Here is a 55059-nt window from a genome sequence, read left to right as displayed (position 1 = left end):
ATGAGCGGTGCCCGGTTGGTGACCACTGCCTTGCACGAGCTTGAAGAAACGGCCGGCCGCTACGCCCTGTGCACCATGTGCATTGGCGTAGGCCAAGGCATCGCCATGATCATCGAGCGCCTCTGAGCGGTTCAGACCCTGCGCTTGTTACCGAACTGAACGCAGCCGTATATGCTGCCTCCATGACACTCACCGCGTGGCCTGCAACCGCTGGCGCGCGGCGTACAAGAACAATTCGAGTGAAGCCATGAACATGTACCATGATGCCGATCGTGCCCTGCTGGACCCGATGGAAACCGCCAGCGTCGATGCCCTGCGCCAGCACCAGCTGGAGCGTCTGCGCTGGAGCCTGAAGCACGCCTACGACAATGTGCCGTTGTACCGCCAGCGCTTTGCCGAGTACGGCACCCACCCTGATGACCTCAAGTGCCTGGAAGACCTGGCGAAGTTCCCCTTCACCGGCAAGAACGACCTGCGCGACAACTACCCCTACGGCATGTTTGCCGTGCCCCAGGAAGAAGTGGTGCGCCTGCATGCCTCCAGTGGCACCACCGGAAAGCCGACCGTGGTCGGCTACACCCAGAACGATATCGACACCTGGGCCAATGTGGTTGCCCGTTCGATTCGTGCGGCCGGCGGGCGCAAAGGTGACAAGGTGCATGTGTCCTACGGCTACGGGCTGTTCACCGGCGGGCTCGGCGCGCACTACGGTGCCGAACGCCTGGGCTGCACCGTGATCCCCATGTCCGGTGGCCAGACCGAAAAGCAAGTGCAGCTGATTCGCGACTTCCAGCCCGACATCATCATGGTCACCCCGTCCTACATGCTCAACCTGGCTGATGAAATCGAGCGCCAGGGCATCGACCCGCACGACCTCAAGCTGCGCCTGGGCATTTTTGGTGCCGAGCCGTGGACCGACGAGCTGCGCCGTTCAATTGAGCAGCGTCTGGGCATCAATGCCCTCGATATCTACGGCCTTTCGGAGATCATGGGGCCCGGGGTGGCAATGGAGTGCATAGAGACCAAGGACGGCCCGACCATCTGGGAAGACCACTTCTATCCCGAGATCATCGACCCTGCTACCGGTGAAGTGCTGCCGGATGGCCAACTGGGCGAGCTGGTATTCACCTCGCTCAGCAAGGAGGCATTGCCGATGGTGCGCTACCGCACCCGCGACCTCACCCGGCTGCTGCCGGGCACCGCTCGGCCGATGCGGCGGATCGGCAAGATCACCGGCCGCAGTGATGACATGCTGATCATTCGCGGGGTCAATGTGTTCCCGACTCAGATCGAGGAGCAGGTCCTAAAAATAAAACAGCTTTCTGAGCTATATGAGATTCATCTGTATCGCAATGGAAATCTGGACAGTGTCCAGGTGCACGTGGAGCTGCGCGCAGAGTGCCAGTACCTTGACGAAGGTCAGCGCAAGCTGGTTGTCGGGGAGTTGAGCAAACAGATCAAGACCTACATCGGCATCAGCACCCAGGTGCACCTGCAGCCCTGCGGCACGCTCAAGCGCTCAGAGGGCAAGGCTTGCCACGTGTTCGACAAACGGTTGGCCAGCTGACCCATTCGGCTGCCATTTCGGCCCCGGCATTGTCCGGGGCCTTTTTTTGCCTGCGTTCCGCCGGGCAAACGCTGCTGCGCGACAGCCCTCTTGGCTGTCAACGTGATACACAAATCTTACTTGATACACATAAATGTGTTTGACGTTATCTTTTGTATCGCTTACAAATGACTCATGCCTTAGCAGGAGTCGCAGCACATGTACGCACAGCTAGTGGAAACCGGAGTCAAGCGCATCAAGTCGCTGGAAGAGATGTCCCCCGAGGAACGCAACTTCCAGGAAAAGATCGATGCCGAAATCAAGATCGAAGCCAAGAACTGGATGCCCGAGGCCTATCGCCAGACCCTCATCCGGCAGATCTCCCAGCACGCCCACTCTGAAATCGTCGGCATGCTGCCCGAAGGCAACTGGGTCACCCGTGCCCCCAGCCTCAAGCGCAAACTGCAGCTGATGGCCAAGATTCAGGACGAAGCCGGCCACGGCCTGTACCTGTACAGCGCCATGGAAACCCTGGGGGCTGACCGCGACGAAGAAATCGCCAAACTGCACAGCGGCAGGGCCAAGTACTCGAGCATCTTCAACTACCCCACCCTCAGCTGGGCCGACATGGGTGCTGTGGGCTGGCTGGTGGATGGCGCCGCCATCGTCAACCAGGTGGTACTGCAGCGCACCTCTTACGGCCCCTACTCCCGCGCGATGATCCGTATCTGCAAGGAAGAGAGCTTCCACCAGCGCCAGGGCTACGAAATGCTGCTGACCATGATGCGCCAGGGTACTCAAGCCCAGCGCGACATGGTTCAGGACGCCATCAACCGCTTGTGGTGGCCAGCGCTGATGATGTTCGGCCCGAGCGATGAACACTCGCCCAACAGCGCCCAGTCGATGGCCTGGAAGATCAAGCGCCAGACCAACGACGAACTGCGCCAGCGCTTCATCGACCAGACCGTGCCGCAGCTGGAACTGCTTGGCTGCACTGCGCCTGACCCTGAGCTGAAGTGGAACGCCGAGCGCGGCCACTACGACTTCGGCGAAATCCAGTGGGACGAGTTCTACGAAGTGATCAAGGGCAATGGCCCGTGCAACCTGGAACGTGTCGCCACCCGGCGCAAGGCCATCGAGGATGGCGCCTGGGTACGCGAGGCCGCCGTGGCCTATGCGCGCAAGCAACAGAACAAGAACGCCGCCTGAGCGGCGATTGATGCGGAGATCGAAAATGTCTGTCTGGACCCTCTACGAAGTGTTCGTGCGCAGCAAGCACGGCCTTAACCACAAGCATGTCGGCAGCGTGCACGCCGCCGATGCCGCCATGGCCATCGAGAACGCCCGCGAGCTCTACACCCGCCGTAGCGAAGGTGTGAGCCTGTGGGTGGTGCCTTCGGCGCTGATCACCGCCTCCTCCCCCGACGAGAAAGACCCGCTGTTCGCCCCCTCGGACGACAAGGTCTATCGCCATGCCAGCTTCTACGAGCTGCCCGACGAAGTCGGACACATGTGAGGTGGGCCATGCATAAAGAAGCCCTTATCCCCTACCTGCTGTTGCTCGGCGACAGCGCCCTGGTCCAGGGCCAGCGCCTCTGCGAATGGTGTGGCCGCGCCCCGGCCATCGAGGAAGAGCTGGCCCTGATGAACGTCGGCCTCGATCTGGTCGGCCAGGCCCGCAACTGGCTGGAGTATGCCGCCGAGCTGCTCGACGATGGCCGAGATGCCGATGCCCTGGCGTTCCGCCGTGACGAGCGCGCCTACCGCAACCTGCTGCTGGTCGAGCAACCCAACGGTGATTTTGCCGTGACCATGACCAAGCAGTTCCTTTACGACGCGTGGCACTTCGCTGTGCTGCAGGGGCTGGTCGAGTCCAGCGACGCGCGAATCGCCGGTATTGCCGCCAAGGCCCTGAAAGAAGTCACCTACCACCTGCGCCGGTCCAGCGAATGGGTACAACGTCTGGGCGGTGGTACCGATGCCAGCCGCCAGCGCATGCTCGCCGCTATCCCGGCACTGTGGCGCTTCACCGTAGAACTGACTGCTGCCAGCGACAACGAAGTCCGTCTGGCCGAATGCGGTATCGGCGCCGATCCAGCTACCGTCGGCGCCACCTGGCTGAAGCAGGTCACCGCGACGTTTGCTTCGGTCGAACTGCCGCTGCCCAAGGCCGCCAGCCACTTCTACCTGGATGGCCGCAAAGGCGTGCACACCGAGCATCTGGGCCTGCTGCTGGCCGAAATGCAGTTCCTGCCAAGGGCCTACCCCGATGCAACCTGGTGAACTGATTGCCGGCGACCGCGGCGCGCGGGCACAGCAAGGCGACGACCTGGCCCGCGCCTGGGCGGTATTGGGCCAGGTCATGGACCCTGAAGTGCCGGTGGTCAGCGTGGTCGACCTGGGGATCGTGCGCGATGTCGATTGGCGCGCCGGCCACCTGCACCTGGTGGTTACCCCGACCTATTCTGGCTGCCCGGCCACCGAAGTGATCGAAGGGGATATCCGCCAGGCGCTGGAGAAAGCCGGTTTCACCGCGCCAGACCTGGAGCGTCGGCTGACCCCGGCCTGGAGCACCGACTGGATCACCGAACTGGGCCGCGAGCGCCTGCGCGCTTATGGCATTGCGCCGCCGCAAGGCAGCGCCAGCAAGCGCAGCCTGCTCGGCGAAGCCCCCCAGGTGTGCTGCCCGCAATGCGGCAGCGCCCATACCGAATTGCTCAGCCAGTTCGGCTCCACGGCCTGCAAGGCGCTGTACCGCTGCCGCGAGTGCCTGGAGCCATTCGACTATTTCAAATGCATTTGAGCCGTGGAGACCACCATGAGCCAGTTTCACAGCCTGACCATCAAGCAAGTGCGCAATGAGACCCGTGATGCGGTATCGATTGCCTTCGATGTGCCCGAGCACCTGCAGGACCAGTTCCGCTTCACTCAGGGCCAGTACCTGGTCATGCGTACCCAGCTGGACAACGAAGAAGTCCGCCGCTCCTACTCCATCTGCAGCGCCGTGCAGGACGGCGAGCTGCGCGTGGCCGTCAAGCGCGTGCCGGGCGGGCGCTTCTCGGCGTTTGCCAATGAAGTGCTCAAGGCCGGTCAGCAGCTGGAAGTGATGCCGCCATCGGGGAGCTTCTTCGTGCCACTGGACCCGGCTCGCCAAGGTAACTATCTGGGGGTAGCTGCCGGCAGCGGCATCACGCCGATACTGTCGATCATCGCCACTACGCTGGCCAGCGAGCCGCACAGCCGTTTCACCTTGCTGTACGGCAACCGTTCCAGTTCGGGGGCGCTGTTCCGCGACAAGCTCGAAGACCTGAAAAACCGTTACCTCGACCGCTTGAACCTGATTTTCGTGTTCAGCCGCGAACAGCAGGATGTCGACCTGTACAACGGCCGCATCGACGCCGACAAATGCGGCCAGCTGTTTTCGCGCTGGCTGGACGTTGCCGGCCTGGACGCGGCGTTCATCTGCGGCCCGCAGGCGATGACCGAGACCGTGCGTGACAGCCTGCAGGCCAACGGCATGGCCAAGGAACGCATTCACTTCGAGCTGTTCGCCGCCGCCGGCAGCGAGGCCCGCCGCGAAGCCCGTGAGGCGGCACGCCAGGTGGATTCGGCACTTAGCCACATCACCGTGATCAGCGACGGCCGGGCACTGAGCTTCGACCTGCCGCGCAACACCCAGAACGTGCTGGACGCCGGCAACGCCATTGGCGCCGAGCTGCCCTACTCGTGCAAGGCCGGTGTGTGCTCCACCTGCAAGTGCCGAGTGATCGAGGGCGAAGTGGAGATGGACAGCAACCATGCCCTCGAAGACTACGAAGTGGCGGCCGGGTATGTGCTGTCGTGCCAGACCTACCCGGTGAGTGACAAGGTGGTGCTTGACTTCGACCAGCTGTAGACCGAGTCGACTGCTTCGCGGGTAAACCCGCTCCTACAGGGCCTGCGCAGGGCCTTAGAGCAGCATCCTTACCTGCGAAGAAGGCCTAAGCAACAACGCAATACCCCGCGTGACCTCAACAAAACAATTACAACACCCAGAGATCGCAACCCATGACACCCGAACGCATAGAAAGCATCGCCAACCACCCCGACTTCCAGCACCTGGTACGGCGCAAACGCCGCCTCAACGGCAGCCTGACCCTGGCCATGCTGGTGGTCTACTACGGCTTCGTCCTGCTGGTTGCGTTTTCGCCCAGCACCCTCGGCCAGTCCCTCAGTGGCGGCGTGACCACGGTCGGCATGCTGGTGGGCGTGCTGATGGTGCTGCTGTCCTTTGCCCTGACCGGCATCTACGTGCACCGCGCCAACAACGTGCTCGACCCGCTCAACGACAAGGTCAAGCAGGAGTGCGCACAATGAACTGGACCGCCATTTCGATGTTCATGGTGTTTGTCTGCTTCACCCTGCTGGTCACCCGCTGGGCTGCCCTGCGCACCCGCTCGGCCAGCGACTTCTACACCGCCGGCGGCGGCTTGACCGGCATGCAGAACGGCCTGGCGATCGCTGGCGACATGATCAGTGCCGCTTCGTTCCTGGGCATTTCCGCGATGATGTTCATGAACGGCTACGACGGTCTGTTGTATGCCCTCGGTGTCCTGGCGGGCTGGCCGATCATCCTGTTCCTGATTGCCGAGCGCCTGCGCAACCTGGGCAAGTACACCTTCGCGGACGTGGTCAGCTACCGGCTGGCGCAAACCCCGGTGCGCTTGACCTCGGCTTTCGGCACCCTGGTGGTGGCGCTGATGTACCTGGTGGCGCAAATGGTCGGCGCCGGCAAGCTGATCGAGCTGCTGTTCGGCATCAGCTACCTGTACGCGGTGATGCTGGTCGGTGTGCTGATGGTTGCCTATGTCACCTTCGGTGGCATGCTCGCCACCACCTGGGTGCAGATCATCAAGGCAGTAATGCTGCTCTCAGGCACCAGTTTCATGGCCTTCATGGTGCTCAAGCACTTCGGCTTCAGCACCGAGGCCATGTTTGCCAGCGCCGTGGCCGTGCATGCCAAGGGCCAGGCGATCATGGCCCCAGGCGGCTTGTTGTCCAACCCGGTGGACGCTATTTCCCTGGGTTTGGGCATGATGTTCGGCACCGCTGGCCTGCCGCATATCCTGATGCGCTTCTTCACTGTCAGTGATGCCAAGGAAGCACGCAAGAGCGTGTTCTACGCCACCGGTTTCATAGGTTACTTCTACCTGCTGCTGATCGTTGTCGGCTTTGGCGCCATCGTCATGGTCGGCACTGAGCCGTCCTACCGCGACGCCACTGGCGCCATCATCGGTGGCGGCAACATGGTCGCCGTGCACCTGGCCCAGGCCGTCGGTGGCAACCTGTTCCTCGGCTTCATCTCTGCCGTGGCGTTCGCCACCATTCTGGCTGTGGTTGCTGGCCTGGCGCTGTCCGGCGCATCGGCCGTGTCCCACGACCTGTATGCCTGCGTGATGCGCAAAGGCAAGGCTACCGAGCAAGAGGAAATGCGTGTGTCGCGCATTGCCACGCTGGTCATCGGCCTGCTGGCGGTGATCCTGGGCCTGATGTTCGAGTCGCAGAACATCGCCTTCCTCTCCGGCCTGGTGCTGGCGGTGGCCGCTTCGGTCAACTTCCCCGTGCTGCTCCTTTCCATGTTCTGGAAAGGCCTGACCACCCGCGGCGCGGTGTGCGGCAGCATGGCCGGGCTGGTCTCGGCGGTGCTGTTGGTGGTGCTGGGCCCGGCGGTATGGGTCAACGTACTGCACAACGAAACGGCGCTGTTCCCCTACAGCAACCCTGCGCTGTTCTCCATGAGCCTGGCCTTCCTCAGTGCCTGGGTGTTCTCGGTGACCGACAGCTCCGAACGTGCCGTTGAAGAGCGCGGTCGCTACCTGGGCCAGTTCATCCGCTCCATGACCGGTATCGGCGCGGCTGGCGCCAGCAAACACTGACTTCAAGGACGAACAGACATGTCGGGTAAAACAACAACAATGAACCGCACACACTTCATGTCAGCCGCCTGGCTGGCCACCCTCGCCCTGCCCATGCCCGCGCTGGCCGACTTCATCGGCGACAGCCATGCACGCCTGGAGCTGCGCAATCACTACATCAACCGTGATTTTCGGCAGAGCAACGCCCCGCAGGCCAAGGCCGAGGAATGGGGCCAGGGCTTTACTGCCAAGCTGGAATCGGGCTTCACCGAGGGCCCGGTCGGCTTTGGCGTGGACGCGATGGGCCAGTTGGGCATCAAGCTCGACTCCAGCCGCGACCGTCGCAACACCGGCCTGCTGCCTTTTGGCCCGAATAGCCACGAACCGGTCGACGACTACAGCGAGCTAGGCCTGACCGGCAAGGTACGCGTGTCCAAGAGCACCTTGCGGCTGGGCACCTTGCAGCCGATCCTGCCGGTGGTGGTGTATAACGACACCCGCCTGCTGGCGTCCACCTTCCAGGGTGGCCTGCTCACCAGTCAGGACCTCGATGGCCTCACCTTCAATGCCGGACGCCTGACCAAGGCCAACCTGCGTGACTCTTCTGGCCGCGACGACATCGGCTATGGCGCTGCCAGCAGTGACCACCTGGACTTTGGTGGTGGCAGCTACGCCATCACCCCACAAACCACGGTCAGCTATTACTACGCCAAGCTCCAGGACATCTACCGTCAGCAGTTCGTCGGTCTGATCGACACCCGCCCACTGGCAGAAGGTGTGAGCCTGCGCAGTGACCTGCGCTACTTCGACAGCCGCAACGACGGTGCCGAGCGTGCCGGCAACATCGACAACCGTAACTTCAACGCCATGTTCACCCTGGGCGTGCGGGCGCACAAGTTCACCGCCACCTGGCAGCAGATGTCCGGTGACAGCGCCTTCCCGTTCGTCAACGGCGGCGACCCGTTCACCGTCAACCTGGTCACCTACAACACCTTCACCCGCGCCGGGCTGGACTCTTGGCAAGTGCGCTACGACTACGACTTCGTTGCCATGGGCATCCCCGGTCTGAGTTTCATGACCCGCTACACCGACGGTCGCCACGCGGAAACTGCCACCGTGACCAATGGCCGTGAGCGCGAGCGCGACACCGACATCACGTATGTCATCCAGAGTGGCCCGTTCAAGGACGTCAGCCTGCGCTGGCGCAATGTCACCTTCCGCTCCGGCAACGGCCTGACCAACGCCGTGGACGAAAACCGCCTGATCATCGGCTACACCCTGGCGCTGTGGTAACAGCGCCCCCCACTTTTTGAACAGCATGGAGAACAGCATGTCTGCCGCCCCTACTCTGCAAAGTTTCATCGCCGGCCGTTGGCTCGGCCAGCACGGCGCCCAGGCCTTGCGCAGCGCCCTTGACGGCCACGTACTGGCCTACAGCCATGAAGAGCGCCCGGACTTCGCCGAAGCTGTGGACTACGCGCGTGCACGCGGTCTTGCCTCGCTGATGGGCATGGATTTCCAACAGCGTGCCCAACGCCTCAAAGCCCTGGCCCTGTACCTGGCCGAGCACAAAGAGCAGCTCTACGCCCTGTCGCACCACAGCGGCGCCACCCGGGCTGACAGCTGGATCGACATCGAAGGCGGCAACGCCACGCTGTTCTCCTATGCCGGCATCGGCAGCCGCGAGCTGCCGTCGGGTAACCTGGTGCACGAAGGCCCAGCCATACCGTTGGGCAAGCAAGGCCATTTCGCCGGTAGCCACATCCTGGTGCCACGGGCAGGCGTTGCGGTGCATATCAACGCGTTCAACTTCCCTATCTGGGGCATGCTGGAAAAGTTTGCCCCAACGTTCCTGGCCGGTATGCCCTGCATCGTCAAACCGGCGACCTCGACCAGCTATTTGACCGAGGCCGTGGTACGCCTGATGAATGCCTCCGGCCTGCTGCCCGAAGGCAGCCTTCAGCTTGTTATCGGCAGCACCGGCGACCTGCTCGACCGCCTGCAGGGGCAGGACGTGGTGACCTTCACCGGCTCCGCCGACACTGCCGCGAAACTGCGTGTGACGCCCAACCTGATTCGCAACTCGGTGCCGTTCACCGCCGAGGCCGACTCGCTCAACTGCGCCATCCTCGGCCCGGACGTGAGTCCGGACAGCGAAGAGTTTGACCTGTACATCAAGGAAGTGGTGCGTGAAATGACCACTAAAGCCGGGCAGAAGTGCACCGCCATCCGCCGTGCGATCGTCCCGGCCAAGCACCTGGATGCCGTCGCCACCCGCCTGCGCGAGCGCTTGAGCAAGGTCGTGGTTGGCGACCCGTCGCTGGAAGGTGTGCGCATGGGTGCCCTGGCCTCCCATGACCAGCAGCGCGATGTCAGCGAGCGGGTGCGCAGCCTGCTGCAGACTTGTGATCAGCTATTCGGCGCCAGCGATGGCTTTGCCCCGCGTGGCGAAGGCGTGGCTGAAGGCGCGTTCTTTGCGCCAACCTTGTTGCAGGCCCGCGACCCACATGCCGAGGGCGGTGCCCACGATATCGAAGCGTTCGGCCCGGTCAGTACGCTGATGGCCTATGACGACCTCGACGAAGCCTTGGCACTGGCTGCCCGTGGCAAAGGCAGCCTGGTGGCGACCCTGGTCACCGCCGACCGCAGCGTGGCCACCAAGGCTATCCCGGTGGCTGCTGCCTGGCATGGCCGACTGCTGGTGCTCGATAGCCAGGCTGCCAAGGAGTCCACTGGGCACGGCTCGCCGCTGCCGCAGCTCAAGCACGGTGGCCCGGGCCGCGCCGGTGGTGGTGAAGAGCTGGGTGGCCTGCGTGCGGTCAAGCACTACCTGCAGCGCGCTGCAGTACAAGGCTCGCCGAGCATGCTCACGGCGGTCACCGGCGAGTACGTGCGCGGCGGCGAAGTGATCGAAACCGAAGTGCACCCGTTCCGTCGCTACTTCGAGCAGCTGCGTGTCGGCGAGTCGCTGCTCACCCATCGCCGCACCGTGACAGAAGCTGACCTGGTCAATTTCGGCTGCCTGTCAGGCGACCATTTCTACATGCACTTCGACGAAATCGCCGCCAAGGCGTCGCAGTTCGGTAAACGCATTGCCCACGGTTACTTCGTACTGTCGGCAGCGGCCGGGCTGTTCGTGTCGCCCGGTGCCGGACCGGTGCTGGCCAACTATGGGCTGGACACCCTGCGCTTCATCAACCCGGTGGGCATTGGCGATACCATCCAGGCGCGGCTGACCTGCAAGCGCAAGATCGACCAGGGCAAGACCAGCCCGCTGGGGCAGCCGCAGGGGGTGGTGGCGTGGGATGTGGAGGTGACCAATCAGCTGGGTGAGCTAGTGGCCAGCTATGACATCCTGACCTTGGTGCTGAAAAAGCCAGCATGATGTGTTGAAGCTACGGCCTCTTCTCGGGCAAGCCGCCTCTGACCGGCACAGCGCCCTTGTAGGAGCGGGTTCACCCGCGAAGAGGCCGGTAGCGGTTCAGGCACCTGGGATCAATACACGTACGTGGCTGAAGTGAAGAATGCAGGCATCTAAACCGTTGGTCAGCGACTGCCAATGCTCAGTGAACCTCGGGCGTGCACCTGTAGCTCTCAATTCATGAGGACCATCAACGAGGACTGCACAATGGATTCCCTACTGCGAATGGGTGGCGGCAATGTTGAAGATGACTGGCCGGAGCTGGAGCCGGATCGACGCAATGATCGGGCAGACGACCCGGATACCGACCCCAATGTGGCTGATGATGAGGAAAACCGGCCCGGCGTCCCGGCCAGCGACCCTGAGTCTGGCGCCTGACACGGTGAGTATCAGCGTATCCTGCAGGAGCGGGCCCGTCCGTTCCTGCAGTTTCTTTTACCGGTTGCAGGAGAGCTATTAAACCATCGCCGCCGGATCGCCCACCGACTGGTTGGGCTTGCTCCCCGAAATCCGCCAGCTCACGGCGGTAATGCCGTAACGCTCGGCCATCGGCCGACTGACCTTCCTGATTTTCTCGCGACCGAACTTGGGAATGATGCCGATGCCCGCATCACAACTTGCCCAATGCCAGGCCTCGGCATTGTCCAGGCGTTCCAGGCGAATGATGAAACTGCGCGGCTGGTCATGCAGTTTGTAATCGATTATGTACAGCTGTGGGCTAGGCATCGCAGGGGGCCTCCTCTTCTCCATGGATGACATTTTGATTGATCGGGCGGTGGCCAGAAGATTCAAAATTTTGTCTAACAAAATGTCATGGCGCGATTCCGGGGCGGCTACCCCGAAATCGCTGCTGGGCACCTATGGGGAGCTGTCGTTCAGCGCAAGCCCCCACTCACTGGCTGCGGTCTGCGCCGTGGCTGTTGCGCCCCCCCTTGCGTCCGGCTTCCGATGCCCGTTGGCGGTCGTTGGCAAAGTTGCCGCCAGATGCCTGGCCACCCTTGTGGCCAGCGCGCGATGCCCTCTCGCGGTCATTGGCAAAGTTACCTGGGTTGGTTTCCTTGGTGCCGCCGCGCTGGCGGGTTCGCTCTTGGTCCTGCGCCATGTCGTTTCTCCTTGCGATGGATTGGCTGATCGCATGAATCGATGCCATGCCTAGCTTCCGAGCCCCCGATCTGTCGCTGTGCTCAATGGTTTTACAATCAGCTGACCGGTGGCACTAAAAACATGCAGCCAGGCTGTTTGCGTGACGGATGTGACCGTTCGTCAGCTTCAACGCAACGTTTATTGCCAGCCAGGGCCGAAACTTCATGCAATAAAGGAATCGCCCAGGAGCCGGAATGAAACCAGTCAAGCATCGCGCCACCATCATTTGCCGGCATGGCAAGCAGCGCCACAAGTGGTTGTGGGTGAGAAAGCCCAAGGCGCCGTGGACCCTTCCAGGCGGCAAGATCGAGCCCAGCGAGACGCCGATGCAGGCCGCGCAGCGGGAGTTGTTGGAAGAGACTGGGCTACAGGCTGAATCGCTGGTGTTGTTGATGCGCCACGAAACGCCAGAGCGTGTGCATTACGTGTTTGCAGCGGAGTTTGCCGAAGCACCGCAGCCCAAGGCCCGGCACGAAATTGTCGACTGCCGCTTTGCCCACCTGGATCAGGTGGCTGTGATGAAGGACGAGATCAAGGCCCTGATCCGCTCCTTGCTGGCTTGTGACGCGGGCACGGCGGCGTCCGTTCGGTAAGCTAGGCGTGCACACTCCACTGCGTTGCGTCTGACGCGATCGGCATCTCGTCGATTGCATGGATCATTCCGTTTTCCAGCGCCTCCCGCGGCGCCAGTATCCTTGGATAGGCCATTAGATAGCGCGGTACATCCAGGACCTCGGCCGCGCCTTTCGTGCGCTCGGCCACGATCTGCGCATACAGGCGCAGGTCGTAATCCAGGCTCATCGCATACTCGGACATACGCGAATGGTCCACAGAACCATGCAAGGTCCAATGAAACGGGTGGAAAAGAAACTTGCTGAAACTGCAAGCCGTGCGTCGCTCTCCGGCAAGGAAGAGGATATTGCCCATGGATTCCACCGTACCCAGGTTGTGGGTATGCACCTCCACGGGTAACGCACGCAGAAAATTGTACAGGGTAAACCCATAGCTGCACTCGCCGCCCATGGTGGCGATGTTCAGTTGCAGAAGCTCGGCACCCTGCTGCAATGCCCGTGAGCAGGTCGTGATCAGGTTGCCGCAGGTAGACGAATTGATCGGTCCGGTGAAGTGGATGATATGTCTGGCCATGCTTGCCTCCGCGGATGGCAGGTCATTGCTTGTGCTTTTGCACATCGTCGCCCAACCCGGCCATCTGGCAACGGGAGAAACGCTCCAATGTCATCCTGGCACCCTTCCATGAAACGGGTATGCGGTGGAGACGCCGGCTGCCGCAAAGTTCAACTCAGCGTCAGCATTTCCGTTGGTCAAGCGTTGTGAACCCTCGCCGGCCTTTGCCGGTCGCACCTTCAGAGCGACCGAACAAGGAACCGGCAGTGAGGACGGCAGCGTGAGCGATATTCGCATCGGTATCTCCGGGTGGCGCTATGGCCCCTGGCGCAAGGACTTCTACCCCAAAGGCCTGAAGCAGGACGATGAACTGGCATTCGCTTCACGGGCGGTGAACAGCATCGAGATCAATGGCTCGTTCTACAGCCTGCAAACGCCCGAGCGCTATCTGGGCTGGCGTGAAGAAACGCCGGACGGCTTCGTGTTCGCGGTCAAGGGGCCGCGCTATATCACCCATGTCCGGAGGCTGAAGGAAATCGAAGAGCCAATGGCCAATTTTTTCGCCTCCGGGCCGCTGCTGTTGGGCGAAAAGCTCGGACCGTTCCTGTGGCAGTTCCCACCCAACATGAAGTTCGATGAAGACCGTTTTGCCCGGTTTTTCGAGTTGCTGCCACACACCCGCAAAGCCGCCCGTGGACGCGCCCAAGGCTGCGCCGAACGCCTCAAGGGCAATGGCAGCCTCGCCATCAAGGGTAATGCACGCTTGCGTCACGCTGTGGAAATCCGCCACGAGAGTTTTCTCTGCGAAGCCTTCATCAAGCTCTTACGCAAGCATCGCGTGGCGCTGGTAGTCGCCGACAGCGCGGGCAAATGGCCTTGTGTCGAAGATGTGACCGCCGACTTCGTCTACATGCGCCTGCATGGGGATGTGGAGCTGTACAGCAGTGGATATACCGCACGCGCGCTGCGGCGTTGGAAGCAGCGTATCCAGCTATGGAGCGAAGGTAACCAGGCGGACGATGCCCGCCTGGTCGTGCCGGGGCCGCCGCCTCGGCGTGCCGCACGGGATGTCTACTGCTATTTCGACAACGACCAGAAGGTACACGCGCCATACGACGCCAGGCGCTTGCTGCAAAAGCTGTCGTTGGACCATGAGCTGATGACCGAGCCAGGCGTGGTGCCGGAGGTGGCCTTGTGAACAGGACCCTGCCCGCCCCACGCTGCATCATCGACAAGGTGACCGCTGTACGCCGGCTCAATGTGTTGACGCTGAACGTGCACAAAGGCTTCACCTTCTTCAACCGTCGCTTCATCTTGCCCGAGTTGCGCGAGGCTGTTCGCGCCACCGGCGCCGACCTGGTGTTTTTGCAAGAGGTGCACGGCAGTCACCAGCAGCACGCCTTGCGCCACCCTGCCTGGCCCGAGACACCGCAGTACGAGTTTCTGGCCGACAGCATGTGGCCGCAGTTCGCCTATGGCCGCAATGCGGTGTATCCCCATGGCGACCACGGTAACGCGCTGTTGTCGAAATTCCCCATCAGCCGCTTCAACAACCTGGATGTGTCGGTGCAGGGCAATGAACAGCGTGGCCTGCTGCATTGCCAGCTGGAGGTGCCGGGCCATGACCAGGTGCATGCGGTATGCGTACACCTGGGCCTGCGCGAAGCACACCGGCAGCGCCAGGTGAAGCTGATGCTGGACCTGCTGGCCAGCCTGCCACCCAACGCGCCGGTCATCATCGCCGGCGATTTCAACGACTGGCGGCTGAAGGCGGACGCGGTGCTCAGCGAACACCTGACAGAAGTCTTCGGCACTCCGGCGCGCAGTTTTCCCGCGCGCCTGCCGTTGTTGCGCCTGGACCGCATCTACTTGCGAAACGCGGTGCCGGGCGCTGCCCAGGTGCTGTCCAAATACCCGTGGTCGCATCTGTCCGACCACGTACCACTGGCTGCGGAGATCAATCTGTGAACCGACCTTGGGTAGACGGCAACGGCGTGCAGTTGCTGATCAATGGCGAGCAGTACTACCCCCGCGTATTCGAGGCCATGGCCCAGGCGCGGGAAGAAATATTGCTGGAAACCTTTATCATCTTCGACGACAAAGTGGGCAAGCAATTGCAGCAGGTGTTGATCGAGGCGGCCCGGCGCGGTGTACGCGTGGAAGTGGCCGCGGATGGCTACGGCACAGCCGAGCTGCCGGCTGAGTTCATTTCAGCGATGACCGACGCGGGTGTAAGCTTTCATGCGTTCGATCCGCAACCGCGCTTGTTGGGCATGCGCACCAACCTGTTTCGCCGTTTGCACCGCAAGATCGTGGTGGTTGATGGTGAACGGGCCTTCATCGGCGGTATCAACTACAGCGCCGACCATTTAGGCGACTTTGGTGCCATGGCCAAGCAGGACTATGCCGTGGAGGTCACTGGGCCGGTAGTGGCGCAGGTACATGCAGCCAGTAAGCGCCTGATGTCTCCCGTTCTGCAGCCACCCAGTGCGGTACGCCCGGTTACCGAGCCCGCCGGAAGCAGCAGTGCTGTATTGATCGAGCGCGACAACGGCATGCGCAGCACTGATATAGAGGCGCACTACCTTCAGGCTTTTCGTAAAGCCAGGCAGCGCATTGTCGTCGCCAACGCCTACTTCTTCCCAGGCTACCGATTGATGCGCGAGCTGCGCAATGCGGCCCGGCGTGGCGTGGAGGTTCAGTTGATCTTGCAGGGCCAACCCGACATGCGCTGGGTACGCGCATTGTCGCGCCTGCTGTACAACTACCTGCTGCGCGACGGGGTGAAGATCCATGAGTACTGCCAGCGGCCGTTGCACGGCAAGGTGGCTCTGGTGGACGACCAATGGGCCACCGTCGGCTCCAGCAACCTCGACCCCCTTAGCCTGTCGTTCAACCTGGAGGCCAACCTGTTCATTCGTGATCGGGCCTTCAACCAGCAACTGCACCAGCATCTGCAGGCACTGGCCAGCGAGCAATGCAAACCGGTCACCTTGGAGCGCATGATTCGCGGCTACTGGTGGCGAGCACCGTTGATCTTCGTGTGCTTCCACGTGATCCGCCACTTCCCGCGCATTGCGGGCTGGTTCCCAGCGCACCGGCAGCGTTTGCGCTCGGTGCAGCCGGAAGCCGAACCTCATGGCAACTTGCACGAGGGCAACTCCTGATGGCGCGCAAAAGCTGGCAAACGTGGGGCAAACGTCTGCTCACACTCGCGTTTCTGATCCTGATCCCTGTGCTGTTGTACCTGCTGGCGCGTAACCTGGACTGGAACGAAGTGCGCCAGTCTTTGCTGGCCTACAAGCCTGGCACCCTTGCCATCGGCTTGGCGATCGCGTTGAGCAGCTACCTCGCGTTTGCCAGTTACGACCTGTTGGCCCGGGCTTACACCGGCCACACGCTACCTGCCCGGCAGGTATTGCCCGTCGCGTTCGTGTGCTACGCCTTCAACCTCAATTTCACTACCTGGGTAGGCGGGGTTGCCTTGCGCTACCGCCTTTATGGCCGGCTGGGCCTGGATACCGCGACCATTACACGGATCCTCACCTTGGGGCTGTTGACCAACTGGATGGGCTATATGCTGCTGGCCGGCACCGTATTCGCCCTGGGCCTGGTGGAGATGCCCGGTAACTGGGCGGTGGGCACTACAGGCCTGCGCCTGATCGGCCTGCTGTTGCTGGCGATTGCGGGCGGCTACCTGCTGGCCTGTGGTTTCGCCAAGAAGCGCACCTGGTGCTGGCGCGACCACGAAGTGACGCTGCCCTCGCTGCGTCTGGCGCTGTGCCAGGTGGCGCTGGGTGCCAGCAACTGGGCACTGATGGCGCTGCTGATCTTCTGGCTGCTGCCGGGCGAAGCGTTCTACCCATCGATTCTCGGCATCCTGCTGATCAGTTGCGTGGCCGGTGTGGTGGCGCATATCCCTGCGGGGCTGGGCGTGCTGGAAGCGGTGTTTCTGGCCCTGCTGCACGGGCAGATGGCCCAGGGCACGCTGGTGGCTGCCCTGCTCGGCTACCGCACGTTGTACTACCTGATTCCGCTGCTGTTGGCAGTGGTGACCTACCTGATCCTGGAAAAGCGCGCCAAAGCCATGCGCCGGCGCGACAAGCCTGCTCAGACCTGACGAGGGCCTTGTGCCCTGGAGGTGAAAAATGCGTGTTCCTGCCTTGATGATGATGGTTGCCAGCCTGGCCAGCGGCCAGGCCTGGGCCGAAGCTTGCAATGTGCTGACTCGCTCCTCCAGCGACGCCGTGACGCCGGTAGAGCGGCACACCTGTTACAGCTACAGCAACATGCCCGCCGAAGTGATCAACTGGTCATGCAGCAACGAAAGCAAGGACATGCTCAATAGCGAAAAGAGCAAGGTAGCGCGGTGTGCCGATGGGAGTGTCGGCAGCTGCATCGCTCCCCTGACCACAGAGGCATTGGCCAACCCCAAGGCAATCGGTGGCAAGAAGCCAGCGTTGCCCAACGATGCGCGGGTGATCACTTACTATTACGACACCCCGAGCCTCGGCCAGGCCCGTAGCGACTGTGAGCGAAATAACGGGGTCTGGCAGACCCACTAGGGCAAAAGGCTGGGAGCCAGCGCAAGCCCGCTCCCAGAATAAGGTCAAAGGGCGGGGCGATCGCCTGCAAGGGCAGCCCGCCTATCTGCTTCAGGGCGAGATCGGATCACTCGCTGGAAAGGTTTCATCCAGCGCATTGTCCACCGCGCTCTCGCCCGGCTTTTCACCACAATGGCAGTCCTGCATCCGGCATGGCTCACCCTTGCGGTGGCCGCTGGCGCAGGCCTCGCAGCAATAGGCCTTGCCATCGCGCTGCAAGGCATTGGCATCCACAGTGCAGGAACAGTGCGTACACGCGCAGCGTTGATCGTTCATGGCTTGCTCTCCTCGTCGTCAATCACTTCATCGGTCCAGGGCACCCCATCCAGCGGCGCGGATCGGGCCAGTTCGGCCTCGTCCAGGCCAATGCCGCCACCGATCTCATCGGCATCCACCTGGCGCAAACGCTGGTCTGCCGGGCCGCCACTGCCGCCCGGCTCGTGGGGGTCGCGGGCGCCGGTTTCGTCCAGCAGGGTGTCCGGGCTCAAATCGTCATAGGTGACATTGTCCTCATGCAGGCTGTCACTCAGCGTTTCGCCGCCGGTCATGCCACTTTGTGCCACGCGCTGGGGAGGGAACTCACGGGCGACCTCGGCGGCGGGTCGCTCGTCGCCCACACGCCCTTCGCGTTCGTCCAGGCGTTCATCGAAATCCAGTTCATGCACGCTGCCCATGCGGTCTTCAGTGTCATCGATTTCGGTGGGGGTGTATGGCTTAGGTGCGTCGGGTCGGGTCATGTGCGTTCTCCATCAGGTGGCTTCATTCGGTCGACTACGCCAGCTCACGGAAGATTCAGAGTTTTTTGAACTACCGCCTCGGCCGGCACCTCCCACCTTAGAGACGGTGATTTGCCCGGAGCCCGCCATGGCCAAGCCCTTGCAGGAATATGCGCGCAAGCGCGACTTCAACGCTACACCCGAGCCCAGCGGCAAACGCAAACGTGGCAAGCGGGCTCATGCGCTGCAGTTCTGCATCCAGAAACACGACGCCAGTCACCTGCACTACGACTTCCGCCTCGAGCTCGACGGCACCCTGAAAAGCTGGGCGATCCCCAAAGGCCCATCGCTGGACCCCAAGGTGCGCCGCCTGGCAGTGCATGTGGAGGACCATCCGTTGGACTACGCCGATTTCGAGGGGCATATCCCTGAAGGCCACTATGGTGCAGGCGATGTGATCGTCTGGGACCGCGGTATCTGGGAGCCTGAAGGCGATGCCCATGAAGCCTACGCCAAAGGCAAGCTGCGTTTCCGCCTGCAAGGCGAGAAGCTAGCCGGCGTGTGGAACCTGTTTCGCACACACCTGGCTGGCAAGAAAGAACAATGGATGTTGGTCAAGTCGCACGACGCCCAGGCGCGCAGCGAAACCGAGTACAGCATTGTCGAGGCCCTGCCAGACAGCGTGCTCAGCGAGCGCACGCTGGTGCCACGCAAATCCGCTGCAAAAAAAGCCACTGCCCCGCGCAGCAGCCGTAAACGCGCCGATAAAGTTCAGGCTGCACCCTTGCCAGCACAGCTACAGCCACAGCTGGCAACGTTGGTGGATTCTCCACCCAGCGGCGATTGGCGCTACGAAGTCAAGTTCGATGGCTACCGCATTCTGGCCCGAATCGACGGCCAGGACATCCGCCTGTTCAGCCGCAACGGCCATGACTGGAGCAGCAAGATGCCCCGGCAGGTTGCCGCCCTGCGCGCGCTCGGTATCGACACGGCTTGGCTCGATGGCGAAATGGTGGTGGCTGATGAGAATGGCATGGCTGACTTCCAGGCGTTGCAGAATGCCTTCGATACCGAGCACGACGAACGCATCACCTATTACCTGTTCGACCTGCCATTTCTGGGCGGTCAGGACCTGCGACAGCTACCGCTGCAGCAACGCCGCGATACGTTGCGCCAACTGCTTGAGCACAACCATTGCGACGTCATCAAGTATTCCGCCGACTTCGACGAACCTGTCGAATCGCTACTCGACAGTGCCTGCCGGCTGAAGCTGGAAGGCCTGATTGGCAAGCGTGCTGACAGTGTTTACAGCGGCCGCCGTAGCCCAGACTGGATCAAGCTCAAGTGCAAGCAACGCCAAGAATTCGTGATCGTCGGCTACACCGACCCCAAGGGCAGCCGCAGCGGCTTCGGTGCCCTGCTGCTGGCCCTGCACGACAATGAGAGTGGCGAGCTGCGCTATGCCGGCAAGGTTGGTACCGGCTTCAACACCACGACACTGACCAGCATCCACGCGCGGCTCAAGCCCTTGGAAATCGCCAGCCCTGCCCTGCCCTCGCCACCTGCCGGAGCCGAAGCGCGTGGTGTGCACTGGCTGCGGCCGCAGTTGTTGGCTGAAGTCGCCTTTGCCCAGATGACCCGTGACGGCATCGTGCGGCATTCGGTGTTCCACGGCCTGCGCGATGACAAGGCGGCAACCGCCATTGACCTGGAGCGCGCCATGCCCGCAAAAACTGTATCCAACCGCCACAAGCAGGCCAAGGCGTCTGAGAACCTGGGTGAACTGCGGCTGACCCACCCCGACCGGGTCATCGATCCCACCACGGGTGTGACCAAGCGCGAAGTCGCCGAGTATTACGCTGGCATCAGCCAGTGGATCCTGCCCCAGCTCAAGCACCGCCCGGTGGCATTGGTGCGCGCCCCGGACGGCCTGGGTGGCGAGCTGTTCTTCCAGAAAAACGCGGGCCAGCTGCACATACCCAACGTACTTAGTTATGAAAAGGCCGAGGCAGGCCAGGCGGCGATGGTCATCAATCGCCCGGACACGCTGCTGGGCGCGGTGCAGATGAATACGCTGGAGCTGCACACCTGGAACGCCACGGACAAGGATTTCGACAAACCGGACCGTTTTGTCCTCGACCTGGACCCTGACCCTGCGCTGCCATGGAAGGCGATGGTGGAGGCGACCCAACTGGCCCTCACCCTGCTGGACGAACTGGGCCTGAAGGTGTTCCTGAAAACCAGTGGTGGCAAGGGTATTCACGTGGTTGTGCCCTTGACCCGGCGCGCCGGCTGGGACGAAGTCAAGGACTTCAGCCACGCCATCGTCAGTTACCTGGCCAAGCTGTTTCCGGAGCGCCTGAGCGCGGTGTCGGGGCCGAAAAATCGCGTGGGACGCATCTTCATCGACTACCTGCGCAATGGCAAGGGCGCTACCACGGCGTGCGCCTATTCACTGCGAGCCCGTGACGGGCTGCCAGTATCGGTACCTATCTGGCGTGAGGAACTGGCGCAAATCAAGGCCGCCAACCAATGGAACATCACCAACCTGCACGAGCGTCTGGCGGAGGTCGACGACCCTTGGGCCGACATGGGCAAGGTACGCCAGTCGATCACCGCGCGCATGCGCAAGCAGCTAGGGCTCGAATGATGATGCCCCTGCGATTGGACACGACCCGGGAGCCACGCCCATGAGCATCGTTCAGGACTTCAACCTGACCACCCTTGACCGCCTTTTACGCGCCTTTGGCGAACGCCAGCTACCGCTCAACCTCGATACCCAATTGCCGCAACTGATCCAGGCGCTGCAAGCTGATCACCTCGACCTGCTACCGTTGCCCGGGCAAGGCAACACCTTGCGTCGCTGGCAGACCTTGGCACGGGTGGCCGGCTGTGACCTGGCACTGGCCAAGCTCTATGAGGGCCATACCGATGCCTTGGCGATCCTGGCGGAATGCGGCGCAGCGCACCACGCCAACGACGGCATCTGGGGCGTATGGGCGGCAGAGCCGCCCGATGCGCGGGTCCACATCACTGCGCGTGAAGGCGACCAGGTGCGCCTGAGTGGCACCAAGGCCTGGTGTTCCGGTGCCTTGCAGATCGATCGCGCGCTGATTACTGCCTGGGATGAGGCCGAGCAGCCGCAATTGGTGGCAATCGAGCTGTCACAGCCGAGCCAGGGCCTGAACATCGAGCACTGGCAGGCCGTTGGCATGGCCACTACCGCCAGTGTCGAGGTGGCGTTCAACGATACCCCAGGCACGCTCATCGGCGCGCCGGGCCAATACCTCTCGCGCCCTGGCTTCTGGCAAGGCGGTGCGGGTATCGCCGCCTGCTGGTACGGCGCGGCCGAGGCGCTGGCGGATTACCTGCGTGAACATTGCCGCAAACCCCGCCCAGACCCGCATGCCGATGCGCATCTGGGCGCTGTGGATGCTGCGTTGCATGGCGCCCGTGCGTCATTGCGTGAATGTGCTGCCTGGATCGATCAGCAGCCCGGTGTGGATGCCAGTTTCGAAGTTCGCCGCACCCGCGCCCAGGTAGAACAGGCCGTAGAGCAGGTCATCAGCCACGTCGGGCGTGCCTTGGGGGCCACGCCGTTCTGTCGCAGCAGTCATTTTGCCCGGCTGAGCGCCGACCTGCCGGTGTTCCTGCGTCAGAGCCACGCCGAGCGCGATCTGGCGATGCTGGGCCAACAGTTGGCCCAGTTGCCAGCCGGGGTGTGGCAACTATGAGCCAGAACCTGATCCAGGCCGCGGGTGGCACGCCTTGGGCAGCCTGGCAGCAAAGCGCGCACCTGGCGCGTGCGACCTGGCTCGACTCACGGCAACTTTGCCCGCCGGGGCGCCGACTGGTATTGATTGCGCCGCACCCGGATGACGAAATTCTCATGGCCGGCGGCCTGCTGGCAGGCTTCAAGGGGCGTGAGGATGAGCTGGTGCTGATCTCCGCCACCGACGGCGAAGGCAGCCACCCCGGCTCCAGTCACTGGACCGAACATCGCTTGCGCCGCCAGCGTCCCCAGGAAAGCCGACAGGGCCTGCAACAGCTCGACCTGGACCTTGAACGCCTGGACTGGCGCAGGCTCCATCTGAAGGACGGCCAGTTGCCGCGCGAAGAAGCGTTTCTGACCCGTCACCTCACCCAGCTACTGCGACCCGATGACCTGCTGATGACCACCTGGCGCAGTGATGGCCATTGCGATCACGAGGCCGTCGGCCGCGCCGCTGCGCAGGCAGCGGCAAGCCGTGGGGTGCACTTGGCTGAGGTACCGGTCTGGGCCTGGCACTGGGCTGAGCCTGACGACCCGCGCCTGCCATGGCCCCGTGCGCACCGCGTGCAGCTCGATGAAAGCCGTCTGGCACGCAAGCGCAAGGCCTTGGCCGCCCACGTCAGCCAGCTGCAGCCGGACGGCGAGCAGCCGCCGGTGCTACCGCCGCACCTGCTGGATTGCCTTCTGCAACCTTTCGAACTGGTGTTTCTTTGAATGGAGCTGTCATGAGCCTCGATCCACAGTATTTTGCCGAGCTATACGCCACCAATGAAGACCCTTGGGCCTTTCGCACCCGCTGGTACGAGAGGCGCAAACGCGAGCTGGTGATGGCCAGCCTGCCACGCCAGTGCTATCAGCGCGTGTTCGAGCCAGCTTGCGCAAATGGCGAGCTCAGCGCGCTGCTGGCCGAGCGTTGCGCCGAACTGCTGTGCCAGGACCTGGACCCGACGGCCGTAGGCCTGGCCCGTGAACGCCTGGCTCACGTGCACAATGCCTCGGTCGAACGGGCCCGGTTACCGGGGGACTGGCCGGGCGGCCGCTTTGACCTGATCGTGCTCAGCGAGGTGGGTTACTACCTTGATCCCACCGACTGGCTGCAGGTGATCGAACAATCGGTGGCCAGCCTTACCTACGACGGCGCGTTACTGGCATGCCACTGGAAGCACCCTATCGCGGGTTGCCCGCAGGACGGTCGCGACGTGCACCGCATGTTGACCCGGCATTTGCCGTTGCATCAGCAGTTCCGCCATGAGGAGGCGGACTTTTTGCTGGAGTACTGGTCATGCCAGCCAAGCGTTGTCGATCTCGACGAGACGTGCCCATGATTGCCGTTGTCATCCCTGCACATAACGAAGCCCGCCGCCTTGGGCGATGCCTGCGGGCAGTGCTGATCGCTGCCCAGCAGGCGCAGCATGCCGGAATGCACGTGGAAGTGCTGGTGGTACTGGACCGCTGCAGTGACGGCAGCGCCGCCGTGGCACGGCGTTTCGGCGTACATATACTGGAGGTGGATGCCGGTAATGTCGGCATGGCACGTCGCGTGGGTGCGGCGCACATGGTCGAGCGGGGCGCCACGTGGTTGGCGTGCACCGATGCGGACAGCCGGGTCCCTGCGCACTGGCTGCTGTCGCAGTTGGCCTGTAGCGCCGAGGTGGTTTGCGGCACCGTGCATGTCGAGTACTGGCAACCCTGGCAGACCGCTGCGCTGCGCAAGCTGTACCAGAGCCGCTACCAGGCGTGTGAAGGGCATCGGCATGTGCACGGCGCGAATCTGGGGGTATGTGCCGATGCTTATGAGCGTGTGGGTGGCTTCCAGCCCCTGGCGGCGCATGAAGATGTGCAACTGGTCAGTGACCTGCAGGCCAGCGGCGCCCAGATCGTCTGGACCGCCAGGCATAGTGTGGCCACCAGCAGTCGACGTGACAGCCGCGCCCGACAAGGGTTTGGTGACTACCTGGCTGGGTTGCAGGCACAGTCTTGAACTCAATGGCATTGGCCGTGTTCATGAAGCCTTTCGCGTCTTCTTCACCGGTTTCTTGCCACCCAGGCTGCGCTTGAGCAGTTCGGTCAGGTCGAGGATGTCCGCACCTTTCTCGGCCCCCCCTGCGTCGCCCTTCTCCACCGCCTCGATCTTGCCCTTGCTGGCCTTCTCTTCCACCAGGTCCATGATCGTCTGGCGGAAGGCGTCATGATAATCCTCAGGCTTCCAGGGCCCGCTCATGTCCTCTACCAGGCGCTTGGCCATCTCCAGCTCACGCTTCTCCACCTTGCTGTCGGTCACGCTGGCATCCAGCTCCAGCGTTTCCAGCCCGCGCACCTCTTCAGGCCAGCGCAAGGTGATCATCACCAGCGCATGGTCCAGAGGCCGCAGCAGCGCCAAGTGCTGCCGGGTATGCAATACCACGGTGGCCAGTGCCACCTTGCCGGTCTTTTCCAGCGTCTCGCGCAGCAAGGCGTACACCTTGCCGCCACGGCGGTCCGGGGTCAGGTAGTACGGCGTATCGAAATGCTGCAGCGGAATATCGCCCGCTTCCACAAAGGAAAAGATATCGATCGTCTGGGTCGCTTCGGGCCGGGCCTTGCGGATCTCCTCTTCACTGATCACCACATAGCGGCCCTTCTCGAACTCTACGCCCTTGACGATATTGTCCTTGTCTATTTCCTTGCCGGTCACTTTGTTCACCCGCTTGTAGCCGACCGGCTCCATGCTGCGCTTGTCCAGCCAGTCGAAGTCCACGCGCTCGGTGCGCACGGCGGTATTGAGTGCCACGGGGATGTGCACAAGGCCAAAACTGATGGCGCCTTTCCAGATTGCCCGAGCCATGAGGGTGCTCCCAGGGTTGCCTGCTGATACAAGAAGTGACTGCGCCGGGCGACAAAGGTTTAGCTGCCCTGCCCTGCGGCAACCGTCACGCCTGGCTGAACAGCACCCGCTTGAACGCTTCGGCAGCCAGGTGCACTTGTACCGCCCAATCCCCTGCGGCTTCGCTGCCGGCATCATCGGAAATGTATTTCAGGCACACGAACGGGATACCTTCGCCCCGCGCGATCAATGCCAGCACGTAGGCTTCCATGTCGACCACGTCGTAAGGTGCGTCGCCATGGTTGATCTCGAAGCTGTCACCGCTGCCACAGGTTTCCACAGCCAGGCCGGGTATTGCCGCCCCGTGTTCGAGTACCACCGGGGTGTCGGACAAGGGCGTTTCATAGCGGGCAAAGCCCAGCGCGGTCACATCCATGTCGCGTTGTACGAAGCGGTTACAGCACACGACTTCGCCCTTGCCATGACGCTGGCTGCCAGCCGAGCCCAGGTTGACGATAAGCTTGGGCCTGCGCGTTGCGATCGCCTTGGTCAGGGCGATCGCGGCATTGACCTTGCCAATGCCGGTGAACACGGTGTTCACCTCGGTAAAGACATCGCCAGCCTCGGCCTCAAGCGCAAAGACGAACAGCGTGTCATTCAGGGAAATGTCGGGGAATTGCTTGATCAGCATCATGGAGCAGGTGTTTCCGAGTGGCTGCAAAGGGCGCGGCCATTGTCGGTCAACCCGGGCTAAATGCAAGTCCCGGCAGCCACCACGGCGCGTAGCGCCTGCCCTTTGCCAAGCCCGTCTGCCCTGGCCTGTGCCAGGCAGCGCAATTGCTGGTCGGCATGGGTACCATGGCGCAGCACGTGCAGGGCGTGCTGGCAGGCGCGCTCGGCGTCCGCGCTGTCTATGGGTATCTGGGCCTGCAGTTGGGCGAGCCAGCTTTGCGCCGTGACCGGCTGCTGCTCGTGACAACCTATGAATTGTGCGTGGCGCCCATGGCGCATGGCACGCCAGTAGTTCTCCTGGGCGATCCAGCGCAATTCGCGGCTGCAGGGTAGCGGGTCATGGCGGTAGGCAATGCTGTGTTCAACCAGGTGGCGAAACAGTGCTGCAATGCACAGAACGTCCTCCAGGTTCGGGCAGCCATCGCAGATGCGCAACTCCACTGTCGGATAGCGCCGCGAAGGCCGGAGTGCCCACCAAAGGTCGCCATCGGCAGCCAGTGCACCGGTTCGCTGCAACAGGGTACGGTAGCGTTGATAGGCGGCCCAGTCTGGCAACGCTTCGGGCAAGCCCATGTGCGGCCACTCACCACAGATCACACGGCGATAGCTCATGTACCCGGTAGGCTGGCCAGCCCACAGGGGCGACGAAGTGCTCAACACCAGCAACAACGGTAACCAGGGCAAAAGGCGGTTGATCAGTTGCATGCGGTCACAAGCTGGCGGCACGCCAACGTGCACATGCAGGCCATTGAGCAGGCTACGCCTTGCCACATGGCGGTAGTCATCGAACAGCTGCTTATAGTGCCCTTGTGCCGCGGGCTTCTGCAGCAGCCACGCGGCGCAGGGGTGGCTTGCCGCAGCGTATGGCCCCATCCCCTCTTCGGCCAAGGCCACACGCAGCCGCTGGCGGCTGCGCTGGAAAAACTCACGTGCTTCATACAGGTTGGTGAACACCGGCGACGCCAGCTCGATCTGGCTGCGGAACATTTCCTGGGCGAAATAGCTGCCAAGTGCTTCACGGCAGCGCCCCATCACCGCGGGTGACGGTGTGGCCGGAACCTGACCCGAGCCCAGGTTCACCAGCAGGTACTCTTCCTCGATGCCGAACGTACAGGGCCGGATCATGCTGCCTCAGCGGCTGCGGGTAACGGTGAGCGCCACGGCGGCGATGCGCTCGACCTGTTCGTAGCCTGGCTCAGCCAGTTGCTCGCCAAATACGTCGGGGTCGATTTCCCGATACACCCAAGCCCAATCCGGACCGGCCAGGCGCAGGCGGATGGCTTCGAGCAGGGCGTCGCGGCCTTCGACAATGGCCACGCCGGTGTACAGCAGCAATGTACCGTGGCGGCTCAGCCGTTCGCGAGCCTGCTCCACGATACGCAGTGACAGGTCGGCGCCTAGCACGCCGCCACCGTGACGGTAGATGCGGGCGTTGGGGTCAAGCATGTAGGGCGGGTTGGCAACGATCAGGTCGAACGTACCGCTGATACCGTCCAGCAAGTCGCTGGGCTCGACCGACAGGTTACTCACACCCGCCAAGGCTGCATTGATTGCCGTATAGCGCAGCGCCAGGGGGTTGATGTCAACGGCGCTGACCTGCGCGTGCTGGGCGGCGCGGGCAATCAGCAAGGCGCCCACGCCGCTACCACAACCGATATCCACTGCATGCTCGACCCGCTCGGGGCAGTGCTGGAGGTGATCGCGAATGACCTGGGCAAAGCGGTAACTGTCCGGGCCGAAGAACACGGCATCGCTGGCGTCGGTTGGATACGCCGAATGCAGCAACAGTAATTCATCCAGGCTGGACCAGCGTACCGTGCTGATCAGCCGTTCACCCTGGGCACCCAACGCCTGCGCACGTTCGAGCAACAGTAACTGATCTGCCGACAGCAAACCTGGCTCGAAAGGTCGGCTCCAACCGAATATATCGCGCAGGGTGCTGGCCTGCCCGCAGCCCTCGCGGGCATTGACGCGCGCGTGGGTGGCAGGTGTCACGCAGGTAAAGCGGTATCCATCGGCGCGCAGGCGCTGTCCCAGTTGTAGCAACGCCTGGTCTGCCTCGATTTGCCTGTGAGTAAGCATCATCAACGCGGTTCCTCCTGGCGCAGCCCGGTTGCGCGCATGTAGGCGCGCGTGGCACACAAGCCGTCCGGCGTGGCGTGGCGGTTGCCGGCCATCCTCTGGATCAAGGCCTTGGGGGCCACATTCAAGGCGTCATTGGGTATATCTTCAGGCTCCTCAGGCAGCCCCCAACTGCCAGGGGATACGCGGCGGATGGACGGCTGCCAATCGTCGGCGATCCAGTCATGCCATAGCTGTTTTTCATAGGCGTTGAAAACTCCGAACATCGCCGCCGTCGGCCCGTCGATCAGCGTCCACCAGCGGCTGTTTGCTGGCGGCTGCCCTCTGCGGATCCAACCCTGAGCCTGCAATGCGGCCACGAATGCGGGCATGGCGCCGGGTTCGGCCAGCCATTGATTGATCGTGCGCTGCTGCAGGCGGCAATGGTCGGCATGCATCAACTGGCCATAGACCCGCTTGCGCTCAAGGGCTGCAAACAGTTCGCCCTGCAGGTCGAACTGGCGGATGAGGTCTGGCGTGGCGATACCTCGGTCATTCAGGCGGTAGCCTATGCGCGCTTTGGCGTAGAACGCCTGTGGATCATGCGCGGGGCTTAGCTGGTTCAGCGCCTGAATTGCCAGGCGGGCGTGGCCGCTGGCGGCATTGTCGATGGTCACGTGCAGCTGAAAATATTGCCCGTCGATGCCCAGTTCGGCCAGCTCGTACGTGGTGATCAGCAGATGCAGCGGTGGCTGCTCATAACCGAGGTTGTAGCCAACCACCTCTGGCAGGTAAGTGTCGCAGTGCTGCCCCAGGGCAAGTTGCAGGGCCCCTTGCAGATATCGCGTGTCATCCAGGGGCATGGCCTCTACGCAACCCAGGCGACCAAGCAGGCGCTGATAGATCAGCACATGGTTGCAGCGTGGATCACCGTTGCCGAGCTCTTCCAGATACGTGCGAATCAGCCCGTGATAACGTGGATCGCGCCAGTGATGCAGGGTGCCCTGTAGCCAGGCGCCATCCACGGCCTTGGTCGGCGCAACCTGTTGCAGGAACCACAATGCGTGGGCGCGGTTGGAAAAGTAACGCCGGGGCATGCCTTGACGGCGTTGTGCCCGGTAATCGGTGTAGGCCTTGGCGACCTCGGCGGTATGCTTCTTGCTCCAGGCCGGCAACTCGGACGGTGTGTCGGGCAAGTCGTCCGGCATGCTCGCGGCACCCGCCAGTTGTTCCTCCAGCCATGAGCCGCTGCCAGCATCCTGGCCTGCGAGCATTGCTTGGTAGCGTTGTCGCAGGCTGGTCGATTCGGTGACCATTGGCGCAGCACTTGCGGTATTGCGGTTCATCACCGTCATGCCGTGCTCCTTGTCTTCTTACTGGCTCGGCTTTTGGCCAGGCATCGGCTCGGGGTCGGGCGCAGGCTGCGGTGCAGGCTTGGAATCAGGTTGCTGCATCTGCAGCGAAGGCTTGCTGGGGTCGGAATCTTTGCCGGGGTGGTCATTGTCGCGGTCGAAACAGCCGCCGACCAAGCTCAGCGCGGCCATCAGGATGATCAGTGGAGTCAGTCGCATGGAGTACCCCCTTTGAAAATTGCAGTGCCAGGTCGCCCCGGCACTGCGCCTTGGTCAGTTACGAACGGCCGCCCTTGTGGCCCGACTCACGGTCGTGGGGCATGTTGCCGCCCGAGGACTGGCCGCCCTTGCGACCGGCTTCGGAAGCTTTTTCACGGTCATTGGCGAAATTGCCCGGGTTCTTGTTACCGCCTTGGCTGCCTTGTTGATTGCCGGTGCGGCTGTTGTCTTTAGTGGCCATGGTGTTCAAACCTCATATGACTTCGGAATGCACGGCAAGATGCCGTACACAGATTCGGAGTTCGGCGATATCGGCAGATTCGCTTTATTACGAGAGGTTCGGACCGGTGGCGTTAAATAAACGGCATCGCCGTATTTGGTGCGCTTGTCAGTGGTGCGGCGGGCTATCCATGCGCGCCTGGCGCCGGCCCAGCCAGCCACCCGTCGCGGCCCAACCCACGGCAAGCAGCGCGCCGATCAGCATCGCCAATTGCGGGTGCTCGCCCATGACGTCCAACCCACGCTTGACCCAGCCGCTCAGCGCATCGCCGCCACGGTATACCACCGTGTCGATGAAGTTCTTGGCTTTGTACTTGTCCTCGGCGGGCAGCACGGTGAACAGCATCTCCCGCCCTGGCCGTACCAGTGCGTATTCACCTGCCCGGCGCACCACCATCACCACCACGAACAGGGCAAACACCGGGGCCAGTGCCAGCCACAAGAAGCCGGCAGCCATTACCAGCGGCACTGCAACCAGCAACACACCGACACCCAGCCGACGGGCCAGGCGCCCGGTAAGAAAGACCTGGGTGAGGATGGCCAGGGCCTGCACAACCGTGTCGATCAGGCCGAACACCTGTGTCTGTCGGGTGCGGTCCGTGAAGGTTTCGCTGACAATACGCGCCTGCTCGAAGTACAGGAATGTGCTGACGCTGGCCAGCAGTACCACAAACAAAGCGATGCCCAGCAGATAGGGCGAGCGCAGGACTGCGGTGGCGCCGGTAAAGGGGTTGCCACCCAATCGCCGCGAGTCCTGATGTTCGGTTTGTATCGCAACGGGTTGGCCTGCTCGCCAGCGTTGCAGGAACAGTGTCGCGCCGATACTGCCCAGCAGAAATACCGCCGCCAGCACCAGCAACCCGGCATGGCCGAGCGGCGCCACCAGCAACGTGCCAAGCACAGGGCCACTGAGCCCGCCCAGGCTGGCCCCGGCTGCCAGCAGACCGAACAGCCGCTTGCCTTGGGCGGTGGAAAACAGATCAGCGAGCACGCTCCAGGCCAGCGAGATCGTCAGCAAATTGAACACCGACAGCCAGATGTAGAAGGCCCGGGCGGTCCAGAGATCGTCAGGGTTACCGGCCAACAGTGCCGCGAACAGCAACAGGTTGCTGGTGAAAAAACCATAAGTCCAAGGCAGGATATGCCTGCGCTGCACCCTGGATGCCAGCCAGCCAAACAGCGGCAGGCACGCCAACGTGGCAATGAAGGTGCCGGTGAATAGCCACTGCAGGTTTTCCACGCCACCGGCAACGCCCATGGTTTCGCGCACCGGGCGTAGCATGAAGTAACCGGTGAACAGCAGGTAGAACAGCAGCAAGCCGGCGATGACCGCCGGCCCCTCTCCAGGCTGGATGTTCAGCCCTTGGCCCAGGCGCCGCCGCCAGGTTTGCATGATGTCAGGCAAACTGCGTGATCAGCGCCTGTTGCTGCGCCGGGGTGAGCATTGGCTCATGCCCGGCCTTGAGCTGATCGATCTGGCGGTCAGGCCGACTGGTAGCGGGTATGACCGTCGTCACTGCCGGGTGGCTGATGGCGAACTTGAGAAACAGCTGTGCCCAGCTGCCGATGCCTGCTTCGGCTGCCCAGCCCGGCAAGGTCTGGCCCTTGACCCGGGCGAACAGCCGGCCATCGTCGAAGGCCCGATTGATCAACACCGCAACGCCCTTGTCCTGGCACAGCGGCAGCAGTTCCCGGGCGGCGTCAGGGGCGTTGACCGAGTAGTTGATCTGGATGAAGTCCAGCGGCTCGTTGCGCACGATACGGGCGACGTCGTCGTGGCCACTGTTCAGGTAATGGGTGATGCCGACATAACGTGTCCCGCCCTGCTGCTTCAGCTCGCGGGCATAAGGCAGCTGGGTCTGCCAGTCACGCAGGTTGTGAATCTGCAGCAAGTCGACCTTGTCGGTACGTAGGCTCTTGAGGCTGCCGGCCCACTGCGCTTGGGCTTCAGCCCGGCTATTGGCGGCGATCTTGGTGGCAAGGAAGCACTGGCGGTGCCAGCCGCCCTCTTCCAGCAACTGGCCGAGAATGCTGTCGGCGCCCCCGTAGTTGGGCGAGGTGTCGATCACCCGGCCGCCGCCTTCGAAAAATGCCTTAAGCACCGTTTTGAGCTGAAGGTATTGGGGCGAACCGCTTTCTACTTCGAAACTGCCCGAAGTACCGGCACCGATCACCGGCAACGCTTCACCGGTGGACGGGACTATACGGGCCAGCAAACCCGCCGGCACGGCAGCGTGCAGCCAAGGGCTGGCGGCGGCCAGCAATCCCAATGTTGCACCTGCGCGTAGGACTTCACGACGTGCGTACATGGAAAATCTCCCGTCATGAATCGGAAATTTTCAAGCCTAGCCGCTCTGTCCCTCGCCTGCGGGTGTTTCTGTATCTGGATGTTTAGAGATCAGGCCCGCAGCAAGGGGCTCAGATCGACACCCGTCTCGCTCATTGGCGGGCACCAGTAGTAGCCCCCCGTCAGCGGGCGGCTAAAGCGGTAAAGTCCGTCGATGATGCCGTCTTCCAGGCCACTCATGCGCCGCAGCTGCATTTCGAATGCCTCGAAACTCTTGCCCAGGGCGACAAAGGCCAGGCCGGCACCGCGTTGGTCGGCCCAGGCTACCGAGCGACGGACCATGAACGCCTCGGGTTCAAAGCTTTCCTGGGCGGTGCGCTTGACGTGCGCGGACTCGGGGGCGTCGTCGAGTTCTTCGTTATCGCTCAAGCGACGGCCGATGATGTTGTCCTGGTCTGCCTGGGGCAGCGACTTGAAGTAATCCAGGTCGTGCTTCCACAGCTGGAACGCGGCAAAGCTGGAGCCATCTGCGGCAATGGCCGCTTGCACCGCTTCTTCGTCTACCGGGTTTTCGGTACCGTCTTCATAACCGGTAAGGTCATGACCGCCCCGGTGCAGGAAGCCATCAACGCTGTCGGCCAGGCCCAGCGCGGGTGCCAGCGCCTGCTCCAGGGCCTGGGCGCGCAGCAGCAGGTCGCCACGTTCGTCGCCACGCAGCCACAGCCACAGGGCGTGTTGGGTGCTGGGGTTCTCCACCGCGGCATCCAGCAGCGGGAACGGGCGCAGCCCTGGTATTTCCCGGCCCAGGGCCTTCGCCAGGGGGGCGCCTACGCCCAGCAGCAACTGTTTGCCATCGACCTGCGGCAGCAAGGCATCCAGCGCGGCAGGCAACGCCTCGGGCGACTGCAGGGTGAAGAACAGGTGACGGGCGTGGGCCGGCACCGGGGTGGCAAGCAGACCTTGCTGGAACGGCATATCAGGCTAATCCTAAGGTAAAAACGGAATGCTACTTCGCCTGCATGCCTGCTGCAATGCGGCATGCAGCCTCGCCAGCCGCTGCACGTAGTAACAAACGGTTACCAAGAGCTGGCCCTTTGCAATTAGCTATCAATCAAGGCCGACCTACACTGCTTCAGATCCTTCGCCCGAGATACCCCTCATGACCGCCTCGCCCCTGCTCACTGCGTTTCTGCCGCTTGCCCTGGGCATCATCATGCTTGGCCTTGGGTTGTCGCTGACCCTGGCCGACTTCGCTCGCGTGGTGAAGTATCCAAAGCCCGTGGTGGTGGGCCTGGTGTGCCAGATCCTGCTGTTGCCGCTGGTGTGCTTCCTGATCGCCAACGGCTTTGGCCTGGAATCTGCCCTGGCAGTGGGGTTGATGCTGCTGGCTGCTTCGCCGGGCGGTACCACGGCCAACCTGTTCAGCCATCTGGCCCACGGTGACGTGGCGTTGAACATCACCCTGACGGCGGTCAACTCACTGATCGCGATCCTGACCATGCCGTTGCTGGTGAACCTGTCACTGAGCTGGTTCATGGCCTCGGACCAGGCTATTCCACTGCAGTTCGCCAAGGTCATGCAAGTGTTCGCCATCGTCTTGTTGCCGGTGGCGCTGGGCATGCTGATTCGCCATTTCGCCCCGGCGTTCGCTGCGCGCATGGAAAAACCGATGAAGCTGGTGGCTGCGCTGTTTCTGGCCTTCACCATCGTCCTGGCACTGGCCAAGGACTGGCAGACAGTGGTCGAGTACGCACCGGTGGTGGGCCTGGCGGCGCTGCTGTTCAACCTGCTGAGCCTGACGGTGGGCTATTGGGTGCCGCGGCTGTTGAACATTCCCAAGCGCCAGGCGATTGCCATTGGTATGGAAATTGGCATCCATAATGGGACCTTGGCAATTGCCCTGGCGTTGAGCCCTTCGCTGCTGAACAACGCGACCATGGCGGTGCCGGCTGCGTTGTACAGCTTGATCATGTTCTTTACCGCGGCCGGGTTTGGCTGGTGGGTGAGCCGCGGCCATGTGGCGGCAGAGCCCAAGCGTGAAACCGTGAACTGACGTCACCCAATGCCCCGAAGGTGCCGTGCGTGCCAGGGATGCGTCACGATTGGCTGCGCCTGCTGCGCAGTTGCTGCTTCAACACCTTCAGCGGCGGCGCATAGAAGAACCCGAACGACACGCTCCCCGTGCGCCCCTTCACCGCATGGTGCAGGCGGTGCGCGCGGTGCAGGCGTTTCAGGTAGCGGTTGACTGGCCGCGGCTTGCGCGGCCAATGCCGGTGAAAGAAACCGTCGTGGGCCAGTACATACAGTGCCCCATACCCTGCCACACCACCGCCCACCCACTGCAAAGGCGCATAACCGCTTTTGCCCAGCGCCACCAACGCCGTGGCGATCAGCCCCAAGGCCACCAGGTACAGGTCGTTGGTTTCGAGCATGCCCAGGTGTGGCTCATGGTGCGATCGGTGCAGCCACCAGCCCCAGCCATGCATGATGTACTTGTGAGCCAGCGTACCGACGCCCTCCATGGCCACCAGGGTGCCGAACAATACGGCGAGATTGAACAGCATGGAACGGTCCGGGTGATGGCAAAGGGAGGCGCAAGGTTACCGGCTGCCCAGGTTTTTTTCCATGTGGGCGTGACCGGCTGCAGGCCGTTCCCGGATGAAGCCATTGTCATGTGTTTGCCCTTGACCTGCTCTGCCCTGCGGCGTATGGTCCGCGACGCAATTTTGCCTTCCTCAACAGGAGACCTGCCTTGGACAGTAGCCCCAGTCGCTTGCGACAGGCCCGCGTGGCGCGCTAGCCCGGCAGTGTTCTGCACTGTCTGGCCGCGCTGGCAAGACGGTGGTTTCCTTTAACCCCGCTTCTCCTTCCCTCCTCGTGGTCCTGCGCAATTTTCTGGTTATTTCAACCGCGCCAACTGATGGCGTTCATGCGGGCGTGTGCCTGCGGAAGAGGTTTGCTATGGATTGGAAAGTATTTCTGCTGCGCGTCAGCATTGCCCTGGTGCTGGGGGCGCTGATCGGTGCCGAGCGGCAATTGCGCCAACGCCTGACCGGGCTGCGCACCAATGCGCTGGTCAGTACCGGTGCCTGCCTGTTCGTATTGATGACCCAGGCGGTGCCAGGCATGGCGCCTGCCGATGCGTCGCGCGTCGCAGCCTATGTGGTGTCGGGCATCGGCTTTCTCGGCGGTGGTGTCATCATGCGCGATGGTTTCAATGTACGTGGCCTGAACACCGCGGCCACCTTGTGGTGCACGGCTGCGGTCGGCGTGCTGTGCAGCCTCGGGCTGATGATGGAGGCGGCGCTGGGTAGCCTGGTGGTGCTCTGCGCCAACATCTTGTTGCGTGACATCGCCCAGCGCCTCGACCGTCAGGACGTGGTGCCGGCCAACGAGGTGGAACAGCACTTCGAAGTCCGTATCGTCTGCCGCGGCGAGGATGAGATCCAGGTGCGTAGCCTGATGTTGCATAGCCTGGGCGATCCACAACTGCGCCTGCAGTCGTTGCAGAGCCAGGACCTGGAAAATCCTGCGCGCCTGGAAGTGCGCGCCGAGCTGTTGGGCACCGCGCAGGCGCCGGCGCAACTGGAGCGCCTGGTCAGCAGGGTCAGCCTGGAGAAAGGTGTAAGCTCGGTGCGCTGGCAATTACAGCCGCAAGTGCTGGCGACGGATTAGAACGACAGGAGTGACTCATGCTTATCCGCCCTACCCTTGAGCGAGACATCACGTGGCTACCGGACGTCGAGCGCTCGGCAGCCCGGGCTTTTGTCAGTTGGCCGGCACTGGCCTGGCTGGCGCAAGGCGAAGTCATGGATTGCGCGACGCACAGGGCTTTCGTCGAGGCAGGTGGTAGTTGGGTGGCGCAGGATCCGGCTGGGCGCATTGTGGGTTTTGCCTGCGCCCGGCTGGCGGATCAGGCATTGCACCTTCATGAAATATCGGTGTGCCAGGAGGCCCAGGGGCAAGGCGTCGGGCGCCGGTTGCTGCAGCAAGTGGTCGATGCAGGCCGCTGCGCCGGTGTAGGCGAGCTGACGCTGACCACCTTTGTGGATGTGCCTTGGAATGCGCCGTTCTATGCACGTTTCGGGTTCGAGACGCTTCAGGAAAGCCGGCTTTGCGAACGACTCCAGAGCATCCTCGCAAGCGAGCATGCTCACGGTCTCAGCGGGCGTTGTGCAATGCGTCTGGGGCTTTAGCGTTTCATCGCGACGCATGGCGCCCCCGCGCTCTCCAGCCAGGTCAGCAACCCTGCCCCGCCGCCACACTACCCGCCACGCAATAGCCGTCCCGCCCCTGCTGTTTGGCCTGGTACAAGGCCCCATCTGCCGCCGCGACCAGCGCCTCGGCAGTGCCCCCCTCCCGCGTCAGGTCGACCACCGCGATCCCGGCACTGAACGACACCCTTCCCAACGGGCTCGCGGCATGTTCCAGCGCCTGTCGGCGCAACAGCTGCTGTAACTCCTGCACCAGCAGTTCCGCGCCGCGGCCATCGGTATCGGGCAGCAACAGCGTAAATTCCTCCCCACCATAGCGCACTGCCAGATCGGCCGGCCGTTTCAAGGCCTGTTGCAGCACCTCGGCAAAGCGTCGCAAGCACTGGTCGCCAGCCGGGTGTCCGTAGTGGTCGTTGTAGGCCTTGAAGTAATCCAGGTCTAGCATCACCAGTGCCAGGGGGTAGCCTTGGCGCCGTGCACGGCGCAGTTCAGGTTCGAACACGCCATCCAGCCGCCGACGGTTACCCAGCCCTGTAAGGCTGTCGGTCAAGGCCAACGCTTTCAGCGTCTGGTGCGCCTGGAGCAGCGCCCGCTCGATCACGATCCGCTCGCGCAGTTGGCGCAGCACCACACCGCCAAACGCTGCCAGCCCCACCAACAACAGCAGCAAGACCGCCACCGACTTGATCGCATCGTACCGCCAGGGCGCGACAATGGATTCACGCGACAGCCCCGCCTCCACGACCAATGGATAGCTGGACAACGCGCGATAGCCATACAGCCGAGGTGTACCATCGACTACCGCTACCGCCTCGGCTACCCCTTCTGTGGCGTATGGCAAGTGGTTGCGGAAGATCTCACTGTTGGCGAGACTGCGGCCTATTACCTGTTCCACGAACGGGCGCCGTACCAGGAGGGTGCCGTCGCGCTTGGCCAGCACCAGCGCGCCGCGCTCGTCGATCTTGAAGTCCCCGTAGTAACGTACGAACCACTCCACTTTGATGGTGCCGAGCAGTACACCGGCGAAGCTGCCGTCGGCATACTCCAGGCGCCTCGAAATAGGAATGATCAGGTCGCCGGTGGAGCGGCTGCGCACGACCGAACTGATATGTACACCAGGGTCGGTATGGCTGCGGTGATAGACGAAGTAGTCCCGGTCGGCGTTATTGGCGTTGGGCGGGATGGCCGCCTGATCAGTGACGACCCAGCTGCCGTCCGGGCCGTAAACGAAAAGCCCGTGCAACTGCGGCATGATGCTTTTTTGCTGCGCCAGCAAGGCATGCAGGCGCGGCCGGTCGATGTGATCGAAACCATCGCCTTCCAGGCGCTCGGCCAAGGCCGCGGTAATGACGTCGACCTGGCGGATAGCGTCCTCGGCGTGCTGTGCCGTGGCCCGAGCCAGGTTGCTGACCATGTTCTCGGCGTTGTTATAGGCAAAACGGTAGTCACGCCAGATGCGCCAGCCCTCCACCAGCACGAATGCCAGCATCACAACCAGCATGAACGCCAGTACCAGACGGAACAGCGCCACGGCGCGGTCCTCGCCACTTATGGCGAAAACCCCGTCGTCATACTGTTTCCGGGCTGCGCACATTGGAATCCCTGGCCATACCGCGTTCGCCGCCTTTCACTATAGTTCAGCGTCGAATATCGGAACCGGCGGCAAAAAAGATTAAACCTTTGCCACGCCTTCACCCTCAACCGTACGCGACACTGAGGTCGCGCCACGGTTTAAAGGAGTGAAGCATGAATAGCCTCTTCATCAAACGCATCGGTTTTTCCATGGTGCTGGGCCTGGCATCGGTGCACGCAATGGCCGCGACTTCCGATGATTTCGTCGAAGCGGCCACCGAGGCCGGCATTGCCGAAGTGGTGACCGGCAATCTGGCTCAGGAGAAAAGCCAGAACGCCGAGATCAAGGCGTTTGCCCAGCAAATGGTCACCGACCACACCCAGGCCAACCAGAAACTCGGCGACATTGCCCGCAAGCTGGACATTTCCGTGCCGGATGAGGCCGCCATGACCGACAAGGTCAAGAAAATGATCCTGGAATGGCGCGATGAGTCCTTCGACAAGTCGTACCTCAACAACCAGGTAGACGCTCACGAAAAAGCGGTGGAGCTGTTCAAGAAGGAGGCTGCATCGTCCGACAAGGCTGAATTGAAGGCCTTTGCCAGCGAAACGTTGCCCAAACTCGAACAGCACCTGGAGCATGCCAAGGCACTTCAGTCCAAGCACGGCAAGTGAGGTCGCACATGAGTAACGATGCATTGAAGACCGAAGTACTTACCCGTCTGCTGCATGCGCACCCCGAAGGGCTAGGCAAGGAAGTGCTGGACAACTACCGCGGCGAAAAGGCGGTGGCCGGCATGCTCAAGACGCTGCAAGAAGCCGGTCTGATTCACGACGGTAGCGTGGCGGTGAGCAGTGATCATCAGATCAGCGTGCACTACCCGATCAAGCTGTCGGCGGCGGGCGTAGAGGCCGCCAGGCGCGCTGAAGGCTGACAGTCGCCTGTGGTGACCGTCGCCGGCAAGTCGGTTCCCAAGGGATCGCACATGGCTTGCCGGCGACGAGACCAGTAATCAAGGCAGTGGTTTACTCCTTTTTCTCAATGTCTCTAGGCGGTTTGGCCGGCCCCTGTGGGTCGACTTGAGGGTCTTCGGCATCCGGGGAGTCGGGGTCGAAACCAAGGTCTGCCTTTTTATCGGCCTGCTCGGCCGAGTGAGGCCCCTCTTTGTGTGGTGGTTGAGATCCAGGCATGGCGTTGTCTCCGGTGAGTGTCTAAGGAAGAAACCACCCGCCAGGAAAAGTTTGATTAATCTGCAACCGAGGCCAATTGCGCCCGACACTGCGCCAGCGCCTCGTCGCGTGCCTTCAACTGTTCCTCAAGCCACTGTAACTGCCGCGCCTGCTCGGCGCACACGTCGCGCCTGGCTTCAAGGCTCTGGGCTTGCACATCCAGCTGCCGGCGCATCTCTTCGCTGGCGCCTTGTGCCTGGGCCAGGATCGTGCGCAGCCCCTGGATCTGCGCATCGCGTTGTTCCAGCAACTCATCCTGCGCCCGGCATTCACTGGCCGCCTGACGATGCTCTCCCAGCAACCGCTCATTGTCACGGTGCAAGCGGGTAAGTTCGTCCTGCTTGACGATCATGCCCTGCTGCATCTGACGTAATTCCACCTGCATCTGCTGCAACTGCGCTTCGTGGCGGCGCTGTTCCTGCTCACGCTGTTCGCGGCTGGCATTGCGGTAGTGCTCCAAGGCGTCGCGGGCATGGCGGTGCTTGTCCTCCAGCGACTTGACCTGCTCGTCCTTGTCAGCCAGGCGCACCTGCAACTCACCCAGCGACTGGTTGAGGCTGGCACTGCGCAGCTGTTCGGCCTGCAGCGTGCTTTGCGTGGACAGCAGTTTTTCGGTCTCTGCGGCCAATGCCGCTGCATCGATCTTGTGTTGCTGATGCGCTGCGGCCAGTGCCTGCCGGGCGATTTCCAGCTGCGCCTCAAGCTGCTCGCGCTGTTGCGTGAATGTGCTCTCGGCCTGCTCGATCTTCAGGTCGGCCTCGTCCTGCAGCTGCGTTGCCAGTTGCCCGACCAGGCGGCTCAGCACCTCGCTCAGCGCGACCCCGCCTTCGGAAGCCACCGGCTGCTGGCCGTTCAGTTCCTTCAGGTAGCGGTGAATCGTGGTTTTGGAACCGGTATTGCCCAATTCGATACGGATGGCATCGATGCTGGGGTTCTCACCCCGGGCGATCAGTGCCTGACGCGCCTGTTGCACTACCACCTTGTTGATGCCGCCACGGGCCATGCTTGCTCCTACGATTTTGTACTGTGTTATGTAACATGTAATTACGTACCAATTATGGCGATAGAAAAACCCTCCTGCAAACATTTCCTCAGGTGAAATAATCACGGCTTATCGCATGTGATGCGCAAAACGGGCTTGTTTTCGATTCGATCACTTGGCTTTTATCAAGCCCACCTCAAGGTGCCCGGGTAGGCTCCCGAACAGAGTGATATCCAATAAACGAAAAACACCATGAATCGCCCCGCTCCTTCGAGGGTTCGCCTGTATGACGAAGACGATCTGGACAGTGTGCTGCGCTCGATGGCCCGCCAGGCCATAGCCTGCTTGCCTACGTCCGAAGTCGCGCTGGTAGGCATTCAGCGGATGGGGGGCGTTGATTGCTTCAAGCCGTGACTGCAAGCCCCTCCTCGGGCAACAGGACGAACTGCGCGAGACAACGCTGCTCATCTGCAGGGGGGCAGCGCCCTCAGGCCGCTCACTTCCTGCATGGGCGTTTCGAACAGGGCCAGGCGGAACACCCATTGCGCTTCAGAAAGGCTGCGGCAATTCGCGTGCCGGGCAATCCCCAGTTGCTGGTCGGCTCTCGTCGATACAAACGCTTGATGAGTGAGGATCAACGGAGCCTGTACCAGATACTCAGTGGTACGTGTGAAACATCACATTAGAAATGCACCTTGATCAATGCACTCAACGCGTTCTGATCGGTCGGAAAACCGTGGCTGTCTTCGATGCCATATTTGTCGGACCAATAGTCCCACTCGATCCCGGCATAGAAACGTGCCGGCGCTTGCCCCATCGCCTTACCGACGTCGTACTTGATCTGGGGGTTGAAGTGGAAACTCTTGGCTACATAGTTCGAGGTACCCTTCGTGCCTACATCATTGACGTACCACTCCAGATAACCGTCGAACAAAATGTCTGAGCGCCCGAGCGGTATCGTCATCGCCCAGGTCGGGTTGATCTGCCACTGTCCAGACGCTTTACCGGTGATCCCATCGGGCTTGCGGTAGTAAGTGTTGAGTGAAAAACGATCAAATCCAGGCAGGTTCAGGTCAACAGCGGGCCCAAGCAGGTACTTTCGATTGCGCCCTTCTCCGCGCTCATAGGTGGCAGCGATCAACACATCCTTGACGATGCCATAGCTAAGACGGTGGCCGCTGATTTTGCTAAGCGACAGTCGCGGTGAAAACTCGCCGTAATAGGTGTAGCCATCGTTGCCGGACAAGCCGTTGGACCACTTGTTGTCGACGAACAAGAAGATGTCGCCCCATGTCCAGCCACTGGCGTGCTCGAAGGTGATGGTTTGCTGGATATCGTTGCCCGTGCCATCGACTTTATAACCGTGCCCGTAGAGGTAGCTTAGGCTGTTGTTGCTCCACATCAGCGGATTCGCCTGGGCACTACCAGTGGCCAGCGCGCAGAGTGGGACGACGCTGTGAAGCAGCCAGGAAAGAGCGTTCGGTTTCATGTGCATCCCTTGGGTCGTGATTGTTGGTTTTCGCCAGCAAGGGTATGCAGCAGCGGACGACCTCTCCTCTGGCCCCGGCTCATGCCGAGGCGCCACCCTTGCCGGGTGAGCGGCGCAAGGCCGCCAGAGCAATGTCCCATGCCATCTTTGGGCACTGACCGCTTCTACTCGAGTTAGCGCAAAGCAGGGCGCGTGCCAACTAATCGGATACACGTAATTTACTTATTGTGAGCAATCCTATGCATCAATGAACACCATCCCCGCAGAACATTGCGCACTTTATTAGTGCTCAATCGGTACGGTCTGCACCTTCTCAACTCACGCGTCAGTGCCGGCCCCTCGGATGCGGGTCGCTACACCGCAAAGTCAGCGGCTTCATGAAATTGGCATGCTTCTGGCTTCTTGTACCTGCGAGTAGAAGCGGTCAGTGCCAGGCATGGCATGGGGCATTGCTCTTGCGTCCTTTGGGGCGTACATCCGAGCGGATGTTTGAACGAGGCTATGGCAGCCCCGGGCAAGAGAGCAATGTCAGTCGCCAGTTCAGGCCCTTTTGCTTCGCGACGCCATTCTCTTCCCACGTTCTCTCCGCCCGGCTCCTTCGCTGTCGCGCTATCAGGCGCACGGCGGTTTTTTGAATCGGGGTGAAGAACACATGATGAAAACGCGTTTTGCCTTGGCTCGCCCGTTACGCTCGCTGTTGGCAGCAGCGTTGCTCCCCACCACGCTGGTGATCGCTCCGCTGGCGATCGCTGGCGACAAAGTCGTGTTGCTGACCTCTTGGTATGCTCAGGCCGAACAGGGCGGCTTCTACCAGGCACTGGCCGATGGGTTGTACGAAAAGGAAGGCCTGGATGTGTCCATCCGCATGGGGGGACCACAGGTCAATGGCATGCAACTGCTGGTCAGCAAGCAAGCTGATTTCATCGTCAACTATGACCTGCAGATTCTAAAAAGTGTCGAGCAAGGCTTGCCAGTGGTCGCAGTGGCTGCGCCCTTCCAGGGAGACCCGCAAGGGTTGATGACCCACGCGGACGTCAGCGGACTTGATGGGCTTGGCGGCAAGCCTGTGCTGGTGTCCACCTCGGGCCAGCAAACCTGGTGGCCTTGGCTGAAGGGTAAGTATCAATTGGCTGACAGCCAGGCGCGGCCTTACACCTTCAACCTGCAACCCTTTCTAGCCGACCCGCAAACCACACAGCAGGCGTATGCCAGCTCGGAACTGTTCCAGGCGATAAAGGCAGGCGTGACCCCTAACTTTTTCCTCTTCGCAGATGCCGGTTATCCACCCTACGGATCCACCGTGGTCACCCGTCAAGACATCATCGCTCAGCACCCGGAGCGGGTAGCAGGTTTCGTGCGCGCGTCCATGGAGGGTTGGAAGCGCTATCTGGATGACCCCAGCGCCGGCAATGCACTGATCAAGCGCGACAACCCCAACATGACCGATGAACTGCTGGCCTGGGGCGTCTCGACCCTCAAGCAGTACCGCCTGGTCACCGGTGGAGAGGCTGCAACCCAGGGGATCGGCACCATGAATGACAGCCGCTGGCAAGCGACGCGCGACTTCATGGTCGAGGCGGGTCTGCTCGGTCCCGACGCACCGTGGCGCAACGCTTACACCACGCGCTTTGTGCAAGACCTGAAGGTACTCCCTGAGGCCGAGCAGGTCGGCAGCCGCTGAACACCATAACAAGCTCAACGCTGTGAGGAATCCTGATTATGTTGGTTACCAAACAACCGGTATTGCGCCGTTTCTGGTATGCCCTGCTCCCTATGACAGCCCTCGAAGACGGCCCCAGGCCATTCACCCTTCTGGGTGAAGCGCTGGTGTTGTGGAAGCGTCCCGATGGTACCCCGGTGGCAATGCAGGACCGCTGCTGCCACCGTACCGCCAAACTGTCCAAAGGCTTCGTCAGTGCTGAGGGCAATATCGCCTGCGGGTATCACGGCTGGGAATACGACTGCACCGGCACGTGCGTAAAGATCCCGCAGAACCCCACCGGCGCTATTCCTCCGGGTGCCGCGGTGAAGGCTTATCACTGCCAGGAAAAGTACGGCTATGCCTGGGTCAGCCTGGACGACCCGCTACAACCGATCCCTGAGTTCCCGGAAGACGGCACCCCCGGTTACCGACGCATCTTCCAGTTTTACGAAGAGTGGAAGACCAGCCCGCTGCGGGTCATGGAGAATTCCTTCGACAACTCGCATTTTTCCTTCGTGCACAAGGCCAATTTCGGCTTGTTCGACCAGCCGCAACCGGCCAGTTACGAATTTCGCGAAACCGATTATGGCTTCGAAGCCGAGACCCGCGTGCCGATCCGCAACCCCGAGGCAAGCTTCCGTATCACCGGTACGACCGAGCCGATCACCCAACGGCACCTGCTCAACCGCTATTACCTGCCCTTCTCTCGGCGCTTTGGCTGCATGTATCCGGACAGCGGCATCCATCACATCATCTACAACTGCGCCACGCCCATCGACGACAACCGACTGATGCTCGTGCAGTGGTTGTATCGCAACGACAGCGAAGACCAATGCTCAACCCAGGAACTGATCGACTGGGACGCGGCGATCACAGCCGAAGACCGCGACATCCTGGAAGCCACCGATCCTGACGCCTGTGTCGACACCCGCCGCAGGGTGGAACTGCACATGCCATCGGACAAGCCTGGGTTGGTTATTCGCCGGCAACTACTGGGTCTGCTTGAAGCCAATGGCGAGAGCGAAGTGTTCCTCAGCCACTGACACTTGCCCAACGCCCCGGTGCGCCGGGGCATTCACCACCGCTCATGACCCACGGGGAGAGCGCTATGTTGATGCAGACCCTATCCAAGGCCGACGTCCAGACGCAGGCCCTGCCGAACACCATCGGTGTGGACACTCCTTTGTTCGCCAATCAGGTGGAAAAAACCTACAGCAATGGCACCCATGCCTTGAGCCGCGTGAAATTGGCGATCGAACGCGGCGAGTTCGTCTCGCTCTTGGGTCCGTCGGGGTGTGGCAAAAGCACCCTGCTGAAAATGTTCGCCGGGCTCGAGCAGCCCTCTGCCGGCCATGTGCGCTGGTGGGGCAAGGATGCCCCGGGTACGGACCACCACGCAGGCACACCGGGGCGCAGTTTGGCCATGGTGTTCCAGGAAGCCACCCTGATGCCATGGGCCAAGGTGCACGACAACGTGCGATTGCCTCTGGACTTGGCCGGCGCCCCCAAGGCCCAGAGCCAGCACAAGGTGCAAGCCGCCCTGGAACTGGTGGGGCTGGGCAAGTTCGGCGACGTTTACCCGCGGGAGCTCTCCGGCGGTATGCAGATGCGCGCCTCCATTGCCCGGGCATTGGCCACCGAACCCAATCTGCTGCTGATGGACGAACCCTTCGGCGCCCTGGACGAGTTCACCCGCAACAAGCTCGATAGCGACCTGCGCCAGCTCTGGCTCCAGCGCGACCTGACGGTGGTATTCGTGACCCACAGCATCTTCGAGGCGGTGTACCTGTCTTCGCGGGTGATCGTGATGGGCGCGCGTCCCGGTCGAGTGATCGCCGATGTAATCATCGACGGCCCACTGGAACGCGACGAGACATACCGCACTTCACCGGCGTTCATCGAGCAATGCGCGCACCTGTCACGACTCTTGGCCCAGGCCAATGGCGACCCTTCCTGAGAGCATCATCATGAGCCGACCCTCTACTCCCTGGCTAAGCCACCCTTCTGTACTACGCATCGTTTCACCGCTACTGGTTGGCGCCTTGCTGCTCGGCGTCTGGCAACTGGCATGCATCGCCTGGAAAGTCCCGGTGTACCTGGTACCGTCACCAGCCGATATCGGCCGCACCCTGGCCGCCGATGGCCCGATGCTGCTGGGGGCACTGTGGATGACCCTGAAGATCACCTTCCTGTCATTCGCCCTCGCCGTTGTCATCGGCACGCTGGCGGCGTTCGTGTTCGTGCAGAGCCGCGTCGTGGAGGCCAGTCTGTTTCCCTACGCGATTCTGCTGCAGGTCACGCCGGTGGTGGCCATCGCACCGCTGATCATCATCTGGTGCAGCGACACGACCTTGGCGTTGGTGATCTGCGCCACGCTGGTGGCGATCTTCCCGATCATCGCCAACACCGTCCTGGGCCTGCGCAGCGTCAACCCGGGCCTGCTCAACCTGTTCCGCCTGAACCGCGCCAGCCGCTGGCAAGTGCTGTTGCGCTTGCGCATTCCCAGCGCCTTACCGTGCTTTTTCGCTGGCCTGCGCATCGCCAGCGGCTTGGCATTGATCGGCGCGGTGGTGGCCGAGTTCGTCGCCGGTACGGGTGGCACGGGCGCGGGCTTGGCGTATCAGATCCTGCAAGCGGGATTCCAGCTCAACATTCCCCGCCTATTCGCCGCCCTGGTGTTGATCGCCCTGACCGGCGTGGCGCTGTTCAGCCTGATGGCTTTGCTGGCGCGCTTGAGCCTGCGTCACTGGCACGAAAGCGAACTGGGCTGACTTCCATGCGAAACGCCGTCCTGCCTATGGAGACGAACATGAAACACACCAACAGCTGGCTGATCCGTAACGCCAGCGCCATCCTCACTGGCCTGCGCGGCGGCGCCGCGCGCCATGTGGGGCCGGACATCCGTATCACCCAGGGGCGTATCGCTGCCCTGGGCCCGCTGCAACCGTTACCAGGTGAGCAAGTGCTCGATGCCACCGATTGCGTGGTGTATCCAGGCTGGGTGAACACCCATCATCATCTGTTCCAGTCCTTGCTCAAGGGCATTCCCGCTGGCATCGACCAGAGCCTCGGTGCCTGGTTGGGGGCCGTACCCTATCGCTATCGCGGGCTGTTCGATGAGCACAGTTTTCGCTTGGCCGCTCGGGTCGGGCTGGTGGAACTGGCCCGCTCTGGCTGCAGCACGGTGGCCGACCATCATTACCTGTACTTGCCAGGCATGGCCTTCGACAGCGCACAGATCCTCTTCGAAGAAGCCGAGCGCCTGGGGCTGCGTTTCGTCCTTTGCCGGGGCGGCGCAACCCAGGTACGTCAGGCGGAAGGCCCCGCGACGGCCGGACCTGAGACCCTCAAACAGTACCTGGACGATGTTCAGCGCTTGGTGCAGGTCTACCATGATCCCGCCGATGATGCCTGGCGCCGTGTGGTAATGGCGCCGACCAGCCCGCCCTACTCCATGCCGCCCGAGCACCTGCGCGAGACCGCCCGCACCGCACGCCGCCTGGGCATCCGCCTGCACAGCCATCTGAGCGAAACCGTGGAGTACCAGAACGAAGTCCATGATCGCCACGGCCTCTCGCCCGTGGTGTTCTGCGCGGAGCAGGAATGGCTCGGGCCGGACGTGTGGTTCGCGCACCTGGTCAAGCTGAGCACCGAAGAAATCCAGCTGCTGGGCGCCACCGGCACCGGCATCGCCCATTGCCCCCAAAGCAATGGCCGGCTTGGCAGTGGTATCGCAGATATCGTTGCCATGGAGGCTGCAGGCATGTCGGTTTCGATCGGCGTGGATGGCGCTGCCTCCAACGAAGCCTGCGACATGATCAGCGAAGCCCACGCCGCCTGGCTGATGCAAAGGGCCAAGGCCGGCGAACGCGCCATGGCCCGCCATGCTGGCGGCGATCTGGAGGGCGGTGCGCATGTCGCCACCGTGGAGGACGTTGTGCGCTGGGGCACAGCAGGTGGCGCCCAGGTGCTGGGCCTGGACGCCATCGGCACGCTGCAGGTCGGCATGGCAGCGGACTTGGCGATCTATCGCCTCGATCAACCCCGCTACTTCGGTCTGCATGATCTGGGCATCGCGCCAGTGGTAGGCGGTGGCCGTCCGACGCTGCGGGCATTGCTGGTGGGCGGCCGCCTGAGCGTGGAAAACGATGCGCTTCCTGGCTTGGACCTCGCCGAACTGGGCAGCCAGGCACGCCAAGCTGTACTTCGTCTGCAACAGGCCGCGGGGGTACGCGCATGAGCTGGACGCCTCTGCAGGTGCGGGCCCTGCGCCTCGAAGCCGAAGACGTGCTGGGTGTGGAACTGGCCCCGCCGGGTCCAGCCCCCCTGCCCTTCGACTGGGCACCCGGTGCTCATGTGGACCTACGCCTGGGCAATGGCGTGGTACGCCAATACTCAGTGGTCAGCCTGCCCGAGGACGGTCATGTATACCTGGGCATCAAGCGCGAAAAAGCCTCCCGCGGCGGCTCGCAATGGCTGCACGAGCACCTGCGGCTGGGTGCCCGGGTGGAGGTGGGCCTGCCGCGCAACCTCTTTAGCCTGCAACCTGGCACAGGACAGGTCGTCTTGGTGGCCGCAGGCATAGGAATCACGCCACTGCTGGCCATGTACCGGCAATGCCAAGCTCAAGGTCGGTCGGTGCGCTTGCTGTTTTTCACCCGCGATGCCAAACAGGTGCCTTTTATCCAGTACCTCGATGCGAATACCGAGGTTCATGGAGGCTTGCGCGCCCCGATGATCACCGGGTACCTGGAGGAACACCTGCCTGCCTGGGACGGCAGCGCAAGCCTCTATTGCTGTGGCCCTGCAGGTTTCATGGATTGTGTTGAGCACGTCGCGCTGGCAAGCGGCTGGCCCACCACGGCGCTTCATCGCGAACATTTCCAGGCCGCAGAACCCTCCTTGCACCTTGAGCGTCGCTGCACACTGGTGCTACAGCGCAGTCGCCTCCAGGTCGAGGTGCAACCGGGCGAAAGTTTGGTACAAGCAGCATCGCGGGCTGGCGTGGAGCTACCCGTGTCATGTGGGATGGGTATCTGCGGCGCCTGTGTCAGCCGGGTCATCGAGGGGGCGCCTGATCACCGCGACGAGTACCTCAGCGATGCCCAGCGCAACAGCGGAGAATGGATAACGCCCTGCGTATCGGGCTGCCACAGCGCCCGGTTGGTGCTGGACGTTTGACCATCGCCCGCAGCTGCCCGAGGGCCAACGGCTGACGGCAGCTGCGCACGTCCCCTCCTCGCGGCCCATGGCTTTGTCCCTAATCGAAGATTGCTACCGCCGGCTGACGCTGCGTTCTTCGAGCAGTACATCCAAGGCGACCAGCAGGTTGAGATCTAGACGTCGATAGCGCATGTAGGGCCTATACGCGAATGCGCTGGGCCGAGCATTCGCGTTTCACACTGGCTGGTATCGCCGCTGACGCAGTCAAGGGCTTAGGCGAGCGGCTCGCAGCCAGGCCTTGATCCTGACCCGGTAAAGCTCCGTCTTGTGCCCAGGATTCTCCAGGGCCACCATAGGCATTCTTCAACAGACCATTGGCTAATGCATGACACTGGAAAATTACCAGGCAATCGCTGAAAGCATTGCCCTGCTGCTGTACCCCCACGCGGAAGTCGTCATTCATGAGATACGCGGCCAGACAATCGTTCATATCGCCAATAATTTCTCACATCGCAAGCTCGGCGATGATTCGGCACTCGGTTCAGAACTGGGTGACCTTTTGAAGGGTACCAACCTTGGTCCCTACGAGAAGCTCAACTGGAACGGTCAGAAGGTCCGCTCGATCAGCACTGTGCTGCACAATCCGCAAGGCGAAGCCGAGTATCTGATGTGCATCAATCTGAACGTGTCGGTGCTGGAACAGGCGCGTGTGGCATTGGATGCGTTTTTCCAGATGAGCCGGCTGGAGCCGCAACCGGATGCGTTGTTCCGCAACGATTGGCAGGAGCGCATCAACACCTTCCTGCAAGCGTGGCTGCAAGCGCATAACCTGTCGCTGCAAACCTTGAACATGAAAGACAAACGCAACCTCGTACTGGCCTTACACGCCGAGGGTGCATTTGAGGGGCGCAGCGGCGCCGATTACGTTGCCAACGTCCTCAATATGGGGCGGGCCACTGTGTACAAATACCTGAAGGAAGTCAGGGCCTAGCAGGTATTGCCTGGCTGTAGGCACACGCCCTTGCTGTTTGTGGAATATTATTCTATGGTGGACAAATTATCCACGAGCCTGCAAGGACCCGTCATGCCAGCCACCCCGTCCGTTGATGCCCAGTACCTTGATACACTGTACCAAAACATTCAGGACGCCCATGTGGCGCTCCGCCCGGCCGTCAGCATTACCCCGCTCTTGCACAGCCCTCGTTTGTCGGCACTGACCGGCTGTGAAGTGCTGCTCAAATGCGAACACCTGCAGCACACCGGTTCATTCAAGTTTCGCGGTGCCAGCAACAAGATGCGCCTACTGCCGGCCGAGGCGCGCAAGCAGGGGGTGATAGCCGCCTCATCCGGTAACCATGGGCAGGCCCTGGCCCTGGCCGGCAAGATGGCTGGCGTGCCCGTGAAGGTCTACACCACCACGGGCGCATCGGCATACAAAACAGAGGCAATGCGCGCGCTGGGCGCCGAAGTGGTCTGCCTGCCCACCGACCCGCTGAGTGCAGAGCTGGAAGCAGCCAGGCAAGCCAAGGTCCACGGCGTACCCTTCGTGTCCCCCTACAACGACCTGCAAGTCATTGCCGGCCAGGGCACCATAGGCATGGAGTTGTTCGAGCAGGCGCCAGACCTGGACGCGGTGTTCGTCGCCGTGGGCGGTGGCGGGATGATTTCCGGCATCGGCGCCGCCCTGCGCGTACTCAAGCCGGGCACTGAGATCATCGGCTGCTGGCCGGCGAATGACCCAACCCTGCAGCAATCACTCAAGGCCGGTGAAATCATCGAAGTGGATGCCAGCGAAACGCTGTCGGATGGCACGGCAGGTGGCGTCGAGCCAGGCTCCATCACCTTCCCGCTTTGCCAGGCGCTGCTCACCGATACGGTGCTGGTCAGCGAGGACGAAATCCGCTGCGCCATGCGCGACATCGCCAGCAGTGAGCGCTGGATCATCGAAGGCGCTGCAGCGGTTGCGGTCGCCGGCATGCAAAAGCTCGCAGAACGCTATCAGGGCAAGCGTGTCGCGGTGATCCTGTGTGGCCGTAACATCCTGCTGGAAAAGTTCCTCGAGGCCGTTCAATGAAGGTCTTCAGCAAGGCGCAGATCATCGCCCGCTTCAACCCAGAGCTGGCGGTAAGCCAGCTGGAGGAAGGCTTTATCGCCTACTCCGAAGGCAAGGTGCAGGTGCCGCCCGTACAGAGCTTCGCTTTCAAGGGCGCGAACGGTGACTGTTGCGTGAAGTCGGCCTACATCGAAGGCAGCCCGACCTTCACCGTCAAGCTTTCGACCGGCTTCTACGACAACCCGTCCAAGGGCCTGCCGAGCAATGATGGCCTGATGCTTGTGTTGTCTGCACACACCGGTCAGCCGCTGGCACTGCTGCAGGACCAAGGCTGGCTGACTGCCATGCGCACCGCGTTGGCCGGGCGTATCGCCGCCCGGCTGCTGGCGCCGGCCCAGGTCAAGGCCATTGGCATCCTCGGCACCGGCATGCAGGCACAGATGCAGCTTGAGCAGCTTCGCGCGGTAACCGATTGCCGCCAGGTGATTGTCTGGGGCCGGCATGAACGCGGGCTTGCGGCCTATACCGCATTTGCCCGCGAACTGGGCTTCGGGGTTCACAGCACGCAGGATGCTGCCGAGGTTGCGGGCGCTGCAAACCTGATCGTCTGCACCACGCCTTCTCGCCAGGCGCTGTTGCACAGCGATTGGGTCCAGCCGGGTACGCATATCACCGCCGTCGGTGCCGATGCGCCCGGCAAGCAGGAACTGCACCCGGCACTGGTGGCAAGGGCGGACCGCATCATCGTCGACTCCATCGCCCAGTGCAGCCAGTACGGCGAAGTGGCCCATGCCCTCGGCAGTGGCCGGATCGATGCTCACCAGCTGATCGAGCTGGGTTCGCTGCTGGCTGGCCGTGCCAAGGGGCGTGAGCACGACAGCCAGATTACCTTGGCGGACCTGACCGGTGTGGCAGTGCAGGATGCACAAGTCGCAAGCCACGCCTTGGCCGCCCTGTGCACCTGAGGCGACCACAGCGTCAGCGCAAACGTTGCACCTGCGCTGGCGTGCGCTGCATCAGCACCTTGCCATTGCGTACCGACACCAACGCGTGCCCCTGGCTGCGCACCATCTCGTAATCATCCGGCGCCGACAGCAGCAACAGGTTCGCCGGCCGCCCCACCTCGATGCCATAGCGCTCGCCCAGGTTCAGAGTGCGGGCGCTGTTGTCGGTAATCAGGTCCAGGCAGCGCTGCAGGTCTTCATAGCCGAGCATGTGACAGATGTGCAGGCCGGCTTCGAGAATGCGCAGGATATTGCCATTACCCAGTGGGTACCACGGGTCGACGATGGAGTCCTGGCCGAAGCACACGTTCATGCCGGCGCGGTCGATTTCGGCCACGCGGGTCACGCCACGACGTTTCGGGTAGTTGTCGAAGCGCCCTTGCAGGTGAATGCTCTCGGTCGGGCACGACACGAAGTTGATGCCCGACAGCTTGAGCAGGCGGAACAGCTTGTAGCAATACGCATTGTCATACGAGCCCATGGCCACGGTGTGGCTGGCCGTGACCCGGGCCCCCATGCCGCGTACCCGCGCTTCTTCGGCCAACACTTCGAGGAAGCGTGATTGCGGGTCGTCGGTCTCATCGCAGTGCACGTCCACCAGGCAGCCGGTACGCTCGGCCAGGTCCATCAGGAACTTCACCGACGATACCCCCTGGTCGCGGGTATTTTCGAAATGCGGAATGCCGCCGACGACGTCGGCGCCAATCGCCACGGCTTCAGTCATCAGCGCCCGGCCGTTGGCGTACGACTCGATGCCCTCCTGCGGGAAGGCGACAATCTGCAGGTCGATCAGCTCACGCACTTCGTCACGTACCTCGACCATGGCCTTGAGCGCGGTGAGTTTCGGGTCGGTCACGTCAACATGGGTGCGGACATGCTGGATACCGTGGTCCACCAGCATGCCGATGGTTTTTTTCGCACGGGTCTTGATGTCGTCGTGGGTGGTAATTTCCTTGCGCTCCGACCAGCGCTCAATGCCTTCGAACAACGTGCCGCTCATGTTCCACTTCGGCTCACCAGCGGTCAGCGTGGCATCAAGATGAATGTGCGGCTCGACAAAGGGCGCGACCACCAGGTTTTGCCCGGCGTCCAGGTCATTGACCGTAGCGGGCGCCACGACGTCGGTCTGGGGCACGATGGCGGCAATGCGCTCGCCGTTCAGTTCGACGCGGAACAGGCCAGGCTTGCCGCGCAGGCGTGCGTTGATGATGTTCATGCTGTTACTCCTAGCCGTGGGCTTCGCTCATGCGCCATACCAGCATGGCGACCGAAGCATTCATGCGAAAAAGCGGGTCGTCCAGCGACTGCCCGCTCAGTTGTTCGATGCGTTGGATGCGCTGATTGATCGTGTTGCGGTGCAACCCCAAACGCTGTGCGGCCTTGAGCCCGTTGCCATTTTCCATGAGCAAGGCGTCGAGGGTATGCACCAAAGCATGGGCGTGTTTGCGGCCAGGGGCGATCAGCGGGCCCAGGGTGCGGCTGACGAAATCGTCAACCAGCGAGCGGTCGACAATACCTTGCAGCAGGCGCAACACGCCGAGCTCGCTGAAGTTGCAATAGCCGCTGGCCGGGCGCAGATGCTGCGCCACATCCAGCGCCTGGCGTGCCTCGTTGAGGGCCTGGCGATAGTGCGCGCAATCGTCAGCGAGGCTCGACAAGCCCATGTAAAGGCCCAGTTCATCTGTGGCGGCCTGCAACTGCCGGTACAGCGCGCCCAACGTCTCGGGTAAGTCGTGTGTATCGGCCAGCAGCACCACGAACAGGTCGCCCGGCAACTGCGCCGTCACACTGCCGGGTCGCTGGCGGCACCAGGCTTCGAGCTGGTCTTCCAGGGCCTGCCGGGTGGCCTGCCAGGTACGCTCGCCGTGCGCCAGCCCGTGGCGCTCGAACAAGGCGTCCACGCCCGTCAGGCGCAACGCCAGCAGGCGCCGCGGTTTATCCAACGCCAGTTGCAGGTGTGCTGCCCGCTGCCGGGCAATTGCCAGGCTCGGGTAGTCGCCTGTGAGCAGTTGGCCAAGGATGTCGTTGCGCGAGCGGCGTACCTGGCTCATCTGCACCAGTGCAGTGCCGATCAGGTGGGTGACCACCACCATCTTCAGTGCGTAGGGCTGTTCGATCAGCGGCAAGCCCAGTTGATCGGCGCGCGCGATAACGGGCGCCGGGATGCTCTGGATGAAACTGCCGCCGGTGAGAATCACCATGCCGGCAATGCCCACGGCGTCGCCATCCTCCACCAGGCTCAGCAGGTTGGCTTCGCCGCGCGGGTGGTTGATGCCGGTGACGAATACCAGTTCACCGCCCATCACCCATTCGGCGATACCCTCGTTCTCCGCCACGTAAGGCCAGCGTACCCGCCGTTGCAGGTTGCGCGCTCCGGCCCGCACATGCATCTCGTGCAGGCCGGGCAACTGCAGGATCTCGTCCAGCGCCAGGCTCACGGTTCGACGCCCGCCTGGCCGGGCGCCCGGCGGCGTGCGCCCAGCTCCAGAATGACGATGTAGCACACTGCCGAGGCGGCGATGCCCACCAGCGGCGCGACCCACGGTGAAGCATAGGCCAGTACAGCGCCCACGGCATAGGCAAACAGCCCGGTGAGGTTGTAGCGTGGCAGGTTTGCCGTCCCCAGTGCCGGGTATTTGCCGCGGTGGCGATACCAGAAGTCAGCCATGATCACCCCACCCACCGGCGGAATGATCGACCCCAGCAGCACCAGGAACGGGATCAGCATTTCGTACATGCCACCCATCGCCAGCACAATGCCAACCCCGGCCGCCACCAGCGTTGCCGTGCGCCGGCGCTCGCTGCGCAACAAGTGGCAGGCTGCGGCCGACACGTTGTAGATGGTCGGACCCTGAATGGTCCAAAGGTTCAGGCACAACATCACAACGGCCGCGAACGACAGGCCCTGCAGCATCATCACGTCGACGATATCGGCCTGCTGATACACCATCGCGCACCACGCCCCGGCCACCACCATCAGGCCGTTGCCAAGGAGGAATGCCACCACGCTGGCGATCACCGCTACCCGGCCACTGCGTGCCAGCCGTGTCCAGTTGGTGGCCTGGGTGGCGCCACTGGCGAAGGTGCCGAAAACCATGGTCACTGCCGCCGAAAAGGTCATGGTTTCATGCGGGACGACTGCAGCCAGGCCGGCAAAGCCACCGGCATCACGGGTGGCGATGTACATGGACACCAACAGCAGCACGAACATCAATGGCACCGACACCCGCGACAACAGGTCCAGCCCCTTGAACCCGATGATGGCCGTAATGCTGAAACCCAGCCCGAACAGCACCATCAATGGCATGCCGAAGCCATCCGCCAGCCCCAGCAGCTTGACCAGCACGATGGCCACCGTGGCCGTACCCCAGGCATACCAGCCCAGTTCGGCAAAACCCAGCAGAAAGTCCGAGAGCCGGCTACCCGCTTCACCGAAACAGAAGCGCCCCATCAACACGGTATTAAGCCCGCTGCGCGAGGCAATGAAAGCCAGCACTGCGGCATACAAGGCCAGCAGGCTGTTGCCGAGGGTAGCCACCCACAGCATGTCGACAAAACTGAATGCCATGCCCAGCTTGCCGCCGGCGAACATCGTGCCGGTAAAGAAGGTAAAGCTGAACAAGACCATCGCGATCGGCAGCAGGCCCTTGCGGGCGGACTGGGGGGCTTCGCTGAGGGGAAATTCGCTGGGTGAGC

General features: G+C 62.4%; 59 protein-coding genes and 2 pseudogenes (2 of these 61 running past the window's edge). 38 read left to right on the top strand and 23 right to left on the bottom strand.

The window, feature by feature from the left end:
* The 12 genes and pseudogenes from pcaF to QYE47_RS04570 all read left to right on the top strand — a co-directional run.
* Positions 1 to 126: the final stretch of a 3-oxoadipyl-CoA thiolase gene (gene pcaF, locus QYE47_RS04625; RefSeq protein ID WP_019438585.1), read on the top strand. 1095 nt of this gene lie to the left of the window's left edge; the window shows 126 of its 1221 coding nt (coding positions 1096-1221); the start codon falls outside the window, past its left edge; the stop codon is at positions 124 to 126.
* Between the two features lie 121 nt (positions 127 to 247).
* Positions 248 to 1567, top strand: coding sequence for a phenylacetate--CoA ligase PaaK (gene paaK / locus QYE47_RS04620; RefSeq protein WP_026031946.1), 1320 nt, complete (start codon positions 248 to 250; stop codon positions 1565 to 1567).
* Between the two features lie 198 nt (positions 1568 to 1765).
* Positions 1766 to 2755, top strand: coding sequence for a 1,2-phenylacetyl-CoA epoxidase subunit PaaA (gene paaA / locus QYE47_RS04615; protein WP_070383932.1), 990 nt, complete (start codon positions 1766 to 1768; stop codon positions 2753 to 2755).
* 25 nt (positions 2756 to 2780) lie between these two features.
* Positions 2781 to 3062 (top strand): 1,2-phenylacetyl-CoA epoxidase subunit PaaB, encoded by a 282-nt coding sequence (paaB, locus tag QYE47_RS04610; protein WP_004374528.1) that lies wholly within the window; start codon positions 2781 to 2783, stop codon positions 3060 to 3062.
* 8 nt (positions 3063 to 3070) lie between these two features.
* Complete coding sequence (paaC, locus tag QYE47_RS04605; RefSeq protein ID WP_014590945.1) at positions 3071 to 3829, top strand: 1,2-phenylacetyl-CoA epoxidase subunit PaaC; 759 nt, start codon at positions 3071 to 3073, stop codon at positions 3827 to 3829.
* Positions 3816 to 4349: a 1,2-phenylacetyl-CoA epoxidase subunit PaaD gene (gene paaD / locus QYE47_RS04600; RefSeq protein ID WP_070383931.1), complete on the top strand. Its 534-nt coding sequence runs from the start codon at positions 3816 to 3818 to the stop codon at positions 4347 to 4349. The genes paaC and paaD overlap by 14 nt, the downstream gene beginning before the upstream one ends.
* Positions 4350 to 4364: 15 nt before the next feature.
* On the top strand, positions 4365 to 5441 hold the full coding sequence (paaE, locus tag QYE47_RS04595) for a 1,2-phenylacetyl-CoA epoxidase subunit PaaE (RefSeq protein WP_070383930.1): 1077 nt from the start codon (positions 4365 to 4367) through the stop codon (positions 5439 to 5441).
* Positions 5442 to 5593: 152 nt separating this feature from the next.
* On the top strand, positions 5594 to 5902 hold the full coding sequence (locus QYE47_RS04590) for a DUF485 domain-containing protein (RefSeq protein ID WP_004374508.1): 309 nt from the start codon (positions 5594 to 5596) through the stop codon (positions 5900 to 5902).
* Positions 5899 to 7461, top strand: a pseudogene (locus QYE47_RS04585) (cation acetate symporter); the annotation flags it as partial. The gene QYE47_RS04590 and the pseudogene QYE47_RS04585, both read left to right, overlap by 4 nt.
* Before the next feature lie 39 nt (positions 7462 to 7500).
* Positions 7501 to 8733 (top strand): OprD family porin, encoded by a 1233-nt coding sequence (locus QYE47_RS04580; RefSeq protein WP_041166974.1) that lies wholly within the window; start codon positions 7501 to 7503, stop codon positions 8731 to 8733.
* A gap of 37 nt (positions 8734 to 8770) precedes the next feature.
* On the top strand, positions 8771 to 10825 hold the full coding sequence (paaZ, locus tag QYE47_RS04575; protein ID WP_070383929.1) for a phenylacetic acid degradation bifunctional protein PaaZ: 2055 nt from the start codon (positions 8771 to 8773) through the stop codon (positions 10823 to 10825).
* 243 nt (positions 10826 to 11068) lie between these two features.
* On the top strand, positions 11069 to 11239 hold the full coding sequence (locus tag QYE47_RS04570) for a hypothetical protein (RefSeq protein ID WP_155295797.1): 171 nt from the start codon (positions 11069 to 11071) through the stop codon (positions 11237 to 11239).
* Between the two features lie 78 nt (positions 11240 to 11317).
* Here the strand turns inward: QYE47_RS04570 and QYE47_RS04565 are convergent, their stop codons facing one another.
* Complete coding sequence (locus QYE47_RS04565; protein ID WP_004374494.1) at positions 11318 to 11587, bottom strand: DUF6555 family protein; 270 nt, start codon at positions 11585 to 11587, stop codon at positions 11318 to 11320.
* A gap of 166 nt (positions 11588 to 11753) precedes the next feature.
* Positions 11754 to 11963: a general stress protein gene (locus QYE47_RS04560; RefSeq protein ID WP_014590951.1), complete on the bottom strand. Its 210-nt coding sequence runs from the start codon at positions 11961 to 11963 to the stop codon at positions 11754 to 11756.
* 235 nt (positions 11964 to 12198) lie between these two features.
* On the opposite strand from QYE47_RS04560, the gene QYE47_RS04555 reads away from it, so the two are divergent.
* The gene (locus QYE47_RS04555; RefSeq protein WP_014590952.1) at positions 12199 to 12597 is read left to right on the top strand and encodes an NUDIX hydrolase; all 399 of its coding nucleotides are present in this window, start codon (positions 12199 to 12201) and stop codon (positions 12595 to 12597) included.
* Position 12598: 1 nt separating this feature from the next.
* Here the strand turns inward: QYE47_RS04555 and QYE47_RS04550 are convergent, their stop codons facing one another.
* Positions 12599 to 13150: an ATP-dependent Clp protease proteolytic subunit gene (locus QYE47_RS04550; protein ID WP_014590953.1), complete on the bottom strand. Its 552-nt coding sequence runs from the start codon at positions 13148 to 13150 to the stop codon at positions 12599 to 12601.
* Between the two features lie 124 nt (positions 13151 to 13274).
* Between QYE47_RS04550 and QYE47_RS04545 the strand changes: the two genes are divergently transcribed.
* The 5 genes from QYE47_RS04545 to QYE47_RS04525 are packed head-to-tail and all read left to right on the top strand — an operon-like array spanning position 13275 to position 17694.
* The gene (locus tag QYE47_RS04545; RefSeq protein ID WP_076403075.1) at positions 13275 to 14327 is read left to right on the top strand and encodes a DUF72 domain-containing protein; all 1053 of its coding nucleotides are present in this window, start codon (positions 13275 to 13277) and stop codon (positions 14325 to 14327) included.
* Positions 14324 to 15097 carry an endonuclease/exonuclease/phosphatase family protein gene (locus QYE47_RS04540; RefSeq protein ID WP_014590955.1) on the top strand — a complete coding sequence of 258 codons (774 nt, stop codon included), beginning with the start codon at positions 14324 to 14326 and terminating at the stop codon, positions 15095 to 15097. The genes QYE47_RS04545 and QYE47_RS04540 overlap by 4 nt, the downstream gene beginning before the upstream one ends.
* On the top strand, positions 15094 to 16296 hold the full coding sequence (gene clsB / locus QYE47_RS04535; protein ID WP_053867985.1) for a cardiolipin synthase ClsB: 1203 nt from the start codon (positions 15094 to 15096) through the stop codon (positions 16294 to 16296). The genes QYE47_RS04540 and clsB overlap by 4 nt, the downstream gene beginning before the upstream one ends.
* Complete coding sequence (locus QYE47_RS04530; protein ID WP_012052312.1) at positions 16296 to 17249, top strand: lysylphosphatidylglycerol synthase domain-containing protein; 954 nt, start codon at positions 16296 to 16298, stop codon at positions 17247 to 17249. Before clsB ends, QYE47_RS04530 begins: the two co-directional genes overlap by 1 nt.
* Positions 17250 to 17277: 28 nt before the next feature.
* On the top strand, positions 17278 to 17694 hold the full coding sequence (locus tag QYE47_RS04525; RefSeq protein ID WP_070383928.1) for a hypothetical protein: 417 nt from the start codon (positions 17278 to 17280) through the stop codon (positions 17692 to 17694).
* Between the two features lie 90 nt (positions 17695 to 17784).
* Here the strand turns inward: QYE47_RS04525 and QYE47_RS04520 are convergent, their stop codons facing one another.
* Positions 17785 to 18009 (bottom strand): metallothionein, encoded by a 225-nt coding sequence (locus QYE47_RS04520; protein WP_004576227.1) that lies wholly within the window; start codon positions 18007 to 18009, stop codon positions 17785 to 17787.
* On the bottom strand, positions 18006 to 18470 hold the full coding sequence (locus QYE47_RS04515; protein WP_019438593.1) for a hypothetical protein: 465 nt from the start codon (positions 18468 to 18470) through the stop codon (positions 18006 to 18008). Before QYE47_RS04515 ends, QYE47_RS04520 begins: the two co-directional genes overlap by 4 nt.
* Positions 18471 to 18597: 127 nt before the next feature.
* On the opposite strand from QYE47_RS04515, the gene ligD reads away from it, so the two are divergent.
* From ligD to QYE47_RS04490, 5 genes are read left to right on the top strand one after another with little or no spacing between them, the layout of a single operon-like run.
* On the top strand, positions 18598 to 21099 hold the full coding sequence (gene ligD, locus QYE47_RS04510) for a DNA ligase D (protein WP_070383927.1): 2502 nt from the start codon (positions 18598 to 18600) through the stop codon (positions 21097 to 21099).
* A 40-nt stretch (positions 21100 to 21139) separates the two neighbouring features.
* Positions 21140 to 22183 carry an acyl-CoA dehydrogenase family protein gene (locus tag QYE47_RS04505; RefSeq protein ID WP_014590960.1) on the top strand — a complete coding sequence of 348 codons (1044 nt, stop codon included), beginning with the start codon at positions 21140 to 21142 and terminating at the stop codon, positions 22181 to 22183.
* Positions 22180 to 22935: a PIG-L deacetylase family protein gene (locus QYE47_RS04500; RefSeq protein WP_070383926.1), complete on the top strand. Its 756-nt coding sequence runs from the start codon at positions 22180 to 22182 to the stop codon at positions 22933 to 22935. The genes QYE47_RS04505 and QYE47_RS04500 overlap by 4 nt, the downstream gene beginning before the upstream one ends.
* Positions 22936 to 22946: 11 nt before the next feature.
* A complete protein-coding gene (locus QYE47_RS04495; RefSeq protein WP_014590962.1) occupies positions 22947 to 23546 on the top strand; it encodes a bifunctional 2-polyprenyl-6-hydroxyphenol methylase/3-demethylubiquinol 3-O-methyltransferase UbiG in 600 nt (199 codons plus the stop codon).
* On the top strand, positions 23543 to 24202 hold the full coding sequence (locus QYE47_RS04490; protein WP_019438596.1) for a glycosyltransferase family 2 protein: 660 nt from the start codon (positions 23543 to 23545) through the stop codon (positions 24200 to 24202). Before QYE47_RS04495 ends, QYE47_RS04490 begins: the two co-directional genes overlap by 4 nt.
* 21 nt (positions 24203 to 24223) lie before the next feature.
* Here the strand turns inward: QYE47_RS04490 and QYE47_RS04485 are convergent, their stop codons facing one another.
* From QYE47_RS04485 to QYE47_RS04440, 10 genes are all read right to left on the bottom strand, one after another.
* On the bottom strand, positions 24224 to 25045 hold the full coding sequence (locus QYE47_RS04485; protein ID WP_004576232.1) for a Ku protein: 822 nt from the start codon (positions 25043 to 25045) through the stop codon (positions 24224 to 24226).
* A gap of 85 nt (positions 25046 to 25130) precedes the next feature.
* Positions 25131 to 25718 (bottom strand): nucleosidase, encoded by a 588-nt coding sequence (locus tag QYE47_RS04480; RefSeq protein ID WP_012052320.1) that lies wholly within the window; start codon positions 25716 to 25718, stop codon positions 25131 to 25133.
* 56 nt (positions 25719 to 25774) lie between these two features.
* Positions 25775 to 26881 (bottom strand): carboxylate-amine ligase, encoded by a 1107-nt coding sequence (locus tag QYE47_RS04475; RefSeq protein ID WP_019438598.1) that lies wholly within the window; start codon positions 26879 to 26881, stop codon positions 25775 to 25777.
* A 6-nt stretch (positions 26882 to 26887) separates the two neighbouring features.
* A complete protein-coding gene (locus QYE47_RS04470; RefSeq protein ID WP_014590965.1) occupies positions 26888 to 27841 on the bottom strand; it encodes a class I SAM-dependent methyltransferase in 954 nt (317 codons plus the stop codon).
* Entirely contained in the window at positions 27841 to 29172 is a 1332-nt protein-coding gene (locus QYE47_RS04465) for an iron-containing redox enzyme family protein (RefSeq protein WP_070383925.1), read from the bottom strand. The genes QYE47_RS04470 and QYE47_RS04465 overlap by 1 nt, the downstream gene beginning before the upstream one ends.
* Positions 29173 to 29190: 18 nt before the next feature.
* Positions 29191 to 29388, bottom strand: coding sequence for a hypothetical protein (locus QYE47_RS04460; protein ID WP_014756700.1), 198 nt, complete (start codon positions 29386 to 29388; stop codon positions 29191 to 29193).
* A 58-nt stretch (positions 29389 to 29446) separates the two neighbouring features.
* The gene (locus tag QYE47_RS04455; RefSeq protein ID WP_004374456.1) at positions 29447 to 29629 is read right to left on the bottom strand and encodes a KGG domain-containing protein; all 183 of its coding nucleotides are present in this window, start codon (positions 29627 to 29629) and stop codon (positions 29447 to 29449) included.
* A gap of 147 nt (positions 29630 to 29776) precedes the next feature.
* Entirely contained in the window at positions 29777 to 31060 is a 1284-nt protein-coding gene (locus QYE47_RS04450) for an NTP/NDP exchange transporter (protein WP_014590967.1), read from the bottom strand.
* A gap of 4 nt (positions 31061 to 31064) precedes the next feature.
* Positions 31065 to 31976 carry an aldo/keto reductase gene (locus QYE47_RS04445; protein WP_070383923.1) on the bottom strand — a complete coding sequence of 304 codons (912 nt, stop codon included), beginning with the start codon at positions 31974 to 31976 and terminating at the stop codon, positions 31065 to 31067.
* Positions 31977 to 32065: 89 nt separating this feature from the next.
* A complete protein-coding gene (locus tag QYE47_RS04440; RefSeq protein WP_019438603.1) occupies positions 32066 to 32929 on the bottom strand; it encodes a Dyp-type peroxidase in 864 nt (287 codons plus the stop codon).
* 184 nt (positions 32930 to 33113) lie between these two features.
* On the opposite strand from QYE47_RS04440, the gene QYE47_RS04435 reads away from it, so the two are divergent.
* The gene (locus QYE47_RS04435) at positions 33114 to 34007 is read left to right on the top strand and encodes a bile acid:sodium symporter family protein (protein ID WP_014590970.1); all 894 of its coding nucleotides are present in this window, start codon (positions 33114 to 33116) and stop codon (positions 34005 to 34007) included.
* A 43-nt stretch (positions 34008 to 34050) separates the two neighbouring features.
* Here QYE47_RS04435 and QYE47_RS04430 read toward each other — a convergent pair whose 3' ends face one another.
* Positions 34051 to 34518, bottom strand: coding sequence for a sterol desaturase family protein (locus QYE47_RS04430; protein ID WP_004576241.1), 468 nt, complete (start codon positions 34516 to 34518; stop codon positions 34051 to 34053).
* 397 nt (positions 34519 to 34915) lie between these two features.
* On the opposite strand from QYE47_RS04430, the gene QYE47_RS04425 reads away from it, so the two are divergent.
* Together QYE47_RS04425 and QYE47_RS04420 are read left to right on the top strand one after the other, a co-directional pair.
* Entirely contained in the window at positions 34916 to 35629 is a 714-nt protein-coding gene (locus QYE47_RS04425; RefSeq protein WP_019438605.1) for an MgtC/SapB family protein, read from the top strand.
* Between the two features lie 17 nt (positions 35630 to 35646).
* On the top strand, positions 35647 to 36150 hold the full coding sequence (locus QYE47_RS04420) for a GNAT family N-acetyltransferase (RefSeq protein WP_070383922.1): 504 nt from the start codon (positions 35647 to 35649) through the stop codon (positions 36148 to 36150).
* Between the two features lie 43 nt (positions 36151 to 36193).
* On the opposite strand, the gene QYE47_RS04415 is transcribed toward QYE47_RS04420, so the two are convergent.
* Positions 36194 to 37762, bottom strand: coding sequence for a sensor domain-containing diguanylate cyclase (locus QYE47_RS04415; RefSeq protein WP_070383921.1), 1569 nt, complete (start codon positions 37760 to 37762; stop codon positions 36194 to 36196).
* Positions 37763 to 37914: 152 nt separating this feature from the next.
* On the opposite strand from QYE47_RS04415, the gene QYE47_RS04410 reads away from it, so the two are divergent.
* Both QYE47_RS04410 and QYE47_RS04405 read left to right on the top strand, forming a co-directional pair.
* Positions 37915 to 38415, top strand: coding sequence for a DUF4142 domain-containing protein (locus QYE47_RS04410; RefSeq protein ID WP_019438608.1), 501 nt, complete (start codon positions 37915 to 37917; stop codon positions 38413 to 38415).
* An 8-nt stretch (positions 38416 to 38423) separates the two neighbouring features.
* Positions 38424 to 38675 carry a hypothetical protein gene (locus QYE47_RS04405; RefSeq protein WP_004374436.1) on the top strand — a complete coding sequence of 84 codons (252 nt, stop codon included), beginning with the start codon at positions 38424 to 38426 and terminating at the stop codon, positions 38673 to 38675.
* A gap of 91 nt (positions 38676 to 38766) precedes the next feature.
* Here QYE47_RS04405 and QYE47_RS04400 read toward each other — a convergent pair whose 3' ends face one another.
* Positions 38767 to 38931, bottom strand: a complete 165-nt coding sequence (locus QYE47_RS04400; protein WP_010954124.1) for a DUF6021 family protein — start codon at positions 38929 to 38931, stop codon at positions 38767 to 38769.
* Positions 38932 to 38986: 55 nt separating this feature from the next.
* On the bottom strand, positions 38987 to 39973 hold the full coding sequence (locus QYE47_RS04395; protein WP_070383920.1) for a DNA-binding protein: 987 nt from the start codon (positions 39971 to 39973) through the stop codon (positions 38987 to 38989).
* A gap of 231 nt (positions 39974 to 40204) precedes the next feature.
* Between QYE47_RS04395 and QYE47_RS04390 the strand changes: the two are divergent.
* Positions 40205 to 40342: pseudogene (locus QYE47_RS04390) on the top strand (phosphoribosyltransferase); the annotation flags it as partial.
* 292 nt (positions 40343 to 40634) lie between these two features.
* On the opposite strand, the gene QYE47_RS04385 reads toward QYE47_RS04390, so the two are convergent.
* Positions 40635 to 41441, bottom strand: coding sequence for an outer membrane protein OmpK (locus QYE47_RS04385; protein ID WP_172830923.1), 807 nt, complete (start codon positions 41439 to 41441; stop codon positions 40635 to 40637).
* Positions 41442 to 42096: 655 nt separating this feature from the next.
* On the opposite strand from QYE47_RS04385, the gene QYE47_RS04380 reads away from it, so the two are divergent.
* The 9 genes from QYE47_RS04380 (at position 42097) to QYE47_RS04340 (ending at position 51324) form a co-directional block, all read left to right on the top strand.
* The gene (locus QYE47_RS04380; protein WP_041166975.1) at positions 42097 to 43122 is read left to right on the top strand and encodes an ABC transporter substrate-binding protein; all 1026 of its coding nucleotides are present in this window, start codon (positions 42097 to 42099) and stop codon (positions 43120 to 43122) included.
* Positions 43123 to 43160: 38 nt separating this feature from the next.
* Positions 43161 to 44186, top strand: coding sequence for an aromatic ring-hydroxylating dioxygenase subunit alpha (locus QYE47_RS04375; protein WP_014590980.1), 1026 nt, complete (start codon positions 43161 to 43163; stop codon positions 44184 to 44186).
* Between the two features lie 65 nt (positions 44187 to 44251).
* Positions 44252 to 45100, top strand: coding sequence for an ABC transporter ATP-binding protein (locus QYE47_RS04370; RefSeq protein ID WP_014590981.1), 849 nt, complete (start codon positions 44252 to 44254; stop codon positions 45098 to 45100).
* A gap of 85 nt (positions 45101 to 45185) precedes the next feature.
* Entirely contained in the window at positions 45186 to 45914 is a 729-nt protein-coding gene (locus QYE47_RS04365; RefSeq protein ID WP_014590982.1) for an ABC transporter permease, read from the top strand.
* A 38-nt stretch (positions 45915 to 45952) separates the two neighbouring features.
* Positions 45953 to 47383 carry an amidohydrolase family protein gene (locus tag QYE47_RS04360; protein WP_014590983.1) on the top strand — a complete coding sequence of 477 codons (1431 nt, stop codon included), beginning with the start codon at positions 45953 to 45955 and terminating at the stop codon, positions 47381 to 47383.
* Positions 47380 to 48324, top strand: a complete 945-nt coding sequence (locus QYE47_RS04355; RefSeq protein WP_014590984.1) for a PDR/VanB family oxidoreductase — start codon at positions 47380 to 47382, stop codon at positions 48322 to 48324. Before QYE47_RS04360 ends, QYE47_RS04355 begins: the two co-directional genes overlap by 4 nt.
* 367 nt (positions 48325 to 48691) lie before the next feature.
* Positions 48692 to 49297, top strand: coding sequence for a PAS domain-containing protein (locus QYE47_RS04350; protein WP_014590985.1), 606 nt, complete (start codon positions 48692 to 48694; stop codon positions 49295 to 49297).
* A gap of 93 nt (positions 49298 to 49390) precedes the next feature.
* Positions 49391 to 50380, top strand: a complete 990-nt coding sequence (locus QYE47_RS04345; RefSeq protein WP_014590986.1) for a threonine/serine dehydratase — start codon at positions 49391 to 49393, stop codon at positions 50378 to 50380.
* The gene (locus QYE47_RS04340) at positions 50377 to 51324 is read left to right on the top strand and encodes an ornithine cyclodeaminase family protein (RefSeq protein WP_014590987.1); all 948 of its coding nucleotides are present in this window, start codon (positions 50377 to 50379) and stop codon (positions 51322 to 51324) included. The genes QYE47_RS04345 and QYE47_RS04340 overlap by 4 nt, the downstream gene beginning before the upstream one ends.
* A 13-nt stretch (positions 51325 to 51337) precedes the next feature.
* Here the strand turns inward: QYE47_RS04340 and codA are convergent, their stop codons facing one another.
* The 3 genes in view from codA to codB are tightly spaced (at most 10 nt apart) and all read right to left on the bottom strand, a layout consistent with a single transcriptional unit that may run on beyond the window.
* Positions 51338 to 52579, bottom strand: a complete 1242-nt coding sequence (gene codA, locus QYE47_RS04335; protein WP_014590988.1) for a cytosine deaminase — start codon at positions 52577 to 52579, stop codon at positions 51338 to 51340.
* Positions 52580 to 52589: 10 nt separating this feature from the next.
* Complete coding sequence (locus QYE47_RS04330) at positions 52590 to 53801, bottom strand: PucR family transcriptional regulator (RefSeq protein WP_014590989.1); 1212 nt, start codon at positions 53799 to 53801, stop codon at positions 52590 to 52592.
* On the bottom strand, positions 53798 to 55059 hold the 3' portion of the coding sequence (gene codB / locus QYE47_RS04325; protein ID WP_014590990.1) for a cytosine permease. Its footprint extends 4 nt past the window's final position; only the last 1262 of its 1266 coding nucleotides appear in the window; its start codon lies off the right edge, out of view; the stop codon is at positions 53798 to 53800. The genes QYE47_RS04330 and codB overlap by 4 nt, the downstream gene beginning before the upstream one ends.

Origin of the sequence: Pseudomonas sp. 2,4-D (assembly GCF_030418155.1) — a bacterium.
Taxonomy (GTDB): Bacteria; Pseudomonadota; Gammaproteobacteria; order Pseudomonadales; family Pseudomonadaceae; genus Aquipseudomonas; species Aquipseudomonas alloputida.
Note: the sequence above shows the minus strand (reverse complement) of the source record. Positions and strands in the feature narration are given on the sequence as shown.

Bases quoted from the DNA above. Each gene is read 5' to 3' on its own strand.
- QYE47_RS04455 (WP_004374456.1), bottom strand. From the start codon at position 29,629: ATGGCCACTAAAGACAACAGCCGCACCGGCAATCAACAAGGCAGCCAA.
- QYE47_RS04525 (WP_070383928.1), top strand. From the start codon at position 17,278: ATGCGTGTTCCTGCCTTGATGATGATGGTTGCCAGCCTGGCCAGCGGC.
- QYE47_RS04485 (WP_004576232.1), bottom strand. From the start codon at position 25,045: ATGGCTCGGGCAATCTGGAAAGGCGCCATCAGTTTTGGCCTTGTGCAC.
- paaC (WP_014590945.1), top strand. From the start codon at position 3,071: ATGCATAAAGAAGCCCTTATCCCCTACCTGCTGTTGCTCGGCGACAGC.
- QYE47_RS04355 (WP_014590984.1), top strand. From the start codon at position 47,380: ATGAGCTGGACGCCTCTGCAGGTGCGGGCCCTGCGCCTCGAAGCCGAA.
- QYE47_RS04565 (WP_004374494.1), bottom strand. From the start codon at position 11,587: ATGCCTAGCCCACAGCTGTACATAATCGATTACAAACTGCATGACCAG.
- QYE47_RS04400 (WP_010954124.1), bottom strand. From the start codon at position 38,931: ATGCCTGGATCTCAACCACCACACAAAGAGGGGCCTCACTCGGCCGAG.
- QYE47_RS04500 (WP_070383926.1), top strand. From the start codon at position 22,180: ATGAGCCAGAACCTGATCCAGGCCGCGGGTGGCACGCCTTGGGCAGCC.
- paaA (WP_070383932.1), top strand. From the start codon at position 1,766: ATGTACGCACAGCTAGTGGAAACCGGAGTCAAGCGCATCAAGTCGCTG.
- QYE47_RS04555 (WP_014590952.1), top strand. From the start codon at position 12,199: ATGAAACCAGTCAAGCATCGCGCCACCATCATTTGCCGGCATGGCAAG.
- QYE47_RS04420 (WP_070383922.1), top strand. From the start codon at position 35,647: ATGCTTATCCGCCCTACCCTTGAGCGAGACATCACGTGGCTACCGGAC.
- QYE47_RS04480 (WP_012052320.1), bottom strand. From the start codon at position 25,718: ATGATGCTGATCAAGCAATTCCCCGACATTTCCCTGAATGACACGCTG.
- QYE47_RS04490 (WP_019438596.1), top strand. From the start codon at position 23,543: ATGATTGCCGTTGTCATCCCTGCACATAACGAAGCCCGCCGCCTTGGG.
- QYE47_RS04495 (WP_014590962.1), top strand. From the start codon at position 22,947: ATGAGCCTCGATCCACAGTATTTTGCCGAGCTATACGCCACCAATGAA.
- QYE47_RS04570 (WP_155295797.1), top strand. From the start codon at position 11,069: ATGGATTCCCTACTGCGAATGGGTGGCGGCAATGTTGAAGATGACTGG.
- paaZ (WP_070383929.1), top strand. From the start codon at position 8,771: ATGTCTGCCGCCCCTACTCTGCAAAGTTTCATCGCCGGCCGTTGGCTC.
- QYE47_RS04410 (WP_019438608.1), top strand. From the start codon at position 37,915: ATGAATAGCCTCTTCATCAAACGCATCGGTTTTTCCATGGTGCTGGGC.
- QYE47_RS04505 (WP_014590960.1), top strand. From the start codon at position 21,140: ATGAGCATCGTTCAGGACTTCAACCTGACCACCCTTGACCGCCTTTTA.
- QYE47_RS04380 (WP_041166975.1), top strand. From the start codon at position 42,097: ATGAAAACGCGTTTTGCCTTGGCTCGCCCGTTACGCTCGCTGTTGGCA.
- QYE47_RS04580 (WP_041166974.1), top strand. From the start codon at position 7,501: ATGAACCGCACACACTTCATGTCAGCCGCCTGGCTGGCCACCCTCGCC.
- QYE47_RS04395 (WP_070383920.1), bottom strand. From the start codon at position 39,973: ATGGCCCGTGGCGGCATCAACAAGGTGGTAGTGCAACAGGCGCGTCAG.
- QYE47_RS04515 (WP_019438593.1), bottom strand. From the start codon at position 18,470: ATGACCCGACCCGACGCACCTAAGCCATACACCCCCACCGAAATCGAT.
- QYE47_RS04435 (WP_014590970.1), top strand. From the start codon at position 33,114: ATGACCGCCTCGCCCCTGCTCACTGCGTTTCTGCCGCTTGCCCTGGGC.
- QYE47_RS04460 (WP_014756700.1), bottom strand. From the start codon at position 29,388: ATGCGACTGACTCCACTGATCATCCTGATGGCCGCGCTGAGCTTGGTC.
- QYE47_RS04415 (WP_070383921.1), bottom strand. From the start codon at position 37,762: ATGTGCGCAGCCCGGAAACAGTATGACGACGGGGTTTTCGCCATAAGT.
- QYE47_RS04530 (WP_012052312.1), top strand. From the start codon at position 16,296: ATGGCGCGCAAAAGCTGGCAAACGTGGGGCAAACGTCTGCTCACACTC.
- QYE47_RS04385 (WP_172830923.1), bottom strand. From the start codon at position 41,441: ATGAAACCGAACGCTCTTTCCTGGCTGCTTCACAGCGTCGTCCCACTC.
- QYE47_RS04405 (WP_004374436.1), top strand. From the start codon at position 38,424: ATGAGTAACGATGCATTGAAGACCGAAGTACTTACCCGTCTGCTGCAT.
- paaD (WP_070383931.1), top strand. From the start codon at position 3,816: ATGCAACCTGGTGAACTGATTGCCGGCGACCGCGGCGCGCGGGCACAG.
- ligD (WP_070383927.1), top strand. From the start codon at position 18,598: ATGGCCAAGCCCTTGCAGGAATATGCGCGCAAGCGCGACTTCAACGCT.
- QYE47_RS04450 (WP_014590967.1), bottom strand. From the start codon at position 31,060: ATGCAAACCTGGCGGCGGCGCCTGGGCCAAGGGCTGAACATCCAGCCT.
- QYE47_RS04425 (WP_019438605.1), top strand. From the start codon at position 34,916: ATGGATTGGAAAGTATTTCTGCTGCGCGTCAGCATTGCCCTGGTGCTG.
- QYE47_RS04375 (WP_014590980.1), top strand. From the start codon at position 43,161: ATGTTGGTTACCAAACAACCGGTATTGCGCCGTTTCTGGTATGCCCTG.
- QYE47_RS04360 (WP_014590983.1), top strand. From the start codon at position 45,953: ATGAAACACACCAACAGCTGGCTGATCCGTAACGCCAGCGCCATCCTC.
- QYE47_RS04465 (WP_070383925.1), bottom strand. From the start codon at position 29,172: ATGACGGTGATGAACCGCAATACCGCAAGTGCTGCGCCAATGGTCACC.
- paaB (WP_004374528.1), top strand. From the start codon at position 2,781: ATGTCTGTCTGGACCCTCTACGAAGTGTTCGTGCGCAGCAAGCACGGC.
- QYE47_RS04475 (WP_019438598.1), bottom strand. From the start codon at position 26,881: ATGATCCGGCCCTGTACGTTCGGCATCGAGGAAGAGTACCTGCTGGTG.
- codA (WP_014590988.1), bottom strand. From the start codon at position 52,579: ATGAACATCATCAACGCACGCCTGCGCGGCAAGCCTGGCCTGTTCCGC.
- QYE47_RS04340 (WP_014590987.1), top strand. From the start codon at position 50,377: ATGAAGGTCTTCAGCAAGGCGCAGATCATCGCCCGCTTCAACCCAGAG.
- paaK (WP_026031946.1), top strand. From the start codon at position 248: ATGAACATGTACCATGATGCCGATCGTGCCCTGCTGGACCCGATGGAA.
- QYE47_RS04350 (WP_014590985.1), top strand. From the start codon at position 48,692: ATGACACTGGAAAATTACCAGGCAATCGCTGAAAGCATTGCCCTGCTG.
- QYE47_RS04560 (WP_014590951.1), bottom strand. From the start codon at position 11,963: ATGGCGCAGGACCAAGAGCGAACCCGCCAGCGCGGCGGCACCAAGGAA.
- paaE (WP_070383930.1), top strand. From the start codon at position 4,365: ATGAGCCAGTTTCACAGCCTGACCATCAAGCAAGTGCGCAATGAGACC.
- QYE47_RS04440 (WP_019438603.1), bottom strand. From the start codon at position 32,929: ATGCCGTTCCAGCAAGGTCTGCTTGCCACCCCGGTGCCGGCCCACGCC.
- QYE47_RS04590 (WP_004374508.1), top strand. From the start codon at position 5,594: ATGACACCCGAACGCATAGAAAGCATCGCCAACCACCCCGACTTCCAG.
- QYE47_RS04370 (WP_014590981.1), top strand. From the start codon at position 44,252: ATGTTGATGCAGACCCTATCCAAGGCCGACGTCCAGACGCAGGCCCTG.
- QYE47_RS04470 (WP_014590965.1), bottom strand. From the start codon at position 27,841: ATGATGCTTACTCACAGGCAAATCGAGGCAGACCAGGCGTTGCTACAA.
- QYE47_RS04520 (WP_004576227.1), bottom strand. From the start codon at position 18,009: ATGAACGATCAACGCTGCGCGTGTACGCACTGTTCCTGCACTGTGGAT.
- QYE47_RS04345 (WP_014590986.1), top strand. From the start codon at position 49,391: ATGCCAGCCACCCCGTCCGTTGATGCCCAGTACCTTGATACACTGTAC.
- QYE47_RS04445 (WP_070383923.1), bottom strand. From the start codon at position 31,976: ATGTACGCACGTCGTGAAGTCCTACGCGCAGGTGCAACATTGGGATTG.
- QYE47_RS04430 (WP_004576241.1), bottom strand. From the start codon at position 34,518: ATGCTGTTCAATCTCGCCGTATTGTTCGGCACCCTGGTGGCCATGGAG.
- QYE47_RS04550 (WP_014590953.1), bottom strand. From the start codon at position 13,150: ATGGCCAGACATATCATCCACTTCACCGGACCGATCAATTCGTCTACC.